This is a genomic window from Phycicoccus sp. Soil748 (assembly GCF_001428025.1).
Lineage (GTDB): Bacteria > Actinomycetota > Actinomycetes > Actinomycetales > Dermatophilaceae > Pedococcus.
This window is the reverse complement of the sequence record NZ_LMSC01000009.1, coordinates 328895-386565: the sequence shown is the minus strand read 5'-3', so window position 1 is coordinate 386565 and position 57671 is coordinate 328895. Positions and strand designations below refer to the sequence as shown.

General features: G+C 72.1%; 50 protein-coding genes, 2 tRNA genes and 1 pseudogene (1 of these 53 cut by a window edge). 28 read left to right on the top strand and 25 right to left on the bottom strand.

The features are described from left to right. From ASG70_RS15780 to ASG70_RS15765, 4 genes are all read left to right on the top strand, one after another. Positions 1-994: the 3' portion of a GTPase gene (locus ASG70_RS15780; protein ID WP_056884781.1), read on the top strand. The gene continues 695 nt to the left of window position 1, outside the view; only the last 994 of its 1689 coding nucleotides appear in the window; its start codon lies off the left edge, out of view; its stop codon occupies positions 992-994. Between the two features lie 191 nt (positions 995-1185). After that, on the top strand, positions 1186-1731 hold the full coding sequence (locus ASG70_RS15775; protein ID WP_056884780.1) for a single-stranded DNA-binding protein: 546 nt from the start codon (positions 1186-1188) through the stop codon (positions 1729-1731). Positions 1732-1774: 43 nt separating this feature from the next. After that, positions 1775-3457, top strand: a complete 1683-nt coding sequence (gene ettA / locus ASG70_RS15770) for an energy-dependent translational throttle protein EttA (protein WP_056884779.1) — start codon at positions 1775-1777, stop codon at positions 3455-3457. A 131-nt stretch (positions 3458-3588) separates the two neighbouring features. After that, positions 3589-4512: an LLM class F420-dependent oxidoreductase gene (locus ASG70_RS15765; RefSeq protein ID WP_056884778.1), complete on the top strand. Its 924-nt coding sequence runs from the start codon at positions 3589-3591 to the stop codon at positions 4510-4512. A gap of 94 nt (positions 4513-4606) precedes the next feature. On the opposite strand, the gene ASG70_RS15760 is transcribed toward ASG70_RS15765, so the two are convergent. After that, positions 4607-5266 (bottom strand): TetR/AcrR family transcriptional regulator, encoded by a 660-nt coding sequence (locus ASG70_RS15760; protein WP_056884855.1) that lies wholly within the window; start codon positions 5264-5266, stop codon positions 4607-4609. A gap of 74 nt (positions 5267-5340) precedes the next feature. Here ASG70_RS15760 and ASG70_RS15755 point away from each other — a divergent pair, with 74 nt between their 5' ends. From ASG70_RS15755 to ASG70_RS15740, 4 genes are read left to right on the top strand one after another with little or no spacing between them, the layout of a single operon-like run. After that, entirely contained in the window at positions 5341-6495 is a 1155-nt protein-coding gene (locus ASG70_RS15755; RefSeq protein WP_056884777.1) for an acyl-CoA dehydrogenase family protein, read from the top strand. 5 nt (positions 6496-6500) lie between these two features. After that, positions 6501-7265, top strand: coding sequence for an SDR family oxidoreductase (locus ASG70_RS15750; RefSeq protein WP_056884776.1), 765 nt, complete (start codon positions 6501-6503; stop codon positions 7263-7265). Then, positions 7262-8059 (top strand): SDR family oxidoreductase, encoded by a 798-nt coding sequence (locus tag ASG70_RS15745; RefSeq protein WP_056884775.1) that lies wholly within the window; start codon positions 7262-7264, stop codon positions 8057-8059. The genes ASG70_RS15750 and ASG70_RS15745 overlap by 4 nt, the downstream gene beginning before the upstream one ends. Positions 8060-8090: 31 nt before the next feature. After that, positions 8091-9095, top strand: coding sequence for an NADPH:quinone oxidoreductase family protein (locus ASG70_RS15740; RefSeq protein WP_056884774.1), 1005 nt, complete (start codon positions 8091-8093; stop codon positions 9093-9095). Positions 9096-9222: 127 nt separating this feature from the next. Here the strand turns inward: ASG70_RS15740 and ASG70_RS15735 are convergent, their stop codons facing one another. Next, entirely contained in the window at positions 9223-10275 is a 1053-nt protein-coding gene (locus tag ASG70_RS15735) for a hypothetical protein (RefSeq protein ID WP_056884773.1), read from the bottom strand. Between the two features lie 74 nt (positions 10276-10349). After that, positions 10350-11105: a 3-oxoacyl-ACP reductase FabG gene (gene fabG, locus ASG70_RS15730; protein ID WP_056884772.1), complete on the bottom strand. Its 756-nt coding sequence runs from the start codon at positions 11103-11105 to the stop codon at positions 10350-10352. 222 nt (positions 11106-11327) lie between these two features. Here fabG and glgX point away from each other — a divergent pair, with 222 nt between their 5' ends. The 3 genes from glgX to treZ are packed head-to-tail and all read left to right on the top strand — an operon-like array spanning position 11328 to position 17843. Next, positions 11328-13493, top strand: coding sequence for a glycogen debranching protein GlgX (gene glgX, locus ASG70_RS15725; RefSeq protein ID WP_056884771.1), 2166 nt, complete (start codon positions 11328-11330; stop codon positions 13491-13493). A gap of 17 nt (positions 13494-13510) precedes the next feature. Continuing rightward, positions 13511-16000, top strand: a complete 2490-nt coding sequence (gene treY, locus ASG70_RS15720) for a malto-oligosyltrehalose synthase (RefSeq protein ID WP_056884770.1) — start codon at positions 13511-13513, stop codon at positions 15998-16000. Beyond that, positions 15987-17843 (top strand): malto-oligosyltrehalose trehalohydrolase, encoded by a 1857-nt coding sequence (gene treZ, locus ASG70_RS15715; RefSeq protein WP_056884854.1) that lies wholly within the window; start codon positions 15987-15989, stop codon positions 17841-17843. Before treY ends, treZ begins: the two co-directional genes overlap by 14 nt. Here the strand turns inward: treZ and ASG70_RS15710 are convergent. Next, positions 17830-18795, bottom strand: coding sequence for an acyl-CoA thioesterase II (locus ASG70_RS15710; RefSeq protein ID WP_056884769.1), 966 nt, complete (start codon positions 18793-18795; stop codon positions 17830-17832). The genes treZ and ASG70_RS15710 overlap by 14 nt on opposite strands. 12 nt (positions 18796-18807) lie before the next feature. On the opposite strand from ASG70_RS15710, the gene ASG70_RS15705 reads away from it, so the two are divergent. Further along, complete coding sequence (locus ASG70_RS15705; protein WP_056884768.1) at positions 18808-19509, top strand: YitT family protein; 702 nt, start codon at positions 18808-18810, stop codon at positions 19507-19509. Between the two features lie 56 nt (positions 19510-19565). Here the strand turns inward: ASG70_RS15705 and ASG70_RS15700 are convergent, their stop codons facing one another. After that, on the bottom strand, positions 19566-21716 hold the full coding sequence (locus ASG70_RS15700) for an ATP-dependent DNA helicase RecQ (RefSeq protein ID WP_156400047.1): 2151 nt from the start codon (positions 21714-21716) through the stop codon (positions 19566-19568). A gap of 48 nt (positions 21717-21764) precedes the next feature. Between ASG70_RS15700 and ASG70_RS15695 the strand changes: the two genes are divergently transcribed. Both ASG70_RS15695 and ASG70_RS15690 read left to right on the top strand, forming a co-directional pair. Further along, positions 21765-22223, top strand: coding sequence for a thioesterase family protein (locus tag ASG70_RS15695; protein ID WP_056884767.1), 459 nt, complete (start codon positions 21765-21767; stop codon positions 22221-22223). Further along, positions 22208-22846 (top strand): hypothetical protein, encoded by a 639-nt coding sequence (locus ASG70_RS15690; RefSeq protein ID WP_235531534.1) that lies wholly within the window; start codon positions 22208-22210, stop codon positions 22844-22846. Before ASG70_RS15695 ends, ASG70_RS15690 begins: the two co-directional genes overlap by 16 nt. A 10-nt stretch (positions 22847-22856) precedes the next feature. Here ASG70_RS15690 and ASG70_RS15685 read toward each other — a convergent pair whose 3' ends face one another. The 6 genes and pseudogenes from ASG70_RS15685 to pepN all read right to left on the bottom strand — a co-directional run bounded on the left by ASG70_RS15685 (position 22857) and on the right by pepN (position 30673). Then, positions 22857-24263 carry an MFS transporter gene (locus ASG70_RS15685; protein WP_056884766.1) on the bottom strand — a complete coding sequence of 469 codons (1407 nt, stop codon included), beginning with the start codon at positions 24261-24263 and terminating at the stop codon, positions 22857-22859. Then, positions 24260-25054, bottom strand: coding sequence for a glycerophosphodiester phosphodiesterase (locus tag ASG70_RS15680; protein WP_056884765.1), 795 nt, complete (start codon positions 25052-25054; stop codon positions 24260-24262). Before ASG70_RS15680 ends, ASG70_RS15685 begins: the two co-directional genes overlap by 4 nt. A gap of 51 nt (positions 25055-25105) precedes the next feature. Continuing rightward, a pseudogene (locus ASG70_RS15675) lies at positions 25106-26723 on the bottom strand (glycoside hydrolase family 13 protein); the annotation flags it as partial. Between the two features lie 65 nt (positions 26724-26788). Beyond that, complete coding sequence (locus tag ASG70_RS15670; protein ID WP_056884764.1) at positions 26789-27187, bottom strand: globin; 399 nt, start codon at positions 27185-27187, stop codon at positions 26789-26791. After that, positions 27184-28122, bottom strand: a complete 939-nt coding sequence (locus tag ASG70_RS15665) for a mechanosensitive ion channel family protein (protein WP_056884851.1) — start codon at positions 28120-28122, stop codon at positions 27184-27186. Before ASG70_RS15665 ends, ASG70_RS15670 begins: the two co-directional genes overlap by 4 nt. After that, a complete protein-coding gene (gene pepN / locus ASG70_RS15660; protein ID WP_056884763.1) occupies positions 28115-30673 on the bottom strand; it encodes an aminopeptidase N in 2559 nt (852 codons plus the stop codon). The genes ASG70_RS15665 and pepN overlap by 8 nt, the downstream gene beginning before the upstream one ends. Positions 30674-30787: 114 nt before the next feature. On the opposite strand from pepN, the gene ASG70_RS15655 reads away from it, so the two are divergent. From ASG70_RS15655 to ASG70_RS15645, 3 genes are all read left to right on the top strand, one after another. Continuing rightward, the gene (locus tag ASG70_RS15655; protein ID WP_056884762.1) at positions 30788-31414 is read left to right on the top strand and encodes a DsbA family protein; all 627 of its coding nucleotides are present in this window, start codon (positions 30788-30790) and stop codon (positions 31412-31414) included. An 18-nt stretch (positions 31415-31432) separates the two neighbouring features. Beyond that, positions 31433-31900, top strand: coding sequence for a ribose-5-phosphate isomerase (locus ASG70_RS15650; RefSeq protein WP_056884761.1), 468 nt, complete (start codon positions 31433-31435; stop codon positions 31898-31900). A 133-nt stretch (positions 31901-32033) separates the two neighbouring features. Next, positions 32034-33131, top strand: a complete 1098-nt coding sequence (locus ASG70_RS15645; RefSeq protein ID WP_056884760.1) for a PP2C family protein-serine/threonine phosphatase — start codon at positions 32034-32036, stop codon at positions 33129-33131. A 26-nt stretch (positions 33132-33157) separates the two neighbouring features. Here the strand turns inward: ASG70_RS15645 and ASG70_RS15640 are convergent, their stop codons facing one another. Then, positions 33158-33658, bottom strand: a complete 501-nt coding sequence (locus ASG70_RS15640; protein ID WP_056884759.1) for a DUF4395 domain-containing protein — start codon at positions 33656-33658, stop codon at positions 33158-33160. Between the two features lie 130 nt (positions 33659-33788). Between ASG70_RS15640 and trmB the strand changes: the two genes are divergently transcribed. Next, on the top strand, positions 33789-34499 hold the full coding sequence (trmB, locus tag ASG70_RS19060; RefSeq protein ID WP_235531533.1) for a tRNA (guanosine(46)-N7)-methyltransferase TrmB: 711 nt from the start codon (positions 33789-33791) through the stop codon (positions 34497-34499). Here the strand turns inward: trmB and ASG70_RS15635 are convergent. Beyond that, a tRNA-Pro gene (locus ASG70_RS15635) sits at positions 34491-34564 on the bottom strand. The two genes, trmB and ASG70_RS15635, sit on opposite strands and share 9 nt — an antisense overlap. Positions 34565-34653: 89 nt before the next feature. Between ASG70_RS15635 and ASG70_RS15630 the strand changes: the two genes are divergently transcribed. Beyond that, positions 34654-34724: transfer RNA gene (locus ASG70_RS15630), tRNA-Gly, on the top strand. A 116-nt stretch (positions 34725-34840) separates the two neighbouring features. Here the strand turns inward: ASG70_RS15630 and ASG70_RS15625 are convergent. The 3 genes from ASG70_RS15625 to ASG70_RS15615 form a co-directional block, all read right to left on the bottom strand. Further along, complete coding sequence (locus ASG70_RS15625) at positions 34841-36262, bottom strand: NAD(P)/FAD-dependent oxidoreductase (RefSeq protein ID WP_056884758.1); 1422 nt, start codon at positions 36260-36262, stop codon at positions 34841-34843. Next, on the bottom strand, positions 36259-36789 hold the full coding sequence (locus ASG70_RS15620; RefSeq protein ID WP_056884757.1) for a hypothetical protein: 531 nt from the start codon (positions 36787-36789) through the stop codon (positions 36259-36261). Before ASG70_RS15620 ends, ASG70_RS15625 begins: the two co-directional genes overlap by 4 nt. A gap of 116 nt (positions 36790-36905) precedes the next feature. Continuing rightward, positions 36906-38102, bottom strand: a complete 1197-nt coding sequence (locus ASG70_RS15615) for a S53 family peptidase (RefSeq protein ID WP_056884756.1) — start codon at positions 38100-38102, stop codon at positions 36906-36908. Positions 38103-38431: 329 nt separating this feature from the next. On the opposite strand from ASG70_RS15615, the gene tig reads away from it, so the two are divergent. Beyond that, positions 38432-39784 carry a trigger factor gene (gene tig / locus ASG70_RS15610; protein ID WP_082590883.1) on the top strand — a complete coding sequence of 451 codons (1353 nt, stop codon included), beginning with the start codon at positions 38432-38434 and terminating at the stop codon, positions 39782-39784. 106 nt (positions 39785-39890) lie between these two features. Beyond that, on the top strand, positions 39891-40370 hold the full coding sequence (locus ASG70_RS15605; RefSeq protein ID WP_056884755.1) for a hypothetical protein: 480 nt from the start codon (positions 39891-39893) through the stop codon (positions 40368-40370). Positions 40371-40392: 22 nt separating this feature from the next. Here the strand turns inward: ASG70_RS15605 and ASG70_RS15600 are convergent, their stop codons facing one another. Continuing rightward, complete coding sequence (locus ASG70_RS15600) at positions 40393-41466, bottom strand: LacI family DNA-binding transcriptional regulator (RefSeq protein WP_056884754.1); 1074 nt, start codon at positions 41464-41466, stop codon at positions 40393-40395. 63 nt (positions 41467-41529) lie between these two features. Here ASG70_RS15600 and ASG70_RS15595 point away from each other — a divergent pair, with 63 nt between their 5' ends. The 3 genes from ASG70_RS15595 (at position 41530) to ASG70_RS15585 (ending at position 44285) form a co-directional block, all read left to right on the top strand. Further along, positions 41530-42762, top strand: coding sequence for an MFS transporter (locus tag ASG70_RS15595; RefSeq protein ID WP_056884753.1), 1233 nt, complete (start codon positions 41530-41532; stop codon positions 42760-42762). 198 nt (positions 42763-42960) lie between these two features. Continuing rightward, positions 42961-43611, top strand: a complete 651-nt coding sequence (locus ASG70_RS15590) for an ATP-dependent Clp protease proteolytic subunit (RefSeq protein WP_369818928.1) — start codon at positions 42961-42963, stop codon at positions 43609-43611. A gap of 8 nt (positions 43612-43619) precedes the next feature. Continuing rightward, positions 43620-44285 (top strand): ATP-dependent Clp protease proteolytic subunit, encoded by a 666-nt coding sequence (locus tag ASG70_RS15585; protein WP_056884751.1) that lies wholly within the window; start codon positions 43620-43622, stop codon positions 44283-44285. A 40-nt stretch (positions 44286-44325) separates the two neighbouring features. Here the strand turns inward: ASG70_RS15585 and ASG70_RS15580 are convergent, their stop codons facing one another. After that, on the bottom strand, positions 44326-45411 hold the full coding sequence (locus ASG70_RS15580) for a TerC/Alx family metal homeostasis membrane protein (protein WP_056884750.1): 1086 nt from the start codon (positions 45409-45411) through the stop codon (positions 44326-44328). Between the two features lie 350 nt (positions 45412-45761). On the opposite strand from ASG70_RS15580, the gene clpX reads away from it, so the two are divergent. Further along, positions 45762-47036 (top strand): ATP-dependent Clp protease ATP-binding subunit ClpX, encoded by a 1275-nt coding sequence (gene clpX / locus ASG70_RS15575; protein WP_056884749.1) that lies wholly within the window; start codon positions 45762-45764, stop codon positions 47034-47036. Between the two features lie 101 nt (positions 47037-47137). On the opposite strand, the gene ASG70_RS15570 is transcribed toward clpX, so the two are convergent. The 5 genes from ASG70_RS15570 to ASG70_RS15550 are packed head-to-tail and all read right to left on the bottom strand — an operon-like array spanning position 47138 to position 51360. Beyond that, positions 47138-47716 (bottom strand): hypothetical protein, encoded by a 579-nt coding sequence (locus tag ASG70_RS15570; RefSeq protein WP_056884748.1) that lies wholly within the window; start codon positions 47714-47716, stop codon positions 47138-47140. Beyond that, positions 47713-49125 (bottom strand): DUF58 domain-containing protein, encoded by a 1413-nt coding sequence (locus ASG70_RS15565; protein WP_082590881.1) that lies wholly within the window; start codon positions 49123-49125, stop codon positions 47713-47715. Before ASG70_RS15565 ends, ASG70_RS15570 begins: the two co-directional genes overlap by 4 nt. Next, a complete protein-coding gene (locus tag ASG70_RS15560; protein ID WP_056884746.1) occupies positions 49122-50135 on the bottom strand; it encodes a MoxR family ATPase in 1014 nt (337 codons plus the stop codon). The genes ASG70_RS15565 and ASG70_RS15560 overlap by 4 nt, the downstream gene beginning before the upstream one ends. Beyond that, positions 50135-50635 carry a hypothetical protein gene (locus ASG70_RS15555; RefSeq protein ID WP_156400046.1) on the bottom strand — a complete coding sequence of 167 codons (501 nt, stop codon included), beginning with the start codon at positions 50633-50635 and terminating at the stop codon, positions 50135-50137. The genes ASG70_RS15560 and ASG70_RS15555 overlap by 1 nt, the downstream gene beginning before the upstream one ends. After that, complete coding sequence (locus ASG70_RS15550; RefSeq protein WP_156400045.1) at positions 50632-51360, bottom strand: DUF4129 domain-containing protein; 729 nt, start codon at positions 51358-51360, stop codon at positions 50632-50634. The genes ASG70_RS15555 and ASG70_RS15550 overlap by 4 nt, the downstream gene beginning before the upstream one ends. Positions 51361-51571: 211 nt before the next feature. Here ASG70_RS15550 and ASG70_RS15545 point away from each other — a divergent pair, with 211 nt between their 5' ends. Genes ASG70_RS15545 through ASG70_RS15535 form a run of 3 tightly spaced genes read left to right on the top strand, consistent with a single transcriptional unit; the run spans position 51572 to position 53958 of the window. Continuing rightward, the gene (locus ASG70_RS15545; RefSeq protein ID WP_082590879.1) at positions 51572-52606 is read left to right on the top strand and encodes a sigma-70 family RNA polymerase sigma factor; all 1035 of its coding nucleotides are present in this window, start codon (positions 51572-51574) and stop codon (positions 52604-52606) included. Next, the gene (locus ASG70_RS15540) at positions 52603-53202 is read left to right on the top strand and encodes a maleylpyruvate isomerase N-terminal domain-containing protein (protein ID WP_056884743.1); all 600 of its coding nucleotides are present in this window, start codon (positions 52603-52605) and stop codon (positions 53200-53202) included. The genes ASG70_RS15545 and ASG70_RS15540 overlap by 4 nt, the downstream gene beginning before the upstream one ends. Positions 53203-53256: 54 nt before the next feature. Then, complete coding sequence (locus ASG70_RS15535; RefSeq protein WP_235531532.1) at positions 53257-53958, top strand: hypothetical protein; 702 nt, start codon at positions 53257-53259, stop codon at positions 53956-53958. Here ASG70_RS15535 and valS read toward each other — a convergent pair. Together valS and ASG70_RS15525 are read right to left on the bottom strand one after the other, a co-directional pair. Beyond that, positions 53889-56540 (bottom strand): valine--tRNA ligase, encoded by a 2652-nt coding sequence (gene valS / locus ASG70_RS15530; RefSeq protein WP_056884742.1) that lies wholly within the window; start codon positions 56538-56540, stop codon positions 53889-53891. The two genes, ASG70_RS15535 and valS, sit on opposite strands and share 70 nt — an antisense overlap. Before the next feature lie 63 nt (positions 56541-56603). Next, positions 56604-57671 (bottom strand): S8 family serine peptidase (locus ASG70_RS15525; protein WP_200949303.1); only part of this gene is annotated, 1068 nt, incomplete at its 5' end.

The following is a 57671-nucleotide window of genomic DNA, read 5'->3' as shown; positions in this document are numbered from 1 at the left end:
CGACGGCATCGGTGGGGTCCAGGTCATCGCCACGTCCGCGACGACGCGAGCCGGGGTCGAGGAGCTCGGCATGCGCCTCGCCACCGCGGTCGCCGCCCAGAACGCCGCCACGGCCCGGCTCGCCGCCGACATCCGCGCCACCGCAGGACGGTTGCGCACCGACGTCGCCGACTCGGAGCCGTCGGTGGCCGAGCAGGTCGACGCCGAGCTGGTCGACGCGCTGTCGCGGGCAGCCGGCATCCCGACCGTCGTCGCCGCCGTCGAGCGCGACTACCGCAACCAGGCCTGGAGCCGGACGGGGTGGCCCTTCACCCGTTGGGTGCAGGGCCTGCGACCTGACCCCATGAAGCGGCTGCGCCTCAACACCCGGGACGCGGTGGAGGAGAAGCTCGCAGTCACGGCGGGCGACGTGCGCTCGGTACTCGGCCGGTCGTCCCTTCCGCCGCCGACCCCTGCCGCCCGGGCCTCTGTCGACCTCGCCACCCGGCGGGTCGGCGACCGCGCCGGGCAGGGTCTGCCGGCACGATGGGCCGAAGCGGTCTCCGACGCGGCGACGCCCCCGGGTCCGGAGCTCGCCGACGCGCTGGACCAGGCCGTCGTGGGCACCTCGCTGCGCGCTCGGGCCCCCATGTGGTGGCGGGCGTTCGGGCTCGCCCAGCTGGTCCTCGCCCTCATTGCTGTGCTGGGCCTCGGCTGGCTCGTCGTGCTGGTCGTGCTCGGCTGGCTGGCGCTGCCCGACGTCGACACGCCTTCCCTGGGGCCGGTGCCGTGGCCGCTGCTCATGTTCGCCGGGGGAGTGGTGCTCGGCGTGGCGCTGGCCGCCCTCGCCCGCTACCTCGCCGTCATCGGAGCACGCCGCCGGGGCCAGCAGATCCGCGCCCGCCTGCTGGAGGCGGTGTCCGGCGTCGCCGCCGAGCGCATCGTCGCCCCGGTGCGCGCTGTCCTCGCGCGGCACCGGGCCGCGCGGGAGGGGCTGGAGCGCGCAGCCGCCTGACGACTCATGCGTGACGTCTGACACCGGACTGGCTGGGTCTGAGGTCGTCCGGGCGGTTCGTCCACAGGTCGGGCCGGTCGGACGGGACGTCCACAGGGCTTCCTGGCTGTCCTTCTCCCCTCGGGCCGCTGCGGCGACGCTTGCCTGCGACCCCGGCAGTCGGGGACGGACACAGACGAGGTGAGCGAGAGATGAACGAGATCTACACGACGGTCATGGGCCGGTTGGTGGCCAACCCGGAGTCGCGGACCACGCGCGGCGGGGTGCCCTTCACGGCGTTCCGGCTGGCGTCGACGGTGCGCCGGCCCAACCCGCAGACGCGGGAGTACGAGGACGGGCCGACGAACTTCTTCAACGTCACCGCCTTCAGGACCCTCGGGGCCAACGTCGGCAACTCCCTGGGCAAGGGCGACCCGGTCATCGTCTACGGCCGCATGCGCGTCAACCAGTGGATGCGCAGCGACAACATCCCCGCGACGTCGGTGGAGATCGACGCCTACAGCGTCGGTCACGACCTGACCTGGGGGACCACCTCGCTGGTCAAGGTGTCGCGAGCCCAGGTGGACCAGTCCGACAGGCTCTCCGACGACGCGGTCCAGTCGGTGCACGCCGAGCTCGAGGGATACAGCCCGGGGGACCCGGAGACCGACGAGTACGAGGTCGTGCCCCAGCCCTCGGGGCTGGTCACCCAGGAGGACGACGAGCGCGAGCTCGCGACGGTGTCGGCTCCCGCCTGACACGGATTCGGGCGTGGGGGCGGCGGCCGTTAGCCTTGCCCCCATGCCCGAGTTCATCTACGTCATGTCGAAGGCCCGCAAGGCCCACGGCGACAAGGTCATCCTCGATGACGTCACCATCTCCTTCTACCCCGGTGCCAAGATCGGCGTGGTGGGACCCAACGGAGCCGGCAAGTCCTCGGTCCTGAAGATCATGGCCGGGCTCGACCAGCCCTCCAACGGCGACGCTCGACTGACCCCGGGATACTCCGTCGGCATCCTCATGCAGGAGCCCGAGCTCAACGAGGACAAGACCGTCCTCGGCAACGTCGAGGAGGGCGCCGGCGAGATCAAGGCGAAGCTCGAGCGCTACAACGCCATCTCCGCGGAGATGGCCGAGCCGGACGCCGACTTCGATGCGCTGATGGAGGAGATGGGCAAGCTCCAGGAGGCCATCGACGCCGCCGACGCCTGGGACCTCGACTCCCAGCTCGAGCAGGCGATGGACGCCCTGCGGTGCCCGCCGCCGGACGCCGACGTCACCGTCCTCTCCGGTGGCGAGCGCCGCCGTGTCGCACTGTGCAAGCTGCTCCTGCAGAAGCCCGACCTCCTGCTGCTCGACGAGCCCACGAACCACCTCGACGCCGAGTCGGTCCTGTGGCTCGAGCAGCACCTCGCGGCCTACCACGGCGCCGTCGTCGCGGTGACCCACGACCGCTACTTCATGGACAACGTCGCCCAGTGGATCCTCGAGCTCGACCGCGGCCGCGCCTACCCCTACGAGGGCAACTACTCGACCTACCTCGAGAAGAAGCGGGCACGCCTGGAGGTCCAGGGCAAGAAGGACGCCAAGCTGGCCAAGCGCCTCGCGACCGAGCTCGAGTGGGTCCGCTCCAACGCCAAGGCCCGCCAGGTGAAGTCCAAGGCCCGTCTGGCCCGCTACGAGGAGATGGCCGCCGAGGCCGACCGCACCCGCAAGCTCGACTTCGACGAGATCCAGATCCCGCCGGGTCCGCGCCTCGGCTCGACGGTCATCGAGGTCAACAACCTCAGGAAGGGCTTCGGCGACCGGGTCCTCATCGACGGCCTGTCCTTCACCTTGCCGCGCAACGGCATCGTCGGCGTCATCGGCCCCAACGGCGTGGGCAAGACCACGCTGTTCAAGACCATCGTGGGGCTCGAGGAGCCCGACAGCGGTTCGGTCAAGGTCGGCGAGACGGTCAAGATGTCCTACGTCGACCAGAGCCGCGCGGGCCTCGACCCGAAGAAGAACCTCTGGGAGACCGTGTCCGACGGCCTCGACCACATCCAGGTCGGCCAGGTCGAGATCCCGTCGCGCGCCTACGTGTCGCAGTTCGGGTTCAAGGGCCCGGACCAGCAGAAGATGACCGGCGTGCTCTCCGGTGGCGAGCGCAACCGCCTCAACCTCGCGCTCACCCTCAAGCAGGGCGGCAACCTGCTGCTGCTCGACGAGCCGACCAACGACCTCGACGTCGAGACCCTCGGCTCCCTCGAGAACGCCCTGCTCGACTTCCCGGGCTGCGCCGTGGTCATCAGCCACGACCGGTGGTTCCTCGACCGGGTGGCGACGCACATCCTCGCCTATGAGGGCACCGAGGAGAACCCGAGCGCCTGGTACTGGTTCGAGGGCAACTTCGAGTCCTACGAGGCCAACAAGATCGAGCGCCTCGGCGCCGACGCGGCCCGGCCGCACCGGGTGACCTACCGCAAGCTCACCCGCGACTGACCGCGGCCTTCCGAGGCCACACGACGCGGACGACGCGCGACGACCGAACAGGTCGTCGCGCGTCGTGCTGTCTGCACCGACGTCGGCGTTCTGCGTTGTGGTCCGGGCACGCCTGTGCGCAGGATGAGGTCATGCGCCTCGGACTGCAGGTCTCCTACTTCTCCTGGCCGGGGGCCCCCGCCTCCATCGGCCCCACCTTCGGCCGGATCGTCCGCGACGCTGAAGGCGCCGGCCTGTCCAGCCTCTGGGTGATGGACCACTTCTTCCAGATCTCGATGATCGGCCCGCCGGACCTCGACATGCTCGAGGGCTACACGGCCCTGGCCTTCGCGGCCGGCCAGACCACCCGTATCGAGCTCGGCACGCTCGTGACGGGCGTGACCTACCGCCACCCCGGGCTGCTGGCCAAGACGGTCACGACCCTCGACGTGCTCTCCGGCGGACGGGCGTGGCTCGGGATCGGCGCCGCGTGGAACGAGGAGGAGCACCGCGGCCTCGGCGTGCCCTACCCGTCCACCGGTGAACGGTTCGAACGGCTGGAGGAGACGCTGCAGATCTGCCTGCAGATGTGGGCCGGCGACGACCGGGCGTACGAGGGGAAGCACCACCTGCTCGAGCGTCCCCTCAACGTGCCGCAGAGCCTGCGACGCCCGCACCCGCCGATCCTCATCGGCGGCGGAGGCGAGAAGAAGACCCTGCGGCTCGTGGCGCAGTACGCCGACGCCTGCAACCTGTTCGACAACGGGCTCGGGCCGGCGGGGATCCCGCGCAAGCTGGACGTGCTGCGCCGGCACTGCGAGGACGTGGGCCGCGACTACGCCGACATCGAGAAGACGGTGCTGGCCCGCGTCACGCTGGGGCCCAAGGGCGGCACCAGCCCCTCGGGTGAGCCCTTCGCGTCGGTCGACGAGACCGTGGAACGGTTCGGCCGGTTGTCGGAGGCCGGCGTCGACACCGTCCTCATGGGCATGTCCAACGACACCGACGAGGCGGTCTACCCGCAGGTGGCCGAGCTCGTCCGCCAGGTCGAGCCGCTGCAGGCGCCGGGCCGCTGACGCCAGGCGCTGCGACCGGTGCTCACGCCGTTGGCGAGGCAGCCGTGGGTCATCGGCGGTGGCTCACCCGAGCCGTGGCTCAGCGGGTGGTGGTTCAGCGGGCGGTGACGAGGCGGATGCCGAGGTCGGCGTACGCGTCGCCGATCGCCGCGGGGGTGCGCTTGATCTCCGGGTCGTACCAGCGCGCCACGTCGACGGCCATCGACATCAGCGCCAGGGTGGTGTCGGGGACGTCGTCGACGCTGAACTCGCCGCTGGCCACCCCGGCGGTCACGACGTCGCGCACCACGGCGTCGATCTGCTTGCGCAGGGCGAGGACGGCGTCGCGGTGCTCGGGGGTCAGGTTGCCGAACTCGTACTGCACGATGCGAGCCACGCGGAAGTGCTCGGCGTGCCAGCGGGAGAAGGTGCCCATGATCGCGCGCAGCGCCTCGGTGGGGGAGCCGGCGCCGGCGGCCGCGGCGACGAGCATGTCGCGTGCGGCCTCGTGGCCCTCGCGGCTCAGCTGGTAGAGCAGCTCCTCCTTGGAGGAGAAGTGGACGTAGACGCCTGCCGGTGACAGCCCGGCGCGGGAGGCGATGTCGCGGGTGGTCGTGGCGTGGAACCCGCGGTCGGCGAACGCCTCGGCGGCGGCCTCGAGCAGCCGGTGGGCAGTGGCCGAGGTCGTGTCCGAGGTGGTGTCCGAGGTCGGTCCCGAAGTCGTGTCGGAGGTGGGGTCGGCCCGGTCCTCGGGGGCGCGCGCGGGGGTCGACATGGTTGACAGCATGCCGCAGCCATCGCAGACTAAGCAAGCGCTTAGTCACCAGCGTTTCACCGTCAAGGAGAGCCATGCCCCGCAACCTCTACGGCCCCGACCACGAGGCCTTCCGCAGCTCGGTCCGCGAGTTCATCGATCGCAACCTCAAGCCCCGCGCCGAGCAGATGCTCGAGGTGAAGTCGATCGACCGCGACATCTGGAAGGAAGCGGGCAAGCAGGGGCTCTTCGGCCTCGACATCCCCGAGGAGTTCGGCGGCATGGGTGCCGACGACTACCGGTTCAACGCGGTGGCTGCCGAGGAGATCGCCGGCTTCAACTTCGCAGTCTCGTCCTGCTTCGGGATCCACTCCGACGTCTGCCCGCCCTACATCGTCGACCTCGGCACGCAGGAGCAGAAGGAGCGCTGGCTGCCCGGCATGGCCAACGGCGACCTCATCTGCGCCATCGCGATGACCGAGCCCTCCGGCGGGTCCGACCTCGCAGCCCTGAAGACCACCGCTGTCCGGGCCGACGACGGCTCCGGCGACTGGATCCTCAATGGTTCCAAGACGTTCATCACCAACGGCTACCAGGCCGACCTCGTGATCGTCGCCGCCCGCACCGACCCGTCCAAGGGCGCCAAGGGCATCAGCCTGCTCATGGTCGAGGCGGGCATGGAGGGCTTCAGCCGCGGCCGCAAGCTCGACAAGGTGGGACAGGAGGAGGCCGACACCTCCGAGCTCTTCTTCGAGAACGTCCGGGTCCCCGACGCCAACCGCCTCGGCGAGGAGGGCCTCGGCTTCATCTCGATGATGCAGCGCCTGCCGCAGGAGCGCATCGGCGCAGCCGTCGCCAACACCGCGCACGCGTTCCAGATCTTCCGCGAGACGGTGGAGTACACCAAGGAGCGCAAGGCGTTCGGCCAGCCCGTGGGCTCGTTCCAGCACAACAAGTTCAAGATGGCTGAGCTGCAGACCAAGCTCGAGGTCACCCAGGCCTACGTCGACGACTGCATCGCCGCCCACGCCGACGGCAACCTCACCGCGGTCGACGCGGCGAAGGCCAAGTGGTGGTCGGCGCAGGTGCAGAACGACGTCCTCGACGAGTGTGTCCAGCTCTACGGCGGCTACGGCTTCATGAACGAGTACCGCGTGGCCCGCGCCTGGCGCGACGCCCGCGTCTCCAAGATCTGGGCCGGGTCCAACGAGATCATGAAGGAGCTCATCGGCCGCGACCTCGGCCTCTGACACCCATGAGCCACCTGACGCACGACAACGCCGTCGCCGTCGTCACGGGCGCCTCTCGCGGGATCGGCCTCGGCATCGCCGAGAAGCTGGTCGCCGAGGGCGCCCGTGTCGTCATCACCGCCCGCAAGCCCGAGGCCCTCGCCGCCGCAGTCGACCACCTCGGCGGCCCGTCCAAGGCCCTCGGCATCGCGGGCAACGCCGCCGACGAGGCCCACCAGGACGAGGTCGTCGCCGCCGCCCGGGAGACCTTCGGTGGCTTCGACCTCCTGGTCAACAACACCGGCATCAACCCCGTCTACGGACCGATGCTCGACACCGAGCTCGACGTCGCCCGCAAGATCATGGAGGTCAACGTCCTCTCGGCGTTCTCGTGGACGCGCAAGGCCGTCGCCGCCGGACTCGGCAGCGAGGCGCACCCCGGGTCCGTGGTCAACATCGCCTCCATCGCCGGCCTCGGCGCCACGGGTGCGATCGGCTGGTACGCCGTGAGCAAGGCCGCGCTGATCCACCTCACCGTCGAGCTGGCCTACCAGCTCGGGCCCGCCGTGCGCGTCAACGCCGTGGCCCCCGCCGTGGTCAAGACGAAGTTCGCCGAGGCGCTGTACGAGGGGCGCGAGGAGAAGGTGGCCGCCGCCTACCCGATGAAGCGGCTCGGCGTCCCCGAGGACATCGCCGGGGCTGTGTCGTTCCTGCTCTCCAAGGAGGCCGGCTGGGTGACGGGGCAGACGCTCGTCGTCGACGGCGGCGTCACGCTCGGCGGCCAGCTGTGACCCTCGACCTCACCGGCCAGGGCGTGGTCGTGACCGGCGCCGGGCGTGGCATCGGTGCGGCCTACGCCAAGGCGTTCGTCACTGCCGGGGCCCGGGTGGTCGTCAACGACCTGGACGCCGAGGCTGCGTCGTCGGTGGCAAAGGCGTTGGGGGACAACGCAGTTGCCGTGCCCGGTGACGCCTCCAGCGAGGACGGCGTGGGCGCGCTGGTGGCCGCGGCGCGGGAGCAGCTCGGCCAGGTCGACGTGTACTGCGCGAACGCCGGCGTTGCCCGGGGCGGCACCGAGGCGGTCGCCGAGAAGGCGTGGGACGCCTCGTGGAACGTCAACGTCATGGCGCACGTCCGGGCTGCCAAGCTGCTCGTGCCCGAGTGGCTGGAGCGGGGGAGTGGCACCTTCGTCGCGACGGTCTCGGCCGCCGGGCTGCTCTCGATCCCCGGCGCGGCGCCGTACGCCGTCACCAAGCACGCGGCGCTGGCGTTCTCGGAGTGGCTGTCGATGACCTACGGCGACAAGGGAGTTCGCGTGCACGCTGTCTGCCCGCAGGGCGTGCGCACCGACATGTTGTGGAGCTCGGGCGCGGCGGGCCGCGCCCTGATGGAGCCGGACGCGGTCGACCCCGAGGACGTCGCCCGCGACCTGTTCGCGGCCATGGAGGCCGGGCAGTTCCTGGTCCTCCCGCACCCCGAGGTCGCCGAGATGTACGCACGTCGGGCGTCCGACCCGGACCGCTGGCTGGCCGGGATGCGGCGCATGGCGGGAGCCCTGCCGGCGGTCACCATGGGCACCGACTGAGGTCCTCAGCCCTGAGCAGCAGGAGGCATTCGTGCAGGCATGGCAGGTCACGTCCCTCGGCGAGCCGTCCGAGGTGTTCGCCCTCGAGGACGTCGCAGCGCCACAGGTGCCGGGTGGGCACGTCCGGGTCCGCGTGCTGGCCACGGCGCTGAACTTCCCCGACGTGCTGATGGCGCGTGGCCACTACCAGGTGCGTCCGGACCTGCCGTTCACGCCCGGGGTGGAGGTCTGTGGCGAGGTGCTGGAGGTCGGGCCGCCCGTCGGTGGGGTCACGACCGACCCCGCGCTCGAGGTCGGTGACCGCGTCGTCGGGACGACCGCCCTGCCGCACGGGGGCCTCGCCGAGCAGTGCCTCATGCCCCTCGCGGGGACGTTCCCGGCCCCCGACGCCCTCGACGACTCCGAGGCGAGCACCCTGACGATCGCCTACCAGACGGCGTACGTCGGGCTGGTGCACCGGGCGGCGCTGCAGCGCGGGGAGACCGTGGTCGTCCACGCGGCGGCGGGCGGTGTCGGCACGGCAGCGGTCCAGGTCGCCAAGGCGCTCGGTGCGCGGGTCGTGGCAGTGGTCGGCGGCGAGGCGAAGGCCGAGGTCGCGAGGCAGGCCGGTGCGGACGTCGTCGTCGACCGCAGCGCCGGCGACCTCGTCGCCGGACTCAAGGAGGCAGTGGGGCGCTCGGGTGCCGACGTGGTGTTCGACCCCGTGGGCGGCGCGTCCTACGAAGCCTCCACCAAGGTCGTCGCGTTCGAGGGTCGCATCGTCGTCGTGGGGTTCACCAGCGGCATCATCCCGGCGCCTGCCCTCGGCCACGCGCTGGTCAAGAACTACTCGATCCTCGGGCTGCACTGGGGCCTCTACCTCCAGCGCGACCCGGCCGTCGCCCGACAGGCCCACGAGGCGCTCTCGGCGTGGGCGGGCGAAGGCCGGGTGAGACCGGTGGTGTCCGAACGGGTCCCGTTCACCGAGGTCCCGGCGGCACTCACGCGCCTCGGTGCCGGTGAGACGACCGGTCGCCTCGTCGTCGACGCCCCCTGAGGCCCGACAGCAGCCGAGGCGACTCACGCCGTAAAGTGCCCGAATGGCCCCTCCTCCCACCAGGTGAGGGCCATTCAGGCAGTTTCCGGCAGCTTTCGCCGCGCCGAAAGCTGCCGAAAGCGCCGGGTCAGGCGACGAGCTGCTGCAGACGGGCGAGCTCCGGCGCCGGGAACAGGGCGCGGGGCAGGAACAGCGAGGGCCGACTGCGCCCGAAGTCCAGGCGCACCACGCGACGCCCCAGGACGCAGCGGCGCACCGAGGCAAAGGGCCAGGTGTCCTCGAAGTCGTCGTCGGTGCGAAGGCGCAGGCCGGACTCCGTGATGTCGGCGCGCACGAGCCGTCCCGGCCGGTACATGCGGCCGACGAGCCGTACCGTGGCGACCGTGCGCAGGGCCACCAGGCCCAGGCACAGGACCCCGATGGTGCCGGAGGCGGCATCGGCGTCCGTGACCGCGAACCCGAGCAGCAGGACTGCCAGGCCCAGGAAGTAGTAGGTGGAGGGCTGTCGCCACAACCGGCCGACGACCGCTCGCTGGACGTCTCGCCTCGTGGCGGCAGTGACGGCCAGCTCGAGGGGCAGGTCGTCACCGGGCGTGGTCCCGGATCGAGCGGCGCCGGGGGTGGGTGGTGACAGCAGGAACGCCAGGTCCTCGTCGGTGAGCAGGGCGCTGGGGACGAACCCTCGGTGGCGGGTCCGCCCCAGCCGCAGGAAGGTGACTGTGCCGCGCCTCTGGTAGGACTCCACGGAGCCGCCGTGGAAGTCCGTGCGCCCGCGGCCGGACTCGAGGGCCAGGACGCCGGGCGCCGTGTACCAGCTCCGCGCGGTGCTGCCGGGAGGGAGGATGCGACGGGTCTCCCGGCCCAGTCGCCACACGATGAACCCGACCTCGATGAGGTAGAGCGCCAAGGCGGCTGCCGCGAAGAACCACCAGGAGAACGACTCCGCCGAGGCGACGACGAGGTAGCCGAGCGCGATGGCGACGCCGCCCAGGACCAGGCCTCGGATGCTGAGGACCGTGCCCCTGGCGGCCGCGCTGATGCACTCGCGCGTCAGTGCCTTGGTGGACCCGAGCTCGATGGGCGGCCGGCCTGAAGGTGTCGCCTCCGCTGCGGGCGTTGCTCCCGCTGGAGGCATGACCGCCTGACCCTCGGCCCAACCGGGCTGCTGCTCGTCCCCCACGGCCACGGAGTGTAGGGCGCGGTGGTGGGTGGCCGGACGCAGTTCGGAGAACCTGTCCAGCGCCCGCCGACCAGTCAGTCGAGGGGGCCGCCCGCGACGTAGATGACCTGCCCGGACACGAAGCCCGCTTCCTCGGAGGTGAGGAACGCGATCGTCGCCGCGATGTCCTCGGGCTGGCCGACGCGCTGCACCGGGATCTGCGAGGCGGAGTGGGCGATGAAGTCCTCGAACGAGACCCCCATCCGCTCGGCCGTCGCCTTGGTCATGTCGGTCTGGATGAAGCCGGGGGCGACGGCGTTGGCCGTGACGTTGAAGCGGCCGAGCTCGATGGCGAGGGTCTTGGTGAACCCCTGCAGACCCGCCTTGGCGGCCGAGTAGTTGGCCTGGCCCCGGTTGCCCTGCGCCGAGCTGGAGGACAGGTTGACGATGCGGCCGTACTTCTCCGCCGTCATGTGCGCCTGCACCGCGCGGGTCATGAGGAACGACCCCTTGAGGTGCACCGACATCACGGTGTCCCAGTCGTCCTCGGTCATCTTGAAGATCAGGTTGTCGCGGATGACGCCCGCGTTGTTGACCAGGATGGTCGGCGCGCCCAGCTCGTCGGCGACCCGCTTGACGGAAGCCTCCACCTGGTCGGCCTTGGAGACGTCCACGCCGACGGCGAGCGCGCGGCCACCCTCGGCGGTGATCGCCTCGACGGTGCCGGCACACGACGCCTCGTCGAGGTCGAGGACGGCCACGGCGTGCCCCTCGGCGGCCAGCCGCCTGGCGGTGGCGGCGCCGATGCCGCGGGCTGCTCCGGTGACGATCGCGACGCGCTGGGTACTCATCGGTCCTCCAAGGGGTGGGACGGCGGTGGGGCTGGCTGGGACGGTCGGTCCGTGTGGTGTGCACTGTACTAAGCGCCCGCTCACCTCCGCGTCGCGCGGGTGCCGTGCGCTGGTCGGCGCGGACGCCGTACCTCCGGCACAATGGGGACCTCCCCGAGGTCACCGGCGCCCTCGACCAGCACGGACGTGGCCCTGGCCGCGACATCGACACGAAGGCGACACATGCAGATCTGGCCCGGCAAGGCTTACCCGCTCGGCGCCACCTACGACGGGACCGGCGTCAACTTCGCGCTCTTCTCCGAGGTGGCCGAGAACGTCGAGCTGTGCCTCATCGACGACGAGGGCGTCGAGACCCGCGTGCCGCTGCCCGAGGTCGACGGCTTCGTGTGGCACGGCTACCTGCCGGGCGTGCAGCCCGGTCAGCGCTACGGCTACCGCGTCCACGGGCCCTACGACCCGGCCGCGGGTCACCGGTGCAACCCCGCCAAGCTGCTGCTCGACCCGTACGCCAAGGCCATCGACGGCCAGCCCGACGGCGACGAGTCCCTGTTCTCCTACCGGTTCGACGACCCGAGCGACGAGCCTGAGAAGGCCAACACCGACGACAGCCTCGGCCACACGATGCTGTCCGTCGTCATCAACCCGTTCTTCGACTGGGGCCAGGACCGCCTGCCGCGCCACGAGTACCACAACAGCGTCATCTACGAAGCCCACGTCAAGGGCCTCACCGAGACCCACCCCGACATCCCGGAGGAGATCCGCGGCACGTATGCCGGCATCGCCCACCCGGTGATCATCGAGCACCTCAAGAACCTCGGCATCACGGCCATCGAGCTCATGCCGGTGCACCAGTTCGTCAACGACTTCACCCTGCGCGACAAGGGCCTTTCCAACTACTGGGGCTACAACACCATCGGCTTCCTCGCGCCGCACAACGGGTATGCCGCGTTCGGCACCCGCGGCGAGCAGGTCGCCGAGTTCAAGGGCATGGTCAAGGCGCTGCACGAGGCGGACATCGAGGTCATCCTCGACGTGGTCTACAACCACACCGCCGAGGGCAACCAGCTCGGCCCGACGATCTGCTTCCGGGGCATCGACAACGCCGCCTACTACCGCCTCGTCGACGAGGACAAGGCGCACTACTACGACACCACCGGCACCGGCAACAGCCTGCTCATGCGTCACCCGCACGTCCTGCAGCTCATCATGGACTCGCTTCGCTACTGGGTCACCGAGATGCACGTCGACGGCTTCCGGTTCGACCTCGCGGCGACACTGGCCCGCCAGTTCCACGAGGTCGACAAGCTGTCGGCGTTCTTCGACCTCGTGCAGCAGGACCCGGTGGTCAGCCAGGTCAAGCTCATCGCCGAGCCCTGGGACGTCGGCGACGGCGGCTATCAGGTCGGCAACTTCCCGCCGCTGTGGACCGAGTGGAACGGCAAGTACCGCGACACCGTGCGCGACTTCTGGCGGGGCGAGAGCGCGACCCTGGGGGAGTTCGCGTCGCGGCTGACGGGTTCCAGCGACCTCTACGAGCACAGCGGCCGCAAGCCCATCGCCTCCATCAACTTCGTCACCGCCCACGACGGCTTCACGCTGCGGGACCTGGTGTCCTACAACGAGAAGCACAACGACGCCAACGGCGAGGACGGCAACGACGGCGAGAGCCACAACCGCTCGTGGAACTGCGGTGTCGAGGGCCCGACCGACGACGCCCAGGTGAACGACCTGCGGCTGCGCCAGCAGCGCAACATGCTGACCACCCTGATGCTGTCGCAGGGCGTGCCGATGCTGCTGCACGGCGACGAGCTGAGCCGCAGCCAGGGCGGCAACAACAACGGCTACTGCCAGGACAACGAGATCTCGTGGATCGACTGGCAGCTCGACCAGGACGAGCTCGACCTCATCGCCTTCACCCAGAACCTCGTCGAGCTGCGCCGGGAGCACCCCGTGTTCCGTCGTCGCCGCTTCTTCGCCGGCTCGGCCGACCACGGTGGCGAGAGCGCCATCGGCGACATCGCCTGGTTCGAGCCCGGGGGCAACCACATGGACGAGGAGTCCTGGGCCAACGGCTTCGCGCGCTCGATGATGGTCTTCCTCAACGGGCAGACCATCCCCGAGCCGGACAGCCGCGGGCAGCAGACCCTCGACGACCACTTCCTCGTGATCTTCAACGGGCACAGCGACGAGATCGACTTCGTCCTGCCGCACGGCGACTACGGCGACCGCTGGGTGACCGTCCTCGACACCACCGCCCAGGAGGTGGAGGCCACCGAGTACAAGCCCGGCGACACGGTCACCGCCCAGGGGCGCAGCACGGTGGTGCTGCGCTGCCCGCGTCCGCTCACCTCGGGTTCGCCTGCCGGGGCGGCCGTCGCCCGCCGATGACCGCGCAGGAGATGGGTATGCAGCGTGGCGCCCCCCACCGTCCCGGCCCGGGGAAGGAGGTGCCCACCGCGACGTACCGGCTCCAGGTCCACGGCGGCTTCACCTTCGACAACGCCTCCGAGCAGGCGAGCTACCTCGACGCGCTCGGGGTCTCGCACGCCTACCTGTCGCCGGTGCTGCAGCCGAGCCCGGGCTCGACGCACGGCTACGACGTGGTCAACCACGACCTCGTCAACGAGGAGGCGGGCGGCGGCACCGAGCTGGCACGCCTGTCGCGGACCCTGTCGCTCTACGGCCTGGGCGTCGTCGTCGACGTGGTGCCCAACCACATGACGACGCCGACCCCCGCGTGGCTCAACCGCCAGTGGTGGTCGGTGCTGCGCGACGGGCTCGGCTCCGAGTACGCGCACTGGTTCGACGTCGACTGGGCCGCCGAGGACGACCGGGTGCTGGTCCCGGTGCTCGGTGCGCCGCTGGGCAAGGTGCTCGCCGACGACGAGCTGTCCGCGGCCCACGACGGCGGGGTGCGCGGCGACGAGGCGGTGCTGCGCTACTACGACCACGCCTTCCCGCTGCGGCCCGGCACCGAGCACCTCCCGCTCGAGGAGCTCGTCGAGGCACAGCACTACCTCCTGTGCGACTGGCGCGAGGGTGGCGAGCGGCTCAACTACCGCCGCTTCTTCGACGTGACGACGCTGGCGGCCATCCGCGTCGAGGACGAGGACGTGTTCGACGCGACGCACCGGCTGCTGCTCTACCTGCACCGGTCGGGCTTCGTCGACGGCTTCCGCATCGACCACCCGGACGGCCTCGCCGACCCGGGCGGCTACCTCGCGCGGCTGGCCGAGGCCACCGGCGACGCCTGGGTGGTGGCGGAGAAGATCCTCGAGGGCCACGAGGAGCTCGCCGACGACTGGCGCTGTGCCGGCACCACCGGCTACGACACGTTGCTGCGGGTCGGGGGCGTCTTCGTCGACCCCGCGGGCAAGGGCCCGCTGACCGACCTGCTGACCCAGGTCGTCGGGCACCCCGAGGAGCTCGACGACGTTGTCACGCAGGCCAAGCGACAGGTGGTCAAGGAGGTCCAGGCCGCCGAGGTCAACCGCCTCATGCGACTCGTGGCCTGCGTGCTGCCCTGGCACGACCAGGACTCGCTGCGGCGGGCCCTCGAGGCGCTGCTCGTGGCGATGGACCGCTACCGCGCCTACCTGGGGGTCGACGAGCCCGCGAGCGGCGACCAGGTCGCGGTCCTCAACGCCGCCGAGTCGCGGGCCATCGCCGCCGTCGCGGGACCCGACCAGCTCTCGGTGAGCACCATCGCCCAGCTCGCGCGCGGTGGACGCCTCCCCGAGGCCCAGGCCGACACCGAGGACGCCCAGCGCGAGTTCCTCGTGCGCTTCCAGCAGACCTGCGGGCCGGTGATGGCCAAGGGCATCGAGGACACGGCGTTCTACCGGTATGCCCGCCTCACCTCGCTCAACGAGGTCGGGGGCGATCCCGAGCGGGTGGGCATCTCCCCGGAGGAGCTGCACGATTTCGCCGCCCGGCAGCTGGCCACCTGGCCGACCACCATGACGACCCTGTCCACCCACGACACCAAGCGCTCGGAGGACGTGCGGGCCCGCCTCGCCGTCGTCTCCGAGCTGTCAGCGGAGTGGCGCACGTGGCTCACCGCTGGTCGACGGCTCGCCGCACCCCACCGCGGGTCGCGCCTCGACGGCGCCACGGAGTACCTCCTGTGGCAGACCGCCGTCGGCGCCTGGCCGATCAGCGCGGAACGGCTGCAGGCCTACGCCACCAAGGCGATTCGCGAGGCCAAGCGGCACACGACGTGGACCGACGTCGACGAGGCCTACGAGCAGGACGTCCAGAGGTTCGTGACCGCGCTGGTCACGCAGCCGGCCCTCGTGGCCCACTGCCAGGCCTGGGTCGACCGCACCGCGCAGGCGTCCCGCGTCAACATCCTCGGACAGAAGCTGCTCCAGCTCGTCGTCCCGGGGGTGCCCGACGTCTACCAGGGCACCGAGCTCGTCGACCTGTCGCTCGTCGACCCCGACAACCGGCGCCCCGTCGACTACGGCGCACGCCGTGACCGGCTGGGCCGCCTCGATGCCGGCGAGACGCCCCACGACCTCAACGACGAGAAGCTCCTGGTCACCTCCCGCGCCCTGAGGCTGCGGCACCACCACGCCCAGTGGTTCACCGGGGAGCAGGCGACCTACGCCCCGGTGCCCACCACGAGCGACCACGCGTTGGCCGTGGGTCGTGGCGACGAGTCCGGGACCCAGGTGGTCGCGGTCGTCACCCGTCTCAGCGAGGGCCTCGGTGACGGCTGGGGCGATGCCCACCTTGCGCTGCCGGAGGGGGAGTGGCACGACCTGCTCACCGGCCGGGCCGTCGTGTCGGTGGAGGGTCGCCCGGGCGTCCGGCTGGGGCGGGTGCTGGCGGACCTCCCCGTCGCCCTGCTCGTGCGGCATGGCACGCTGGGGCGCGATGAGATCGCCTGAGCCGCACACGAACCCGCAGTCGGACCAGCACGCCGAGCTGACGGTCTGGGCGCCCTACGCCGAGGGCGTCGAGGTCGAGTGGTCCCTCGACGGGGGCACGTCGCAGCGCACGGCGATGGAACGCCGCCCGGAGGGCTGGTGGGCCGTCCGCCTCCCGGTCGCGACCTCGGCCGCCGCTGCGCAGACGCTCGACTACGGGTTCCGCGTCGACCGCGGCGACCTCACTCCCGACCCGAGGTCGGCGTGGCAGCCCCAGGGCGTCCACCGCGAGAGCCGCTGGTTCGACACGGGAGCCTTCGCCTGGCACGACGCCACCTGGGCCGGTCCGCAGCAGGGCCTCGGTGTCCTCGGGGCCGTGGTCTACGAGCTGCACGTGGGCACCTTCACCGCCGAGGGCACCCTCGATGCCGCCGTCGAACGCCTCGACCACCTCGTCGACCTCGGGGTCGACGTCGTCGAGCTCATGCCGCTCGCCGTGTGGCCGGGGCGCTGGAACTGGGGCTACGACGGGGTCGGCCCGTGGGCGGTCGACGATGTGTACGGCGGCCCGGCGGCCCTGCAGCGCTTCGTCGACGCCTGCCACGCCGTGGGCCTCGGCGTCTGCCTCGACGTCGTCTACAACCACCTCGGACCGGTCGGCAACTACCTGTCCCGCTTCGGGCCCTACTTCTCCGACGCGCACCCCACGCCGTGGGGGTCGGGGTTCAACCTCGACGGCCCCGACAGCGAGCCGGTGCGCCGCTGGATGGTCGACAACGCGCTGCGGTGGTTCGAAGAGTTCCACGTCGACGCACTGCGCCTCGACGCCGTGCACGAGCTGCGCGACGACTCGGCCACCCACGTGCTGGCCCAGCTCGCCGACGAGGTGGGCGACCTGTCCCGCCGGCTGGGGCGGCCGCTGCACCTCATCGCCGAGAGCGACCTCAACGACGCGGTCATGGTCACCGCGACGGGCGAGGGTGGGCGTGGCATGGACGCCCAGTGGGACGACGACGTCCACCACGCGCTGCACGTGACCCTCACGGGGGAGACGCAGGGCTACTACGCCGACTTCGCGGGGCACTCCCGCGCGCTGCCAGACGGCGGCCCGGTGGCGGTGCTGGCCAAGACGCTCACCCGTGGCTTCCTCCACGACGGCACCTGGTCGAGCTTCCGCGGTCAGGACTGGGGCGCGCCCGTCGACCCGACCGTCGTGGACGCGCGACGTTTCGTGGCCTACCTCCAGACCCACGACCAGGTGGGCAACCGCGCTGTCGGGGAACGGATCTCGGCGCTCGTCAGCCCGTCCCTCCAGGCGGCCGGCGCGGCCCTCTACCTCACCTCGGCCTTCACGCCCATGGTCTTCATGGGCGAGGAGTGGGCGGCCACGACGCCGTTCCAGTTCTTCACCGACTTCGAGGAGCCGGAGATGGCCAAGGCCGTCACCGAGGGGCGCCGGCGCGAGTTCGAGTCGCACGGCTGGGCGGCCCACGACGTGCCCGACCCGCAGGACGAGCAGACCTTCCTGCGCTCCAAGCTGCGGTGGGACGAGCTGGAGGCTGACGATCACGCGCGGATGCTCGGCTGGTACCGCGACCTCATCGCGCTGCGCCGCAGCCACCACGATCTCACCGACGGCCGACTCGACGCGGTGCACGTCGACTTCGACGAGCGTGAGCAGTGGCTCGTCATGCGCCGGGGCGACCTGCGCACCGTGGTCAACCTCGCCGCGTCGCGCTGGACCGTCCCCCTCGACGCCGAGCCGAGCGAGGTCGTCCTCGCGTGGGAGCCGTCGCAGACCAAGCTGAAGCCGCGAGCCCTCTACCTCCCGCCGCACACGGCTGCGGTGGTCAGGGTCGGCTGACCGCTTCCTTCACGCGGACCATGCCCTCCTGCGCCACGGTGGCCACCAGGGTGCCGTCCGCGCCGAACATGCGGCCCAGCCCGAGACCGCGCCCACCCGAGGCCGACGGGGACTCCTGGGTGTAGAGGATCCAGTCGTCGACCTGCGCCGGGCGGTGGAACCACATCGCGTGGTCGAGGCTGGCCGGGCGCAGGCGCCGGTCGCTCCACGCCAGGCCGTGGCGGCGGATGACGGGTTCGAGCAGGGTGTAGTCGGAGGCGTAGGCCAGCACGGCGGCGTGCACCAGCGGGTCGTCGGGAAGGTCGCCGATCGCCTTCAGCCAGACGCTCTGGTGGGCCAGCTGCTCGGGCCCGGGCTCGGCGAAGACGTCGCCCTCCACGTGCCGCAGCTCGATGGGCCGGCGCAGCAGGTGACGCGCGGCGGGGTGGTCGACCGCGCCGTACAGGTCCGACAGCGGCGGCAGCGTCTCGGGGCCGGCCACCTGCGGCATCGTCTCCTGGTGGTCGAGACCTCCGGCGGCCTCCTGGAACGAGGTGATCATCGACAGGATCGGCAGGCCGTCCTGGATCGCGTGCACACGCCGCGTCGAGAACGACCGGCCGTCGCGCATCCGCTCGACCGCGAACCGGATGGGCTTGGTGTCGTCGCCGGGTCGCATGAAGTAGCCGTGCAGCGAGTGGATGGTCCGCACACCGTCGCCGTCGTCGATGTCCGCCACGGTGCGGCCGGCGGCCATGACGCACTGGGCCAGCACCTGGCCGCCGAACACCCGTCCGTGCGGCATCTTCTGGCTGCGCCCGATGAACACCGTCGCCCCGGACTCCCCGAGGTCGATGCTCTCGCCGCCGTCGGCACCCTCGACGGTGATCCGGGCCGTGCCGAGCTCCTCGAGGTGGAGCGTGTCGAGCAGGTCGGTGAGCGGGTCGGGGGAGGCGGGGCCGTCGATGGTCACGGGGCAGAGCCTATGCGCCACAATGTGCCGGTGACGCGGACGGCCCTGACCCCCATGACCCCGCTGCAGCAGCTTCGGGCCGGGCGCACGACGCGCCGGGTGCCGCAGCTGTTCGCCGGGCTCGCGCTCTACGGGATCTCGATGGGCATGCTCGTCCGCGCACAGCTCGGGCTGGACCCCTGGGACGTCCTGCACTACGGCATCGCCCGGCACCTGCCGGTGAGCTTCGGGACCGTGACGATCATCGTCGGCGCTGCCGTGCTGCTCCTCTGGGTGCCCCTGCGCCAGCTGCCGGGGTTCGGCACCGTCGCCAACGTCGTGGTCATCGGCGTCGTCACCGACCTCACGCTGGGGCTGCTCGAGCCCCCGAGCGCCCTCGGGTGGCGCGTGGTCCTGCTGGGTGGCGGCATCCTGCTCAACGGCCTGGCCGGGGCGCTCTACATCGGCAGCCAGTTCGGTCCCGGTCCGCGCGACGGGCTCATGACCGGCCTGGCCCGACGCTCCGGCCGCAGCATCCGACTGGTCCGGACGTCGATCGAGGTCACGGTGCTCGTGGTCGGTTTCCTGCTCGGCGGCGTCGTCGGCGTGGGCACGGTGCTGTATGCCGTGCTCATCGGCCCCACGGTGCAGCTGTTCCTGCCACTGTTCACCGTGCCGCTCGAAGCCCCTGCGGGCCGTGAGGCCGCCGCGCCGGTCGAGGCCCGCTGCGAGTAGCCGCCCAGGGCCGCAGGGCCCCGGCGTGGGCCTCGGGCCGCGACCAAGGGCCGTCCTCAGGCCTCCAGGGCGAGGACGAACGGCAGCACGGCGTCGGCCCCGGCCTCACGAAGCGCCTGCGCTGCCACGGTGAGCGTCCACCGGGACGACGCCAGGTCGTCGACGAGGAGCACCGGCCCGCCGACGGAGCCGAGAGCCTGTCGCATCTCGGGGCCGGGAGCCAGCCGGCCCCACACCCCGGCCAGCCGGAACGCGCTGTTGCCGCCCGCCTCTCCCGCCGGCCCGCCGTGCACCAGGTCGAGGGGGCCCAGCCACTGCAGGCGTCCCATCTCGGCCAGTCCCCGGGCCACCGACTCGACGAGCTGGGGGCGGGTGCGCGACGGAATGCTGGCCACGGCCACCGGGCGCTCGGCCCAGGTCCAGTCGCGAAGGATGGGGACACACGCCCGCAGCAGCTCGGCCGGGGCCGGGCCGTCCTGCTCGCGCAGCAGCGTCCGCAGCTGCTGGCCCCAGCCCAGGTCGGTGAGCCGGGCGACGGCGCGCCCCGGCTCCATCGACTCGCCCGGACCTATGCGGCCCTTGAGCGGCACGCCCAGCCGGTCCATGCCGGAAGGCCACTGCGCCCGCGGTTCGAGCTCGACCCCGGCGCGCTCGAGCCGGCCGCGAGCGGTGGTCACGGCCGTGTCCGGCACCTCGGTGGGGAACCATCCACCGGCGCACGAGTCGCAGCGGCCACAGGGCACGGCGGTGTCGTCGTCGAGCGACTCCTGCAGGAAGGCCATGCGGCACTCGCTGGTCTGCTCGTAGCCGAGCATGAGGTCCTGCTCGCGCACTCGCGCGGCGCTGACGCGCTCGTAGCGCTCGGCGTCGTACGTCCACGGCTCACCGGTCGAGGTCCACCCACCGGGGACGCGCTGCACGGCCCCGTCGACGTCGAGCACCTTGAGCAGCAGCTCGAGACGTGTGCGCCGGATGTCGACGACCGCCTCCAGGGCGACGGTCGACAGCGGCTTGGGCGACTGGGCCAGGGCGGTGAGGACCGCGTCGGCCTGCTCCTGGCGCGGCATCGACGCCGAGGCGAAGTAGGACCAGATGTCCTTGTCCTCCGGCCCGGGCAGGAGCAGCACGTCGGCGCGCTCGGTGGCGCGCCCGGCACGGCCGACCTGCTGGTAGTAGGCCACCGGCGACGAAGGTGCCCCGAGGTGCAGGACGAACCCGAGGTCGGGCTTGTCGAACCCCATACCCAGCGCCGAGGTGGCCACCAGCGCCTTGACCTGGTTGTCGCGCAGCATGGCCTCGAGGCGCTCGCGGTCGGCCGGGTCGGTGCGGCCGGTGTAGGCGCGCACCTCGTGACCCGCCTCCCGCAGGGCGACGGCGACGTCCTCAGCCGCCGACACGGTGAGGGTGTAGACGATGCCGCTGCCGGTCAGGCTGTCGAGGTGGGCCAGCAGCCAGGCGAGCCGCTGCTCGGGAGAGGTGAGGCGCATGACGCCGAGCCGCAGGGAGTCCCGGGCCAGGCCACCGCGCAGCGTCAGGACGTCGTGGCCGCCGGCTCCGAGCTGCTCGACCACGTCGGTGACGACGCGGGCGTTGGCCGTGGCGGTGGTCGCCAGCACGGGGGTGTCGGACGGCAGGGTGGTGAGCAGGTCGCGGATGCGGCGGTAGTCGGGGCGGAAGTCGTGACCCCAGTCGGAGACGCAGTGGGCCTCGTCGACCACGAGCAGGCCGCAGCGACGGGCAAGGTCGGGCAGCTGCTCGTCACGGAACCGGGGGTTGTTGAGCCGCTCGGGGCTCACGAGGAGCACGTCGACCTCGTCGGCGGCCAGGGCCGCGGACACGCGTCCCCACTCGTCGGCGTTGGCGGAGTTCATGGTGACGGCCCGGATGCCGGCGCGCTCGGCCGCGGCGACCTGGTCGCGCATGAGGGCCAGCAACGGGGAGACGATGACGGTCGGGCCCGCGCCCTCCTGGCGGCGCAGGGCGGTGGAGACGAAGTAGACCGCCGACTTGCCCCACCCGGTGCGTTGGACCACGAGCACCCGCCGACGCCGGCCGACCAGGGCCTCGACCGCCTCGAGCTGGCCGTCGCGGAAGTCGGCGTCGGCCCGACCCACCAGCCGCCGCAGGACGTCGGTGGCCCGGGCGCGCAGCCCGGACCCCGGCTTAGCGCCCTGGTCGTGGACGGGGTCGGCGGTGGTCGTCTCCATGGTGACCACCGTATGCGGCCGCCCCGACACCCCTGACAGGATGGGCGCATGGCAGACCAGCCCCGCGAGCGTTACCGGGTCAACGTGCCGCTCCGCTGGAGCGACATGGACGCCTACGGCCACGTCAACAACGTGCAGTTCCTGCGCCTGCTCGAGGACGCTCGCGTCATCGGGTTCGAGGAGTGGTTCGGGCAGGACCGCTCGGTGCTCTCGGAGGGGATCCTCGTGGCCCGCCACGAGATCGAGTACCTCGCGCCGCTGCTGTTCCGGGTGCCGCCGATCGTCGTCGAGATGTGGGCCACCAAGATCGGTGGTGCCGGCTTCGACCTCGCCTACGAGGTGCGCGACGGCCACGCCGGCGACGACACCGTCTACGCACGGGCCGAGACGACCCTCGTGCTCTACGACTTCGCGACGTCGACCCCTCGGCGGATGGCGCCCGACCTGCGCGAGATGCTCGAGGCGCGGGCCGGTGAGCCGGTCCCGTTCCGGTGGCGGCGACGCTGATGGAGCTGCGCTTCCCCGACGCCCAGGGGCTGGACGACCTGCGCACGTATGTCTCGCGCGCCAAGGCCGCCGACGACGACGGAGCGGTGCGCCTGCAGGCGAGCGGCACGACGCTCGCGGCATACGTCGGCGTGCTCCCCGGCAGCGGGCTCATGGGCGAGGGCGCGGTGATCGGGCTGCGCGCCATGCCGTTGGCCGAGCCCGCCGAGCTTGACACCACCGTCTCCCTCGCCTCGGTCACCGACCGGCTCGCCCGTGAGGGCGGCACGACGCTGTCGGTACCGCCGACCACCGTGAGCGTCGGCTGGGCCGCCATGGCGCCGCCGCGCGCCGGATGGGAGCGGGTCGGCGCCCTCACCGCCGAGGAGGTGTATGCCGTCGCGCGCGACGGCATCGCGCAGGTCGCCTCGGGCGCCCCTTCGGACGCCGGCGGCGCCGCCGTGACGGCGCTGCGACGGCAAGTGTGGGGACGGCTGACGACCACCACGCCACCGGTGCCCGCGGGAGGTGCGTTCGCGACCTACGCCCTGGGCTTCGCCGCGCCGGGGTCGGAGGTGACGGTGTGGACCCAAGGCCGTTGGACGCGCCTGTCGACACCGGCCGGGCACGTCCTCATCCGGTGACCTGGCGCGCTCAGGTGCTGATGCGGCGCCCCGCGACGACGACGAGCGCCGACACGACGCTGAGCCCGAGCCACATCGCGACGTAGACCGGCACGTCCTGCCCCGCCCTGGTGTGCATGGCCGCGAAGACGGCGCCTGCCGCAGCGATCCCGAGCACCGAGCCGAGCACGTCGGCGAGCTGCAGCGAGGACGAGGTCGAGCCGTGGTCGGCCGGTGCCGTGAGCAGCAGGGACAGCACCGAGAGGCTGGCGGTGCCCAGACCCATGCCGGTGCCACAGGCGACGAGGGCGACGGCCACGAGGTAGGGGTTCCAGCCGAAGTGGGTCACCGCCACGACGGTGAGCAGGCCGGTGGTGAGCAGCGCGCCGCCCACGGAGACGAGCCGGTGGCGACGTCCCGCCCAGCGGTCGCGACCCTGCACCCACGACCCGGCTGACCAGCCGAGCGAGCCGACCGCGAGGATCGTGCCGGCGGCCCCGAGGGAGAGCCCCCGCTCGTTGACGAGCATCAGCGGGATGTAGGTGATGGTGCCGAAGAACGAGCAGGTGAGCAGGAACCGCGCCACCATCACCGAGGGCAGCCCGCGCCGCATCAGCCAGGTGCCACGGGGCAGCAGCAGGGGAGCCGCGGCCGCGATACCGGCGACGCCGACGACGGCGACCAGGCTCTGCGCCGACCACTCGACCTCGAGGTCGTGGGTGCCCCACTGCAGGGCCCCGGCCGACGCCGCGATGAGCAGCCCCGCCCACGCCGCCCGGGCGTGGGCGCGGTGGTCGCGACCCGACGCCTCGACGCCCTCGTCGGCGGCGTGGATCTGTCCCCGTCGCGCGACGACCGCGACCATCGCGACGACGACCGGCACCACGACCAGCCAGAAGACCCAGCGCCACGAGAAGGTCGTGGTGACCCACGCGGAGATCGGCGGCCCGAGGAGTGAGGGCAGGACCCACGCCGCCGAGATGACGCTGAACACCTTGGGGCGCAACGACTCCGGGTAGGCGCGGCCGATGACGACGTAGCCGGCGACGATGATGAGCCCGGCCCCCAGGCCGGCCACGCCGCGACCGGCGAGGAAGGTCCCGAACCCGGTCGACGAGCCGCACACGCCGCAGCCGACGGCGAACAGCACCTGGCCGAGGTAGAGCGAGGGCAGCGGTCCGGACCGGTCGCACCAGACGCCGGCGAGGACGATGCCGAGCAGCTGCGTGGTGAGCATGACCGAGAACGCCAGCCCGTAGGACCGCACCGCGTCGAGCTCGAGGGCCGCGGCCGGCATGGCGGTCGAGACGGCCATGCCCTCGAAGGCGATGACGGTGATCAGTGCGACGAGCGCGAGCGAGACGAGGGCGTATGCGGGGTCGAACACCCCGCCCCGCGACCCCGCGGCCTTCACGGCGGGGCGGAAGGACGCGGTCACTGCCCCAACGGTACGCCGCGCTCGGCGAGGACGTCGGCCAGCGTGTCGATGCGGTCGGACACGATCCCGTCCACGCCGAGGTCGAACAGCCGGTGCATCTCCTCGGCGTCGTCGATGGTCCAGACGTGCACGTGCTTGCCCATGGCGTGGACGCGTTCGACGAGGGCGCGGGTGACCAGGTCGAGCCGCCGGCCGCCGACCACGTGGCCCGTGGGGACCTGCAGCACCGCGGCGGGGGAGCGCAGCCAGTCGGCCACGAGGCGGGGCGCGAAGCGCAGCACGCCCACCTCGGAGGGCCCGGCCGCGGTCGCCACCGCCGGGCCGAGGAGGGCTCGCACCGCCCGCAGCCTGCCCCGTGAGAACGAGCCGATGCAGACGCGCTCGAAGGCGTCGTGCGCCCGGACGACCGCCGCCAGCGGCTCGATCGCCCCTGCTGCCTTCACGTCGATGTTGACCCGCGCGTCGGGCAGCTCCTCGAGCAGGTCGGACAGCAGCGGGATCGCTTCGCTGCCACCCACGCGGGCGGCGCGCACGGCGGCGTACGGGAGGTCGGCGATGCGCCCCCGCTGGTCGGTGACGCGGTCGAGGACGTGGTCGTGGAAGGCCACGACCCGGCCGTCGCGGGTCGCGTGGACGTCGGTCTCGAGGTAGCGGTAGCCGAGGTCCACGGCGTGGCGGAAGGCGGCCAGGGTGTTCTCCAGCCGCAGGTTCGCCTCGACCTTGGCGCCTCCGCGGTGCGCCAGCCCGATCGGGGTCGGCGCGTCGAAGTACGCGAAGTCGGCGGCTCTCACCGGCCCAGTCTGCCCCGACCCGCCCAGCGCGGGCGGATCGGGGCAGGTGGCTCAGATGGAGGCCCAGACGGTCGTGTCGGTGGGGAGCGAGCCGTCAGCGGCAAGCGGGCCGGACGCGACCAGCACGGTGGCGCCCTCGGGCAGGGCCACTGTGGAGGAGCCGAGGTTGGTGAGCACGAGCGTGTCGCCCTCGCCGGCGCCGGTGTTGACCAGCGCCACCACCTCGTCGCCGTAGCCGTCCAGCACCTGGAGGCCGCCGGTGCCGAGCGAGCGCTCGCGGCGGGTCGCCAGCAGCGTCCGGTAGAGCTCGAGGGTCGAGCCCTCCACGCCGTCCTGCTGGTCGACGGCGTACTCGCCGTACACCGCGGGCTGGGGCAGCCAGGTCGCGTCGGTGGGCCCGAAGCCGAAGGACGGGGCGTCCTTCTCCCACGGGATCGGCACCCGGCACCCGTCGCGGCCGATCTCCTCGCCCTGCGTGCGGATGAACGTGGGGTCCTGGCGGAACTCGGCCGGCATGTCGGTCGACTCGGGCAGGCCCAGTTCCTCGGCCTGGTAGATGTACGCGCCACCGGGCAGCGCCAGCATCAGGGCCGAGGCGGCACGGGCCCGGCGGAGCCCCAGCTCGCGGTCGGGCTGCGGGTCGTCGGCGCTGATGCCGTTGGGCTGGCGCTCGTCGACGGGCAGGCCGAGCCGCGACGCGTGGCGGACGACGTCGTGGTTGGACAGCACCCACGTGCTGGGGGCGCCGACCGAGTCGGCTGCGGACAGCGACGACTCGATGACCGCGCGCAGGTCCTGCGCGTCCCACTTCGCCTTGAGGAAGTCGAAGTTGAACGCCTGGTGCATCTCGTCCTGGCGGACGTAGCGGACTGCACGCTCCTGCGGACGGACCCACGCCTCGGCGCACAGGATGCGGTCGGGCTCGCCGTAGCTGTCGAGCACCTTGCGCCAGCGGCGGTAGACCTCGTGCACGCCGTCCTGGTCCCACATGGGCGGGACCGGGGCGCCGGGCTTGAGCTCGCCGTCGAGGATGTGCAGCTCGGCGTCGTAGTCGGGCAGCCCCGGCTCCTTGACGAGGCCGTGGGCCACGTCGACCCGGAAGCCGTCGATGCCGCGGTCGAGCCAGAAGCGCAGGATCGACTCGAACTCGTCGCCGACCTCGGGGTTGTCCCAGTTGAGGTCGGGCTGCTTGGTGTCGAACAGGTGCAGGTACCACTGGCCGGGGGTGCCGTCGGCCCCGGTGACGCGGGTCCAGCCGTTGCCGCCGAAGACCGAGTGCCAGTCGTTCGGCGGGAGCTCGCCGTGCTCGCCGTTGCCGTCGCGGAAGATGTAGCGGTCGCGCTCGGGACTGCCGGGCGCCGCCGCCAGCGCCTCCTTGAACCACGCGTGCTCGTCGCTGGTGTGGTTGGGGACGAGGTCGACGATCACCTTGAGCCCGAGCTCGTGCGCCTTGGCCACCATGGCGTCGGCGTCGGCCAGGGAGCCGAAGAGCGGGTCGATGTCGCGGTAGTCGGCGACGTCGTAGCCGGCGTCGGCCTGGGGCGAGGTGTAGAAGGGGCTGAACCAGACGGCGTCGACACCCAGCGCCTTGAGGTAGGGCAGGCGCGCGGTCACGCCGGGCAGGTCGCCGATGCCGTCGCCGTCGCCGTCGGCCCAGGAGCGGGGGTAGNTTCAGTCACGGGCAACCATGGTGGGGCATGAGCCCCCTCGGTACGAAACCGGTATTGCGCCGTCTCACTCCTCGTCGAGGGAGTTGACCAGGCTGTGCGCTGCCCGTTCGAGGTAGTCGCGCAGCAGCAGGTCGTTCGCGGGCGCCAGGTCGAGGGTGTCCACGGCCGTCATCATGTGCCGCAGCCAGCGGTCGCGCTGGGCCGGGGTCACCTTGAACGGGTGGTGCCGCATCCTCAGCCGCGGGTGGCCGCGCTGCTCGGAGTAGGTGGTCGGCCCGCCCCAGTACTGCTCGAGGAACAGCCGCAGGCGGTCCTCGGCCGGGCCGAGGTCCTGCTCGGGGTAGAGCGCGCGCAGCGCCGGGTCGTCGGCCACGCCCCGGTAGAACTCGTGCACGAGCTTGCGGAAGGTCTCGTGACCGCCGACCTGGTCGTAGAAGCTGCCGAACTGTCCCGAGGCCGTCACCGGGCACCGCCCGCCGGGCCGAAGGGCGTCATGACCGGCACCTTGACGCCGTGGCTGTCGAACGCGACCTTGACCCGCTCACGGATCTCGCGCGAGACGCCGTACTGCTGCTCCGGGGCCGTCTTGGCGATCACCCGGATGGTGACGACGCTGCCGGTGATGGACTCCACGCCGACCACGTTGGGCTCCTCGAGCAGGGCGGCCTGCCAGTCGGGGGACTGGTCCATCTCGTGCACGACAGAGCGGATCAGCGGGATGACCTTCTCGAGGTTCTCCTCGTAGGAGACGGGGAGGTCGACGATGGCGGTCGACCAGCCCTGGCTCTTGTTGCCGATCCGGACGATCTCGCCGTTGCGGATGTACCAGACCACACCGCTGCCGTCGCGGAGTCGTGTGACGCGGAGGCTGACCTCCTCGACGGTGCCGACGGCCTCGCCCGTGTCGATGACGTCGCCGACGCCGTACTGGTCCTCGAGGATCATGAAGATCCCCGAGAGGAAGTCCTTGACCAGGCTCTGCGCACCGAAGCCGAGGGCGACGCCGCCGACCCCCGCCGTCGCCAGCAGCGGCGCGAGGTTGATGCCGACGATTCCCAGCACCGTGAGCACCACGATCAGGCCCACGACGAACGTGACCGTGCTGCGCAGCAGCGACCCCATGGTCAGGGTGCGCTGACGGTGCCGTTCACGGTCGATGCCCGCGGCTGCCGCGAGGGCGTTGCCGGCCCGGCCGACCCGGCCGGGCTCACGGGCCCGGCGCGCGTCCGACTTGGCCAGCGTCAGCCGGACGACCCGCCCGATCGAGCGCAGCATCAGCCAGCGCAGCACGATCCCGAGGATGACCGTGACGACGACCCTGAGGGGGGCTCCGAGGAACCAGTCCCAGACCCCCTCGGGCGTCAGCTTGGTCAGAGTGCTGAGGAACGACTCAGGCATCGGCATCCCGGGCCTGGGCGCGCAGGGCGCGGGCGATGCCGTCCCGGTTCTCGGCGACCAGGCGCACCAGCCCTGCCGGGGCGTCGGTGTGGGCGTCGAGCCAGCCCTGCGACGCGTCGAGCAGCTGCTGGTCGGCGATCAGGGTGGGGTAGTAGGTCACCAGGATCGACTCGGCGATGGCGTGCGTCCGCGACTCCCAGATGTCGAGCAGGGCCTCGTGGTAGCGCTCGACGTAGGGCCGCAGCAGCTCGGGGTCGTTGGCCTGGGTGAAGCCGAGGCCGGTCGCCTCGACCACCGAGTTGGGCAGTGACGTGTCCTCGACACCGTCGTGCCACGCGGCCGCCTTGGCCTCCGCGGTCGGCATGGCGGCGAGGGCCCGAGCCGCCCGCTCCCGGCCGGTCGCGGTGTTGTCGCGCTCGCGCTCGGCGTCGACCTCGGCCTGCGTGGCGTCGCCTGCCGCGGCCAGCGCCGTGAGCAGGGTCCAGCGCATCTCGGTGTCGACAGCCAGGCCCTCGAGCGTGGTCGTGCCCTCGAACAGCCCGCGCAGGTACGCCGCGTCGTCGCCGCCGCGCTGCACCGACGCGTACGCGGTGAGCAGCTGGAGCTGTGCGTCGCTGCCGGGCTCGGCCGCCTCGGCGAGGCGGCGCAGGCCGGCGGTCACCGTGGCGAGGGTCTCGTCCCGGTGCTGGGGTGCGACGTAGAGGTGCGCCGCGGACGAGAGCTGCGCCAGCACGGTACGGAGCATCGTGGAGTTGGTCTCGCCGGGCAGGGATGCCAGCACCAGGTCGACGAAGTCGCGCGCCGACATCTCCGCGTCGCGGGTCATGTCCCAGGCCGCGCCGAGCACCAGAGCGCGGGGCAGGCTGTCCTGGAAGCCGCGCGGGTGCGCCAGGGCCGTGGCGAGCGAGCGCGCGTCGAGGCGGATCTTGGCGTAGGCCAGGTCCTCGTCGTTGACGAGCAGCAGGTCCGGCACGGGGCGCCCGACCAGCTCGGTGACGGTGGTCTGCGCGCCGTCGACGTCGAGCTCGAGGCGGTCGGTGCGCACGAGCACCGGGCCGTCCGCGCCCTCCTCCACCGAGTAGAGGCCGACCGCGAGGCGGTGGGGACGCAGGGTGGGGTGCTCGGCCGGGCTGGTCTGCTCGATGACCGCGGAGCTGATGAGCCCTTGGTCGTCGGTCTCGACCACCGGGCGCAGCGTGTTGACCCCAGCCGTCTCCAGCCAGAGCTTGGACCACGTGCCGAGGTCACGCCCCGAGGTCTGCTCGAGCTCGCCGAGCAGGTCCTGCAGGGTGGTGTTGCCCCACGCGTGCTTGGCGAAGTAGGCGCGCAGGCCGGCGACGAACGGCTCACGGCCGACGTAGGCGACGAGCTGCTTGAGGACGGAGGCGCCCTTGGCGTAGGTGATGCCGTCGAAGTTGACCTCGACGTCCTCGAGGTCGCGGATCGGTGCGACGATCGGGTGGGTCGAGGAGAGCTGGTCCTGGCGGTAGGCCCACGCCTTCTCGCTGATGCCGAAGGTCGTCCAGGCCGACTCCCACTCGGTGGCCTCGGACTGGCAGGTGGTCGACGCCCACTCGGCGAACGACTCGTTGAGCCACAGGTCGTTCCACCACTTCATGGTGACGAGGTCGCCGAACCACATGTGCGCCAGCTCGTGCAGCAGCGTCAGGGCGCGGCGCTCGATGATCGCCTCGGTGACCTTGGCCCGGAACACGTAGGTCTCGTTGACCGTGACGGCCCCGGCGTTCTCCATCGCACCCATGTTGTACTCGGGCGTGAAGAGGGTGTCGTACTTCTCGAACGGGTACTCGCAGTCGAACTCGTTCTCGAAGAACGCGAATCCCCGCTTGGTGCAGTCGAACACGTTGTCGGCGTCGAGGTGCTCGAGCATCGACCTGCGGCAGAAGATGCCGAGCGGCACGGTGCCGCGGCGGGTCTGCACCTCGTCGCGCACGACCGCGTAGGGGCCGGCGACGAGCGCGGTGATGTAGCAGGACATGCGCTGCGTGGTGGGGAACGCCCACGTCGCCACGCCGTCCCGCACCGGCGTCGGCTCGGGGGTCGGGGCGTTGGAGACGACCTCCCAGTGCGCGGGGGCGGTGATGGTGAAGGCGTAGGTGGCCTTGAGGTCGGGCTGCTCGAAGACCGCGAACATGCGGCGGCAGTCGGCGACCTCGAACTGGGAGTACAGGTAGACCTCGTCGTCGACGGGGTCGACGAAACGGTGCAGACCCTCGCCGGTGTTCATGTAGGCAGCCGTCGCGTCGACCGTCAAGGTGTTGTGCTCGGCGAGCCGGGGGAGGGTGATCCTGACGCCGTCGAAGTGGGTCGCGGGGTCGAGCTCCTCGCCGTTGAGGGTGATCGCCTCCACCGACGGGGCGATGAGGTCGACGAAGGTCTGGCCACCCTCCTGGCCCGTGAACGTCACGGTCGTGGTCGTGCGGAACGTCGTGTCCGACGTCGTGAGGTCGAGCACGACGTCGTAGTGGTCGACGGCCACGAGGGCAGCGCGGGTGAGCGCCTCGTCGCGGGTCAGGTTCTTGCCAGGCAACAGACTGCTCCTGTAGGTGCGAGTGTGCAGGGGAGGGCGCCATCCTCGCACGGCCGACCGGTCGGTCGAGGACCCCTTTACCGCCGGTTGACCGGCAATGGCAGGATTGTTCGGGTGAGTGCCACCGACACGACTGCGCCCCGTACCTCCGCCGAGTTCTGGTTCGACCCCCTGTGCCCGTGGGCCTGGATGACCTCGCGCTGGATGATGGAGGTCGAGAAGGTCCGCCCCGTCGACGTGACCTGGTCGGTCATGAGCCTGGCCGTGCTCAACGAGGGCCGTGACCTGCCCGAGGAGTACCGCGCGATGATGGACCGCGCGTGGGGCCCGGTCCGCGTCATCCTGGCGGCCAAGGAGGAGTACGGCGACAAGGTCGTCAAGCCCCTCTACGACGCGATGGGCACCCGCATCCACCTCGGCGGCGAGAAGGACTACGCCAAGGTCATCGTCCCGGCGCTGGAGGAGGTGGGCCTGCCGCTCGAGCTGGCGGAGTTCGCCGACACCGACGAGCACGACGACCGGCTGCGGGCCAGCCACCAGCGCGGCATCGACCTCGTCGGTGACGACGTGGGCACCCCGGTCGTGGCGGTCGAGGGGGTCGCGTTCTTCGGGCCCGTGGTGAGCCCCGCACCCAAGGGCGAGGCGGCGGCGAAGCTGTGGGACGGTTGCGTCCTCGTGGCCGGCACCCCCGGCTTCTTCGAGCTCAAGCGCAGCCGCACCGTCGGCCCCATCTTCGACTGACCCGACCGGAGACCCATCATGCGAGTCCACATCGGTGGCGACCACGCGGCCTACGACCTGCTCGGTGAGCTGGTCACGTTCCTGGAGTCCGAAGGGCACGAGGTGACCAACCACGGGCCCCACGACTTCGACGCCGAGGACGACTACCCCGTCTTCGTGCTGCGCGCCGCCGAGGCCGTCGCCGCGGACCCCGGCTCGCGGGGCGTCGTGCTCGGAGGGTCGGGCAACGGCGAGCAGATGGCAGCCAACAAGGTCAAGGGCATCCGCGCCGCCCTCTGCTACAACGAGGAGCTCGCCCAGCTTGCGCGCGAGCACAACAACGCCCAGGTCATCTCCATCGGCGGCCGCATGAACACCGTCGAGGAGGCCAAGGAGATGGTGCGCGTGTTCCTCGGCACCGCCTTCTCCGAGGCGCCCCGCCACGTGCGGCGCATCGACATGGTCAGTGCCTACGAGCACGACGGCGCGCTGCCGCCCCTGTCCTGATCGCTGCATTCACCGGTGGGGTGCGTGACCGCCCCGCTAGGCTGCCGGGGCAGGACTGGTCTGGGGGCCGGTCCAGCCCATGACCATGTTGGGTGCCCCTGTACCCCGGACCAGGCCGAAGGATCTCGCACACGTGGACGAAGGCAGGACGGTCCTCGCGCGTCGCTCCGTCCTCACGCGCCTCCAACGGGGACGTACGCGCCTCAACCGGTGGAACACCGGCCTGACGGTCGTCGCCCTCGTGGTCGCCAACCTGTTGCTCTGCTGGGCCCAGGCGGTCGAGGTCCCCTTCTTCCCGTTCTCGGTGTACCTGCCCGTGGCGGTCCTCGCCGGCCTGTTCCTCCCGCCGAAGTGGCTTGCCCTGGTCGACACCACGATCCTGCTCACGGGCATGTTCACCGTCCTGGGGCGTGGGAACGGGTCCGCCAACTACTGGGGCGCCTACGCCGTGCTGATCTCGGTGATGGTCATCATGTTCTGGGTCGCGGCGTCCCGCGCGAGGCTCGGGGTCCAGGGCAACCTCGGCGAGACGATGCTCGTGGACCTGCGCGACCGCCTGCGCACCCAGGGTGAGCTCCCCGAGCTGCCGCCGAGCTGGGGCGCCGAGCTGTCGGTGCTCTCGGCCTACGGCGACTCGTTCTCCGGCGACTTCCTGGTGACCAGTCGCGACGACGACGTCCTCGAGCTGGCGCTGGTCGACGTCTCGGGCAAGGGGATCGCCGCCGGCACGCGCTCGCTGCTGCTCTCGGGCGCGTTCGGTGGCCTGCTGGGCTCGCTGCCCTACGACCAGTTCCTCGACGCCGCCAACGGCTACCTCCTGCGCCAGCAGTGGGACGAGGGCTTCGCCAGCGCGGCGCACGCGATGATCGACCTGTCGACGGGGGAGTACAGCCTCGCCTCGGCCGGCCACCCGCCGCCGGTCAAGTTCTCGGCCGGCTCGGGTCGCTGGCAGGTGCTTGAGGGCGACGAGGGCCCGGTGCTCGGCGTCGCCGAGTCGGTCACGTTCCCGAGGATCACCGGACGGCTGGGCCGTGGTGACGCGCTGCTGCTCTACACCGACGGCGTCATCGAGGTGCGCAACCGCGACCTGCGCGACGGCATCGACCGGATGCTCGGGACGGCCGAGCGCATGATCGGGCGCGGGTTCGAGGGCATGGCGGCCAAGATGTGCGCCGCTGCCCGGGCCGGCGAGACCGACGACCGCGCTGCCGTCCTCGTCTGGCGCCGCTGACGTCTGCCGGTCCTGGGGGCCACGCCTCAGGCGGCGGCACCCTCGCGCGGCCTGCCGCGACGGCTGATGTCGGCGCACTCGAGGCAGACCGACTCGGGGATGACCCCGAGCCGCATGAGCCAGCCGAAGGCGATGCAGCCGACGCAGACCCCGGCGAGCGACTCCAGGGCGGGGAACACCACCATGACGACGCCGATGACGACCACGGGCAGCGTCGCACCGGCCAGCCACAGCGCGCTGGCGGCGACCGTCAGGACCGCCCCGATGGCCGCGGCGAACCGCTTCGGCGGCCCGGCGGTGTACCGGGGAGCGGCGTCGACCCGGGGGCGGACCCAGCGACCCACCAGCTGGGCGACCGGGCTCGCCGACGGTCCCCACCCGGCGCGCAGCACGAAGTCGGCGGCGAGCACGGCGTAGAGCCACCACTGCTGGGTGGCGAGGGCCACGACCCCGACGACGAGGACGACGCCGGCGATGAGGCGCACAGCGACCTCGTCGACGATGTTGGGGAACCGGGAGATGCGCATGGATCCATTATGGGACACATAAGCGACCGTTATCTCCGGCGTCCCGCCCCTCGGGCGAGCCCCGACGGGTTCGTAGGCTGGGACGGTGCAGACGTCAGGGACACGCTCAGAGCCGGCTCCGTCTCCGGACGTGGCGCCGGTGTTGGACGACGAGTTCGGCGAGCCGTTCGGCGACGGCAACGGTGAGGTGCGCGGAAGGGTCCGCTCGTATGCCGCGCGGCGGGGCCGCCTCTCGGCCCTCACCCGGGAGCGGATGGAGCGGCTGCTCCCCGACCACGGCATCCCCGAGGGCCCCCTCGACCCGGCAGCGGCGTTCGGGCGCGAGGCGCCGGTGGTCCTCGAGGTGGGTTGCGGGCACGGGGCGGCCGCGCTCGCCTACGCCGAGGCACACCCCGACCACGACCTCCTGGCCGTCGACGTGTTCACGCCGGCCCTCGCCCGGATGCTCGCCGAGGCGGAGCGCCGCGGTCTTTCCAACGTGTGGGTGCACCAGGGCGACGCCGTGCTCCTGCTCGAGCAGCGCATACCCGTCGCCACGCTCGCGGCGGTGCACCTGTTCTTCCCCGACCCGTGGCCGAAGGCGAAGCACAGCAAACGGAGGTTCCTGGCCAGGCACACCCTCGACCTGGTCGCCTCGCGGCTCGTCCCCGGCGGCCACCTGCTCGTCGCCACCGACCACCCCGTGTACGCCGACCACGCCCGTGCCGAGCTCGCCGCCGACGAGCGCTTCGTCGTGACCGAGGGGGAGCGGCCGTCGTGGCGTCCGACCGACGGCTTCGAGGCGAAGGGGCTCGAGGCGGGACGGAGCGTCGTCGAGTTCCGGGCCGTGCTGTCGGGGTAGCCGGATTCGAACCGGCGGCCTTCCGCTCCCAAAGCGGACGCGCTACCAAGCTGCGCCATACCCCGTGGACGGCGGGCCGATTTCGGTCCGCGCGATCTCGGGCATTAGGCTAACGCCCCGGACCAGCCGCTCCCCGGAGGGGCCGGTGTGCCGCGCGGGTGTAGCTCAATGGTAGAGCCCTAGTCTTCCAAACTAGCTACGCGAGTTCGATTCTCGTCACCCGCTCATCGTGCGAAGGGCCCCACCTCTCGGTGGGGCCCTTCGTCGTGGAGAGTCGCGGTGGTGGCCGTCGGCGTCAGCTCTTCCCGCCCATGCTCAGGGCCCGTGGCCGGCGCCCGTGGTCACAGCCCGTACTCCTCCAGCAGGCGCAGCCAGATCTCGCTCATCGTCGGGTAGGACGGAACCGCGTGCCACAGCGTCGTGAGCGGAACCTTGCCGACGATGGCGACGGTGGCGACGTGGACGAGCTCGGCCACGTCCTGGCCCACGAACGTCGCTCCCACGAGGACGCCCGCGTCCTCGTCGACCACGATCCGCGCCTGCCCCTGGTACCCCTCGGCCTGCAGGCCCGAACCGGCCGCGCTGTCCATGGGGAGGTCGACGACCCGGATCCGCAGCCCGCGCTCGCGAGCCTCGGCCTCGGTCAGCCCAGCGGCTGCCACCTCGGGGTCGGTGAACACCACCTGCGGCGCACCGAGGTCGTCCGCCCACGGCGTCGTCCGGTCGGCGTCCGGTTCCCGGCCCGCTGCCCGGGCACCGATCAGGTCGCCGCACGCGCGGGCCTGGTACTTGCCCATGTGGGTGAGCAACGCGATGCCGTTGACGTCGCCCACGGCGTACAGCCACGGGGTGTCGCCCCGGGCGCCCTCGACCTCCATGCGGGCGTTGACCGCGACGTACCGCGCGTCCGTGAGCTTCCCGCCGACGGCCTCGACGCCCAGGTCCTTCGTGGCGGGCGTGCGACCCACGGCGACGAGCAGCTCGTCGGCGACGACCTTCGCCCCGCCCTCGAGGTGGACGGTCACCTCACCGGTCGACCCGAGTCGTGACACCGACTCCGCAGCGGTGTCGACGCGCACCTCGACCCCGTCGCGCTCGAGGGCCTCCTTGACCGCGGTGCCGGCGAACTCCTCGTGGCGGCCGAGCAGGCCGGGCGCCTGCTCGATGATGGTCACGGTGGAGCCCAGGGCCGCGTAGACCTGCGCCAGCTCGCACGCCACGACCCCGCCGCCGAGCACCGCCAGCCGCTTCGGGATGCGCCTGGAGGTGGTCGCCTCGCGGTTGGTCCACGGCCGGGCCTCCTGCAGCCCGGGGATCGGCGGCACGGTCGGGGCGGTGCCGGTGGCCAGGACCACGGCCTTGCGGGCCCGCACCGCGCGGCCGTCCACCTCGAGCGCGAGCTCGCCGGTCAGGCGGCCCTCCCCGCGCAGCAGGGTGATGCCGACGTGGTCGAGCCAGCCGACCTGCCCGCTGTCGTCGAGGTGGTTGATCCAGGCGTCACGCCGGGCCAGCACCCCCTTCGGGTCGAGGTGGGCGCCCTCCGACCCCTGCACCCGCTGTGAGGCGCGCGTCGCGTGGACCGGCCGCAGCAGGGCCTTGCTGGGGGAGCAGGCGTAGAAGCTGCACTCGCCGCCGACGAGGTGCTTCTCGACGATGGCGACGGTCAGGCCGGCCTTGTGGGCGCGGTCGGCGGCGTTCTCCCCGACCGGGCCGGCGCCGACCACGACGACGTCGAACTCGAGGGGCTGCTCGTGCTCGCTCATGAGCGCACGGCGCCGGCGTCGAGGTTGCCGGTGAGCGCGTCCCACAGCCGGGAGCGGCCTCCGTCGCGGTCGAGCTCGTGCTCGACGCGCCGCACGAGCCGCTCGGACGGCCAGACGTGCCAGGCCATGAGCAGCAGCGACAAGGTGCCGCCGACGACGTAGGTCATGGCGGTGCGGGGCTCGACGACGAACGCCGCGACGAGGGCGACCATCGCCACGGACTCGCAGAGCGCGAAGCGCAGCACCATCGAGGTCTGGTAGGCGGCGCGTCCGGCGGCCACGGCGTCGGACTCGGGGGTGGCCGGGGCGATCGCGGGCACGCGGTAGCCGACGGCCTGCACGAGGAGGTGCACCGCGACCGCGAGCGCGCCCAGTGCCGCGGGCACCCAGACGGGCGGGTAGCCCTCGAGCCCCAGGACCGGCGCCATCACCACGGCGAGGACGACGAGGGCGCCGATGAGGGTGCCGGCGAGGACCCGCAGCTGGGCGAGGGGAGCGGGAGGAGGCGGCGACGAAGGCTGGCTCATGCGCCAAACCTAGGGGGAGGGGCCCCGTACCGCGTGCCGGACGGCCCCGGGCTGGTGCCCGGGGCCGTCGGTGGTGCAGCGCAGTGCAGTGGTGCAGTGCGGTGGTGCGGCCCCGGTCAGAAGGCCGAGGTGCCGTTCGGGGTGCCGAGGCCGGTCGGGCCGTCCCAACCGCTCTTGGCGGTGCACCACGAGGCGCACGTGCCGTTGGAGCCCGACGTCACGTCGAACAGCCCGGAGGTGTGGGCGTAGGGGAGGGTGTTGGCGTAGCCGGCGGTGTTGCCGCTCAGGGCGTAGACCGAGGCGACGATCGGGGCCGACAGGCTCGTGCCGCCGTACTGCGCCCACGACGAGGAGTTCTGCGTGGTCGGGGCGTAGGTGGCCAGGCCGGTGTTGGGGTCGGCGACGGCCGAGACGTCGGCGATGGCGCGGCCGGAGCAGCTCGTCATGGCCGAGGTCTGGCCGGTCGGGGCGGCGTTGAGGGTCGTGCAGCCGGAGCCGGCGCCGTTCCAGGCCGACTCGTTCCAGCCACGGGCCGAGGAGTCCTTGAACAACGAGGTGCCGCCGATCGCGGTGACGTAGTGCGAGGAGGCCGGGAAGCTGCCACCCTGGTAGCCGTTGTCACCGGTCGAGGCGGTGACCGCGATACCGGGGTGGTTGTAGGCCGCGCCGTAGGAGCTGTCGGCCAGGTCGCCGCCGCCGTAGCTGTTGGAGATGGCTGCGACACCGGCCTGCTTGGCGGCCGTGTTCACCGCGGCGCCGAGGTCGGTGAGGCTGGCGCTGTTGGCCTGCACGAGGACGATCTTGCAGGACGGGCAGGTGGCCGAGACGGCGTCGAGGTCGAGGGCCTGCTCACCGGCCCAGCCCGAGTTGAAGCGCGGCAGCGAGGTGCCGCCGGTCTGGTTGATGATGCGCAGGCAGCCGTTGGCGGTCGTGCAGGACGACAGGCCCCACTGGGAGCGGTAGACGCCCAGGTCGCGCTCGGCGTTCGGGTAGCCGTAGGCGTCGACGATGGCCACGGTGCGACCGCCGGCGGACAGCCCGGTCACCTTGTAGGCGCTCTGGATGTCGGCGGGGGTCTTGCCGGAGATCGCCTGGGGGGTGATGGGGCGGCCGGAGGGGTCGACCGCGCGCCCCGAGTCGTCCGTGAGCTTGAGCGCGTGGCAGGCCGCCACGGTCGGGGACGACGGGGTGGCACAGACACGGCTGGCGTGGCTCTTGGCCGAGGGCGCCGCGGACGCGGTGGTGACCGCGGTCGTGACGAGCCCCAGGGATGCCGAGGCCGCCAGTGCGACGGAGAGGATCTGCTTGCGCATGCGTGGATTCTCCTGGTGTGGGGGGATGGGCGACCGATGTCGCCCATGTCGGACCCTGTGCCCGGTATCCATTGCGAGGCAATGCTTTTCGCGCCCGGGTCCGCGACCTTGCAAAGAAATGGCTCGCGGGTGGCGAGAACTTTGCGGAAAGTCGTGACGGATGTCATGGCGTCGTGCCAGTCACGTATGGGTCAGGCCCCTGACCTGCGGCGACGGCTCGGTTCGGTGCGTGACCCGGCAAGGGCTACCATGGGTTTTTGGCCCGCGCGCGCCTTCCGCCGGCGCACTGGGCCTTTCCTGTTGCCCATCTGAACCTGGAGTACCCCGCAGTGAAGAGTGCCGTCGAGACCCTCAACCCGACCCGGGTCAAGCTGACCGTCGAGGTCCCGTTCGAGGAGCTCAAGCCCAGCCTCGACGCGGCATACGCGACCATCGGCTCCCAGATCCAGGTCCCCGGATTCCGCAAGGGCAAGGTGCCGTCGCGCATCATCGACCAGCGGGTCGGCCGTGGCGCCGTGCTGCAGGAGGCCGTCAACGAGGCCCTGCCGCAGTTCTACGGCCAGGCCGTCGAGGACAACAAGGTCCGCCCCATCGGCCAGCCCGAGGTCGACGTGACCGAGGTCCCGGCCGAGGACGGCCAGGAGCTCAAGTTCACCGTCGAGGTCGACGTGCGGCCCGAGGTCGAGCTGCCCGAGGACTTCAGCACCATCACCGTCGAGGTCGACGAGGCCAAGGCGTCCCCCGAGGACGTCGAGGAGCGGCTCATCGCGCTGCAGGAGCGCTTCGGCACCCTCAAGGGCGTCGAGCGCGTCGTCGAGACCGGTGACTTCGTGTCGATCGACCTCGAGGCCTCCATCGGCGACGAGGAGATCGACTCGGTCAAGGGCATCTCCTACGAGGTCGGCTCGGCCAACATGCTCGAGGGCATGGACGACGCGCTGCTCGGCATGGCCGCCGGCGAGACCAAGAAGTTCACCGCGCCGCTGGCCGGTGGTGACCACGAGGGCCAGGACGCCGACGTCACCGTGAGCGTGCAGTCGGTCAAGGTCCGCGAGCTGCCCACCCTCGACGACGACTTCGCCCAGCTGGCGTCGGAGTTCGACACGCTCAAGGAGCTTCGCGCCGACGTCACCAAGCAGGCGGAGAAGGCCAAGAAGTTCGAGCAGGGCGTCCAGGCCCGCGACAAGGTCCTCGAGCACCTCCTCGAGACCGTCGACGTCCCCGTGCCCGACGGCATCGTCGAGGCCGAGGTGCACGCCCACCTCGAGGGCGAGAACCGCCTCGAGGACGACGAGCACCGCGCCGAGGTCGAGGAGAGCACCCGCAAGGCCCTCAAGGCCCAGTTCCTCCTCGACGCCATCGCCGAGAAGGCCGAGGTCAAGGTCGAGCAGCCCGAGCTCATCGAGTACCTCGTGATGTCGGCCCAGCAGTACGGCATGGACCCCAACCAGTTCGCGCAGGCGATCGACCAGCAGGGTCAGGTGCCGGCCATGGTCGCCGAGGTCGCCCGCCGCAAGGCGCTCGCCACCGTGCTCGAGCAGGCCAAGGTCGTCGACACCGCCGGTGCCGAGATCGACCTCAGCGAGGTCACGGCGACCGACATGGTCTCCGAGCTGGCAGCCGACGACCACGAGGGTCACGACCACGAGGGTCACGACCACGAGGGTCACGACCACGACTGAGGCGCAAGCCAACCGAGGCAAACGTGTGCCGCGCCCCGGATCCCGGGGCGCGGCATACGTCGTTTGCGGGATCTGTCGGGTGACGGTGCGCCCGACCCTTGTCTCCATGGACATGACCTCCTTCCACAAGCTGCGGTGGGCGGTGCAGGAGAACGCACACCGAGCGGACCCGCGCCACGCCGCGGCGCTGCAGGCGGCCCTGGAGAGGTCGCTGCGGGCGAGCCGGCTGTTCGCGGAGGTGGAGCTCGGGCGCACCGACGACCCGGACCAGATGGTCATCGGTGTCTGCCGCTGCGCCGACGACGTCGCCCCCTGGGAGGCCGGTGTCGGTGTCGAGCGGCTCTGGGGTGTCGTGGCGCTGGAGGCCAAGTGGGAGGCGCACGCGGTCGGGTGCACCGACAGCCTGATGGAGTTCGAGGGCGCCGTCACGATCGACGACTCGGGGCACTACATCACCGTGCACCTCGTTGCCGAGCCCGCGCCGGTCGCCGAGCCTGCGCCGGTCGCCGAGCCGGCCCCGGCCACAGCCGTGCAGGACGACCAGGCGGCCGGCTCTCCCGCGGTCGGCGCCACGATCGACGCCTGACGCCTGACGCCTGACGCCGGGCTCAGCTCTGCGCAGGTGCTGCGGTGGTCGTCCCGATGCGCAGGTCGCCGGCCTGCAGCTCGTCCTGCGGCCGCTCACCGTCGAGCAGACGGCGCAGCAGCTCCCCGAGCCGGCGCCCCTTCTGCTCGCCGTGCTGGTCGATGGTCGTCAGCGTGCCCGGGAACCACGGCAGCTCGACACCGTCGAACCCGGTGACGCTGAGGTCCTCGGGCACCCGCAGTCCCAGCTCGTCGGCGGCGCGCACCACGCCCATCGCGAGCAGGTCCGACTGTGCGACCACGGCCGTGGGGCGGTCGGCAGGGGGACGGTCGAGCAGCAGCCTGGCCGCGGCAGCACCCTGCTCCACGTCGGGCAGCGAGGTCTGCGCCATCAGCGACGAGTCGTCGAAGACGTCGAGGAACCCCAGCGCCCGGTCGCGGCTGTCGGCGAACTCGGCGTCGTCGAGCGCCGTGCGGGTCGCCAGCCCGGTGGGGCTGTCGTGGCGCAGCGGCATCATGAGGTGGGCGACGCGGTGGTGGCCGAGGTCCTTCAGGTGGCGGCTCACGGCGGCACTGCCGGCCCGGTTGTCGAGCGCGAGCTGCACGACGCGCTCGTCGGCGGGGGAGCCGTCGCCGACCATGGGGATGCCGCGGGCCGCCAGGTGGTCGACGGCCGGGTTGTCGTCTGGTCCGCACAGCGAGAAGACCACCGCGTCCAGGGCCGTGCCGGCCAGCTGGGGGATCGCCTTCTCGGGTGAGCCGGCGTGCTGGGCGATGAGCAGCATCCCGGCGGGCACCTCGTCGAGCACCTGCGAGAGCCCGTCGAGGACGCTGACGGCGAACGGGTCGCGGAAGGCGTGCAGCAGGCGTCCTTCGACGATGACGCCCACGACACCGGACCGGCCGTGGCGCAGCGACGAGGCGAGCGGGTCGGGCCCGGTGTAGCCCAGGCGCGCCGCAGCGGCCAGGACGCGCTCGACGGTGTCGGCGGCCACCGGCCCCTTGCCGCTGAAGGCGAGCGAGGCCGTCGAGGTGGAGACGCCCGCGGCCTCGGCGACAGCCCGCAGCGTGGCCCGGGGTTGACGGTCGGTGGTCATGCGCGACACACTATCGAAACGATTCGATCGAATCGATTCGACCGCTCGCCCTGAAAGCCCTTCGTGAACCACACCGCCTCCCTCGACCGCACCCGCGTCGTCGCCGCCCGCAACGCCGTCTTCGTCGTCTTCGCCCTCGCCGGCATCGCCTTTGCCTCGTTCGCCGCCCGCATCCCCGACGCCAAGGCGGCGCTCGGGCTCTCGGCCGGCCAGCTCGGGCTCACCCTCTTCGCCGCCTCGGCCGGCTCGCTCACGGCGCTCCCGTCAGCGGGGCGGGTGGCCGACCGCATCGGCGCCGCGCGCACCGTCGTGACCGGTGTCATCGTCTCCTTCGCCGGGCTGCTGGTGGTCGCCGCAGGCGTCGACCTGGTCGAGTCCCGCTGGGTCGTCGCGGCCGGCCTGTACTTCGTCGGCATCGGCGTCGGGCTGTGGGACGTCGCGATGAACCTCGAGGGCGCCGCCGTGGAGCGGCTGCTCGGCCGGACCGTCATGCCGCACTTCCACGCGGCGTTCTCCGGCGGCACGGTGCTGAGCGCGCTGGTCGGCGCGGGGATGTCGTGGGCCAAGGTGCCGCTGCTCGCGCACTTCGGCGGCGTGATCGTGGTCGCGTCCGTCGTCGCGGCGTGGGCCCTGCGCTCCTTCCTCCCACGTGCGGTCGAGGCAGAGGCCGAGCCCACCGAGGCGGAGGTGGCTCGGCCCGTGAAACCGCGCTCGGCCTGGCTGGAGCCCCGGACCCTGATGATCGGGCTCGTCGTGCTGGCGGCGGCCTTCACCGAGGGCACCGCCAACGACTGGATCTCCGTGGCCTTCTCCGAGGGCTACGACCTGCCGCGCTGGGCCGGGGTGCTCGGCCTCGCTGCGTTCCTGTCCTTCATGACCGCCGGCCGCCTCCTCGGCACCCGGCTGCTCGACCGCTACGGGCGGGTGCCGGTGCTGCGCGTCACCTTCGTCATGGCGGCCGTGGGTTCGCTCATGGTGATCTTCGGCGGCACGGTGCTCGCCTACGTCGGTGCGGCCATCTGGGGTGTGGGCGCGTCCCTCGGCTTCCCCGTCGGCATCAGCGCGTCCGCCGACGACCCGGCGCGCGCCGCGGCGCGGATGTCGGTCGTCGCCACCATCGGCTACACCGCGTTCATCGCGGGGCCACCCCTGCTCGGCTTCCTCGGCGACCACTTCACCGTGCTCCGCTCGCTGATGGCGGTGACCGTCATGGTCGTGCTCGCGATGCTCGTCATCCCGCAGACCCGCGAGCTGCGGGGGGTCTCCACCGAGGCGGAGGCCAAGGTCTCCGCCTGACACTCCCGAGCCGTCGCGCCCCCGGTCCCGTGCACGGGGAACCTGGGGCGCGCCCCTGCCGGCGTGCGTGCGGCAGGGGCTCGACGCCGTACCCGGCCTGTGCGCTCAGGGCGAACACGGCGTGGATCGGGGACTTACGCCCACCACGTCCGCGTTAGGGTCACTGCAAGCCAAGGACGCCAAGGGAAAAGAGACATGGTGAGCAGCGCCGAGACGCCACAGAGGATCGTCGGTGCGGGCGAGGGCCCGCAAGGCGGTCTGGACGACCACATCTACAACCGCCTCCTCAAGGAGCGGATCATCTTCCTCGGCTCGGACGTCCGCGACGACAACGCGAACGCGATCTGCGCGCAGCTGCTGCTGCTCGCCGCCGAGGACCCCAGCAAGGACATCTGGCTCTACATCAACAGCCCCGGTGGCTCCATCTCCGCGGGCATGGCGATCTACGACACGATGAACTGGATCCCGAACGACGTCGCGACCGTCGCGATGGGCATGGCTGCCTCCATGGGGCAGTTCCTGCTCTCGGCCGGCACGCACGGCAAGCGCTACGCCACGCCGCACGCCCGCGTCATGATGCACCAGCCCTCGGGCGGCATCGGCGGCACCGCCTCGGACATCAAGATCCAGGCCGAGCAGATGCTCTACGTCAAGAACCAGATGGCCGAGCTCATCGCCCAGCACACCGGTCAGACCAAGGAGCAGATCGAGCTCGACTCCGACCGTGACCGCTGGTTCAGCGCCGAGGAGGCCAAGGAGTACGGCTTCGTCGACCACGTGTTCAGCAGCGCCTCCCAGGCCGGCGGCCGCAGCGCAACCGACGACAACCCCGTCACCGGGGACAAGTGAGGACCTCGATGAACTACGACGTCAACCCCGCGATGCACGGCGGTCTCCACGTGCCCGGCCCCTCGAGCCGCTACATCCTGCCGCAGTTCGAGGAGCGCACCTCCTACGGCATGAAGCGCCTCGACCCCTACACCAAGCTGTTCGAGGACCGCATCATCTTCCTCGGGGTGCAGGTCGACGACGCGTCCGCCGACGACGTCATCGCCCAGCTGATCGTGCTCGAGTCCCAGGACCCCGACCGCGACATCCTGATGTACATCAACAGCCCCGGTGGCTCGTTCACGGCGATGACGGCCATCTACGACACCATGCAGTACATCCGCCCGGACGTGCAGACGTTCGTGATCGGGCAGGCCGCCTCGGCGGCCGCGGTGCTGCTGTCGGCAGGCGCGAAGGGCAAGCGGTTCGCCCTCCCGAACGCCCGGATCCTCATCCACCAGCCGGCGCTCGCCGGCGGTGACTACGGCCAGGCCTCCGACATCGAGATCCAGGCCAACGAGGTGCTGCGCATGCGCACCTGGCTCGAGGAGACCTGGGCGGGCCACACCGGCCGGACCATCGAGCAGGTCCGCAACGACATCGAGCGCGACAAGATCCTCTCCGCCGCGGAGGCCAAGGAGTACGGCCTCATCGACGAGGTGCTCGGCTCGCGCAAGGCCACGCTCGACGACTGACGCTGCGCGCCGTACGGCGCCGCGGCCCGATGCCGCCCGCTCACCGCCCGCGCACCGCGTGGGGCTTCGAGCGGGCGGCATCGTCGTCCCCGCCCGCGTCCCTGCCCCCGCGGGTGGCGGCCAGGCTCGTGGCCGTCACCACGGCGAGGATGCCGACGATCACGCCCAGGGAGGCGAGCGTGGGGACCTGGGGGGCCGACGGCCAGACGCCGTGCGCCCAGTGCAGGACGAGCTTGACGCCGATGAAGCCGAGGATGGCCGCGAGGCCGTAGCCGAGGTGGACGAGCCGCGACAGCGCACCCTCCAGCACGAAGTACAGCGCGCGCAGGCCGAGCAGCGCGAAGGCGTTGGTGGCGAACACGAGGTAGGGGTCGCCGGTGATGCCGTAGACCGCAGGCACCGAGTCGACCGCGAAGACGATGTCGGTGGCGAGGATGGCGACGGTGACCAGCGCGAGCGGGGTGAGGGCGCGGCGCCCAGCGTGGCGGTCGGGGCGCCGTACGGTCATGGCGGTCGAGTGGTAGCCGTCCTCGACGGGCATGACCCTGGACAGCAGCCGGACGCTGCGCATCCGGGACACGTCGATGGTGTGGTCCTGGCCGGACAGGGCGTCCTTGAGCAGCTTGACGCCGGTGACCAGGAGCACGGCCCCGAACAGCAGGAACGTCCAGTCGAACGTCTGCAGCATCTGGGCACCGAGGGCGATGAAGACCCCGCGCAGCGCCAGCGCCCCGACCACGCCGATGAGCAGCACGCGCTGCTGCAGCTCGCGGGGCACCGCGAAGGCCGCGAGCAGCAGCATGAACACGAAGAGGTTGTCGACCGACAGCGACTTCTCGACGAGGTAGCCGGTGTAGTACTCGACGCCGATCGTCCCGCCGTGCTGGGACCACAGGTAGCCGCCGAAGGCGACGGGCAGGGCGATGTAGAAGGCCGACCAGCCGACGGCCTCCTTCATGGAGACCTCGTGGGGCCGGCGGGTGAGCAGGAAGTCGAGCAGCACGAGCAGCAGGACGCCCGCGATGCTGACCGCCCACAGCGTGGGGGTGCCGATCGAGTCGCCTGCGGCGGGGTCGGCTGCGGCGGTGACGAGGGTGTGGGGGAGCTGGGGAAGTCCAGGTGTCATGGGGGTTCCTCGGGCGGGTCGAGCCGTCCGAGGTCTCCTTCACCGCACCGGTGGGGCGCGGCGCCGTCCGGGAGCACCATGGGGTGCTCGTACTGACCGGACCGGCTCTGGGAAGTACTCCCCTCGTGGTGGACAGGGTACCGGCGCGCGGCGCCACCCACCAACTTCAGCGACCTGCCGCAAGGGGCAGTCCGTGGGTTGGCGGCAGTTGTCCGCCCTCAGCGGACAAGGCTGACTGGGACCCGACTCGGCGGTTTCAATGGAGCGTAGGAGGCCCTCGGCGCTGTAGCGTCGGGGCCGGTGCTGCTCGGCCTGGGCAGCATGCGAACGGAACGGACCGGAGGACGCCAGTGGCACGCATGGGAGAGAGCGGCGACCTGCTGAAGTGCTCGTTCTGTGGCAAGAGCCAGAAGCAGGTCAAGAAGCTGATCGCGGGTCCGGGTGTCTACATCTGTGACGAGTGCATCGACCTGTGCAACGAGATCATCGAGGAGGAGCTCGCCGAGTCCTCCGAGCTGGGCCTGGACGAGCTGCCCAAGCCCCGCGAGATCTTCGACTTCCTCCAGAACTACGTCGTGGGGCAGGACGTCGCGAAGAAGGCGCTCGCCGTCGCGGTCTACAACCACTACAAGCGGATCCAGGCCGGCGAGGCGACCGCGAAGAAGGACGTCGAGTCCGTCGACATCGCGAAGTCCAACATCCTGCTCATCGGCCCGACCGGCTGCGGCAAGACCTACCTGGCGCAGACGCTCGCGCGCATGCTCAACGTGCCCTTCGCCATCGCCGACGCGACGGCCCTGACCGAGGCCGGCTACGTCGGCGAGGACGTCGAGAACATCCTCCTCAAGCTCATCCAGGCCGCCGACTACGACGTCAAGAAGGCCGAGACGGGCATCATCTACATCGACGAGGTCGACAAGATCGCCCGCAAGTCCGAGAACCCCTCGATCACCCGTGACGTGTCCGGTGAGGGAGTGCAGCAGGCGCTGCTGAAGATCCTCGAGGGCACGACCGCGTCGGTCCCGCCGCAGGGCGGTCGCAAGCACCCGCACCAGGAGTTCATCCAGATCGACACCACCAACGTGCTGTTCATCGTCGGTGGCGCGTTCGCCGGCCTCGAGAAGCTCGTCGAGTCGCGCAACGGCAAGAAGGGCCTGGGCTTCGGCTCCGAGCTGCACACGCCGAAGGACCTGGCCGACTCCATCGGCGAGGTGATGCCCGAGGACCTGATGAAGTTCGGGCTCATCCCCGAGTTCATCGGCCGCCTGCCGGTCATCACCACGGTCAGCCCGCTCGACCAGTCGGCGCTGGTGACCATCCTGTCCGAGCCGCGCAACGCCCTGGTCAAGCAGTACAAGAAGATGTTCGAGATCGACGGCGTCGAGCTCGAGTTCACCGACGACGCGCTGCAGGCCATCGCCGACTCGGCCCTCAAGCGCGGCACGGGCGCCCGTGGCCTCCGCGCGATCATGGAGGAGGTGCTCCTGCCGGTGATGTTCGACGTCCCCAGCGACGACGGCATCTCCCGCGTCGTGGTCACCAAGGAGGTCGTCCAGGACAACGTCCTGCCGACGATCGTGCGCCGCGACGAGGAGCCCAAGCGCACGCGCAAGCGCTCCGCCTGACCCCACCGACACCCGTGAGAGGCCGCCCGGACGTCCGGGCGGCCCCTCACGCGTCGGGGGAGCGGGACGGCGCGTGACCTGCGGTCGACGGGACGGCCGCGTCAACCCCGGTCGTCGTCGCGCGCCAGGAGGTGCACAACCAGGGCGAGCACCGCGGCTGCGGCGATGGCGGCATACGTGAGGCCGACCTCGCCGGGCACGCGCTGCTCCCCGGCGACCAGCGCCAGCGCCCACACCGGGAGCGTGAGGCCGGCGACGACGGCGCCCCGGCGGGCCCACCGGCGCAGCGTCGCGCGGGGGAGCGGTGCGCCGGGCGGCAGGCTCGCCGTCAGCGCGGCGGCCAGGTGGACGACAAGCAGCAGCCACGCCGCGCCGAGCAGCCGCAACCAGGCACCGGCGCCGGCCGGCACGGGCACGGTGGCCACCCAGTGCAGGACGTGGCCCACGACGAGCACGGTCGCCCACGACGACTCCGGGCGCCACGCGGCCCACAAGGTGAGCGGTACGAGCGCCACGGCGGCCACGATGAGCGCGTGCGGCGCGGCGACCAGGGTCAGGACGACGAGGGCGAAGGACGCCACGACGAGCAGTGCGCGGACGGCGGCCTGCGACCGAGACAGCGACAGGGCCGAGGCGAGGCGGTTGGTCGAGGGACGGCGTGGTGCGGTGGCGGCGGTCACCGGCTCACCACCCGGGGAGCGCGGGAGCGGCGACCGAGGTCACGCAGCACCAGGTCGAGGGTGCCCGGACCGGCCCACGGCACGATGGGGACGCCGGCCTCCCGGGCCCGGGCCATCTCGCGTGAGCGCTCGAGCAGCCGGATCCGCCACGCCAGCCGGGTCTCGTCGGGGTGCTCTGCGGCTGTCGCGGCGATGTCGGCGAGGCGCTCGGCGGGAAGGTCGGGCGAGGCGAGCTCGGCGGGGAGGGTGTCGACGGTGACGACCGAGATGCCCCGCCGGGACAGCCCCACCGCGTGGGCCAGCACGTCGGGGGACACGGCGGGCGTGAGGATGACCGCCAGGGTGCCGGCCGAGACGTGGTGCCGCAGCTGCGACCGCAGGCGCTTCTCGTCGCTGACCGTGCCGTCGGCGACCCTGGTGCGGGCCAGGGCGTCCAGCAGCCGGCGCAGGTGGTTGGGCCCCGCGGCGGCGGTCACGGGAGGCAGGTCACGGGCGCCGAGGACGATGAGTCCGACCCGGTCGCCGGCCCGCAGGTAGTGCTCGGCCACGGCGCCGGCAGCGCGCACCGCGTTGTCGAGGCTGCTGCCGGAGCCGTCCACGCCCTCGCTGCGCCCGATGTCGTGCATGGCGTCGACGAGCAGGAGGATCTCGCTGTCCTGGTCGGCGTGCGTCGCGGTGACGTGCAGCTGCCCGGTGCGGGCGGAGACGGGCCAGTGGACGCGGCGCAGCCGGTCACCGAACCGGAACGGCCGGATCTGGTCGAGCTCCCCTCCGTCACCGGGGTGGTGGGAGCGGTTCTGGCCGACGAGGCCGTCGGGGTGCGGCACGGCCACCCGGGCCGTGAACGTGTCGGGGAGCGGCACGGTCGGGACGGCCGGGAGGGAGATCGGTTCGGGCTCCCAGCGGAAGCCGCCGAGGGCGCTGCTCAGGGCCAGGGTGGCCGGCCCGAGCGTGCGGTGTCCCCACCGGGTGCTGCGACAGGTGACCGACAGGACGGTGGGTTCGGTGCCGTGCGGGTCGACCGCGGCGGCCACGGAGCGGGAGCCGGGGTCGTACGCGGTGTGCGGTGTCGGCAGGAGTGTCAGTCCTGCCTCCTCGACCTGGGCGGTGGGCTCGAGGGTCGCCCGCCAGGCGGTGGCCTGTCCCTCACGCAGCAGGGGCGCGGTGGTGCGGACGCGCAGCTCGGGGTCGGCCGTGGGTCGGTGGACGCTGGACCACAGGGCGACCACGAGCAGGGGTGCGCCGAGCACCAGGGCGTCGGGGCGCCGCAGTACGACGCCGACGGCGACGAGCAGGACGCCCAGGCCGAGGGCCCGGACGTGGGCGGGGGTCGCCCGCCACCGCCCGGACACCCGCAGGCCCGCGGCCTCCGCGCCGCTCGCGGCGCCCACGGCGGGGGCTCCGCTCACGGGCGCTCGAAGCCGGTCCGGGCCGAGGCGCCGAGGGGTGCGGGCGTCGGCACCGACGACAGCACGCTGTCGACCACGCTGGCCGCCGACACGTCGTTCATCCACAGCTCGGGGCGGACGGTCACGCGGTGGTCGAGGCAGGCGTGCGCCACGGCCTTGACGTCCTCGGGGGTGACGTAGTCGCGGCCGCGCAGCACGGCATACGCCCGCGACGTGAGCAGCAGCGCCAGCGAGCCGCGCGGCGAGGCGCCCATGAGCAGGTTCTGGTGCGTGCGGGTCGCCGCGGCCAGCTTCACGCAGTACTGGCCGACACCCTCGTCGACGGTCACGGTCTCGACGGCCTGCTGCATCTCCATGAGCCCCGCGGCATCGGTGACGCGCGAGACCTCCTGGGCCTCCTGGCGGCGCTCCATGCGGCGCGACAGGACGTCCCACTCCTCGCGGGCGGTGGGGTAGCCGAAGCTGACGCGCATCAGGAAGCGGTCGAGCTGGGCCTCGGGGAGGGGGTAGGTGCCCTCGTACTCGACGGGGTTGGCCGTGGCGAGGACGTGGAAGGGGCGGGGCAGCCGGAACGTCTCGCCCTCGACCGTGACCTGGCCCTCCTGCATCGCCTCGAGGAGGGCGGACTGCGTCTTGGGGGGCGTGCGGTTGATCTCGTCGGCGAGCAGCAGCCCGGTGAACAGCGGGCCGTGGCGGAAGGTGAACTCGTGGGTGCGCTGGTCGTAGAGGAACGAGCCCGTCAGGTCGCTCGGCAGCAGGTCGGGGGTGAACTGCGCCCGGGCGAAGTCCAGCCCGAGGGCCTGGGCGAAGGAGCGTGCCGCGAGCGTCTTGCCCAGCCCCGGGAAGTCCTCCATGAGCACGTGGCCGCCCGCCAGCACGCCGGCCAGGACGATCTCGAGGCTGCGCCGCTTGCCGACGACGGCGCGCTCGACCTCGGCCAGGATGTCGGCCGCGCGGGCCGAGACCTGCTCAAGCGTCAACGTGGTGGTCGGGGTCGGGGACTGCGTCACTAGAGCTCCTCCAGGGTGGTGGTGAACGCCGCGAGCCGGTCGCCGGGCAACCGGCTCGGCGGGGGCTGGGTGAGGTATGCGGTGAGGTCGGGTCCGAGCGCGGCGCCTGCCGCCTCCGGCTCTTCGGCCAGGGACAGCCCGCGGCGCAGCCGGAGGTGGTCGACGGCCAGCATCGAGACCGCGGCGTGCAGGCGGCGGCCCGCGTCGGCGTCGCCTGCCGCGGCCGCTCGCACGTCGCCCGCCAGCCGCGTGATGCGGGTGTCGACCCCTCGCGGCTGGGCGGGGGCGGTGAAGGTGTGAGACCAGTCGGTGTGGCCCCGCGACTGCCACAGCCCCTGGACGAGGACGCCGAGTGCGGCGACCAGGGCCACGCAGGCCACGAGGAGCCCGGCGCTGGAGAGCACGGGGACGCTGACCGTGACCGCCCCGACGAGCAGGACTGCGGCGAGGGCGAGCAGCAGCACCCGTACGGCGCCGAGACCGGCGAGGTTCCTCCTCATCCGCGCCGACCGGGGTGGCCCGTGGTGACGGGAGCGCTGGTGCCGCTGCGGTGGACCCGCCGCAGGTCGGACTGCACCTGCTGCAGTGCCTCCCGGGCCCGCTCGCGCATGTCCTCGCCCACCGGGTGGGTGGAGAAGCGCGCCTCGCGGTACAGGGCAGCAAGGGTGTCGAGGGGAGCCCGCTCCACGGAGTAGGAGCGCAGCACCGTGGTGACCAGCTCGGCGGAGGTCAGGGAGGCGTCGTCGCGGATGCCGACCGAGCGGACGGCCGACTCCAGGGCCACCCAGGCGGCGACCACGGCGTTGGCCGGGGTGCCGGTGGCCAGCAGCTCCTCGCCCTCCTCGGCGCCGCGCAGGACCGCCTCGGGGAGGATGCTGGCGGGCACGCCGTCGTCAGGCTCCTCCCGGGTCTGCCACCACTCACGCACGGCGCGCGCCGCCGCCACGAGCACGGCGAGGACCACCAGGGCGAGCGCGACCTTGAAGGCCCACGTCATGAGCGTGACGAACAGCGGCTGGTCCTGCCCGGGCATGCCCGAGGACAGCTTCTCGGCCTCGCCTCGCGCCGCCTGCGTGGTGCCGTAGTCCTCGCCGGGCGCCGGCGCCTCGTAGCCGGACAGGTCCCGGCGGGCGAAGATCGCGACCGGCCCGGAGGCGGAGACCCAGGCAGCCAGCAGCAGGGTCGCCCCGCCGCCGGCCAGGAGCAGCCCGTCCCGTCGCGTCATGGTCACCGACCCTAGGCAACCTCCGGCCGCACCTGCAGGGAGGTCAGCGAATGGGTGACATTTCGTTATCTTCCGGCTGGTCAGCGAGCCGCCGATGAGTTTCCGCGCAGGTCGGAGTCTGTCCTCGTGTGGTCCTCCTGTGCCTAGGGTGGGACCGCAGCACCAGCCCGGCGCGGCGGCTCGCGCAGGGGGGACCGACCAGGAGGATGCGATGACCCAGCGCAGCGACACCGACGTCGTCACGAAGGAGCGCCCGGCCCAGGCTGCGTTCCCCGAGCTGACCGACGGCTACCGGCGCGAGCTCACCGCGCACTGCTACCGGATGACCGGCTCGATCCACGACGCCGAGGACCTGGTGCAGGAGACCTACCTGCGCGCCTGGCGCTCGTTCGAGGGGTTCGAGGGGCGGTCGTCGGTGCGCACCTGGCTCTACCGCATCGCGACGAACGTCTGCCTCACGGCGCTGGAGGGCAAGGACCGGAGGCCGCTGCCCACCGGGCTGGGTGCCCCCGCGAGCAGCCCCGGCGACCAGCTCGCCCAGTCGAGCGAGGTCACGTGGCTCGAGCCGGTGCCCGACCCGCTGGTGGTCGGCGAGTCCAGCGACCCGGCGACCATCGTCGCCGAGCGCGAGAGCATCCGCCTGGCGTTCGTGGCGGCCCTACAGCACCTGCCGGCGCGCCAGCGGGCCGTGCTCATCCTGCGCGACGTGCTGCGGTGGAGGGCCTCGGAGGTGGCGCAGGCACTCGACACGACCGAGGTCGCGGTCAACAGCGCCCTGCAGCGGGCCCACGCCCAGCTCGCGAAGGCCGACGTCAGCCAGGACACGCTCGAGACGACCTTGGACCCGGACAAGGAGGCGATGCTCGAGCGGTACGTGAAGGCGTTCTGGGAGAAGGACATCCAGGCCATCGTCGGCATGCTGACCGCCGACGCCGTCTGGGAGATGCCGCCGTACACCGGGTGGTACTCCGGTGCGCAGGACATCGGCCGGCTCATCGACACCCAGTGCCCCGGCGGCGTGCACGACATGCCCATGGTCGCCACGACCGCCAACGGGCAGCCCGCCTACGGGCTCTACATGCGCCAGCCCGACGGCACGTTCGCGCCGTTCCACCTCCAGGTGCTCACGCTGCGGGGCGGCAAGGTGGAGCACGTGGCGGCGTTCTTCGACGCAGAGCTGTTCGCCACCTTCGGCCTCCCGGCCTCGCTCCCTGCGGACCACGTCGTCGGCGCCGGGGCGCCGTGACCCTGCCCGGGGCCCCGGCCACGGTCCCGCGGACCATCGAGCTGCTCGACCGGGCGGTGGGTTACGCCCGGATCTGCCTGGCCCGCGTGGGCGAGGCCGACCTCGACCGCCCCACCCCGTGCGCGCAGTGGTCCCTGCGCGACCTGCTGGTGCACATGGACGACTCGCTCGCCGCCCTGGGCGAGGCGGCCGGTGCCACCCGGTTGAGCCTGGTGCCGGTGGCCGGCGACGGCGAGGCTGCGGAGCTCCTCGGCAGGGTGCGCCAGCGGGCGTGCAGCCTCGTCGCGCAGTGGGTGCCCGCGCAGGACGGTCCGGTCGCGCTCGGGCAGGCATGGCTCGCGCGCGAGGTCCTCGGCGGCGTCGGCGCCCTGGAGATCACCCTGCACGGCTGGGACGTCGGCCGGTCCGTGGGCGCGGACCTGCCGATCCCCGCGGTGCTGGCGCTCGACCTGTGGCCCTGGGCGCGCGACCACATCACCGACGCCGACCGCCCGGCCAGGTTCGGGGAGCCCCCGGCGGTGTCCTGGTCGGCCTCGCCGCAGGCCCACCTGCTCGCGCGGGCGGGCCGGCGGGAGGCGGCGGTCGCGACGCCCTGATGCTGGACGCCCTGATGCTGGACGCCGTGTGCCGCGACCGGCGAGGATGGGGCCATGGCCTCGGGTTTCCGGTTGCGCGTCGGTGACACCGGGCCCGTCCAGCAGAGCCCGGTCACCTGTGGCTCCGCCTGCCTCACGGTGGCCCGGATGCTGGTCAACCCCGCCTTCGCGCGGTGGATCACCACGGGGGAGGGGCCGCGGGGCGACGCCCCGGCCGGCGCCACCGAGCAGGCGCGCTTCGCTGCCTACGAACGGGTGGTGATGGCGCGGACCAACGGGCTGCGCGGGGCGGGCGGCCGGCTCAACCTGCCCTGGCCGCGTGCCCTCGGCACGCCACCGTGGGGTGCGCGGGCCGAGCTCGAGTACGGCGCCGCCCGCAGGGGCACGACCTACGAGCTGCGCGTGGTCCGACCGCTGCGTGCCGCAGCCCTGAGGGCGGCGCACCGCACCCTGGTCGACGTGGTCGCCGACGGCGAGCCCGCCCTGCTCTACATCGGCAGCGCCACGCTGCCGCGCCACGTCACCCTCGTCCTGCCCGGTGACGGCGACCGCGTGCTCGACGTCTACGACCCCGCCAGTGGCCAGGTCACCCTGCTCGACGAGGGGCGGTTCGCCGGCCACGAGCTGGGCATCGCGGGCTGGGACGTCCCATGGATCACGGTGCAGCCGGACGGGCTGCGCCGCGTTCAGGCCTTCGGCTTCTCCACCGGGATCAGCTCGGCGTCGCGGACCTCGGGGGTCTCGGCCTCGGCATAGGTCGGGGTCGCAGTGATGCGACCCGCGGCGCGCAGGTCGGCCTCCGCCTGCTTCACGCGCGCGACCCACTGCCCGGGACCGGCGAGCACGAGCGAGGCGACCTCGGCGCGCATGCCGACCTTGGCCTCCGACTTGGCCTTGCGGACCCCGGCGAGGGCCTCGCCGACCGCGCCGAGGACGGCGGCGTCGCCGCCCTCACCCGCGGTGAGCTCCTCGACCGTCGGCCAGGCGCTGCGGTGCACGGAGCCCTCGTGCCACCAGGACCAGACCTCCTCGGTGACGTAGGGCAGGAACGGAGCGAGCAGCCGCAGCACCACGTCGAGGGCGATGCGCAGCGCCGCCCGCGCGGACGCGGCGGCCTCCTCGCCCTGGCCGCCGTAGGCACGGTCCTTGACCAGCTCGAGGTAGTCGTCGCAGAAGGTCCAGAAGAACGTCTCGGTGGTCTCGAGCGCGCGGGTGTGGTCCCACGCCTCGAACCCCGCGGTCGCCTTGGCCACGACGTCACGCAGCTCGGCGAGCATGGCGACGTCCAGGGGGTTGGTCACCGCGGCCGACAGGTTGCCCTCGACCTCACCGCCGTCCGTGACGGCGGGTTCGGCTTCGCCAAAGCTGAGCGCGAACTTGCTCGCGTTGAGGACCTTGATGGCCAGGCGGCGGCCGACCTTCATCTGCCCGGTGTCGTAGGCCGCGTCGGCGCCGAGGCGGCCGCTCGCCGCCCAGTAGCGCACCGCGTCGGCGCTGTGCTCCTTGACCACGTCCTCGGGCGTGACGACGTTGCCCTTGGACTTGCTCATCTTCTTGCGGTCGGGGTCGAGGATCCAGCCGGAGAGAGCCGCGTGCCGCCACGGCACCGACCCGAACTCGAGGTGCGAGCGAACCACCGTGGAGAACAGCCAGGTGCGGATGATGTCGTGCGCCTGCGGCCGGACGTCCATCGGGAAGACGTCGGCGAACAGCTCGGGGTCGTCGCGCCAGCGGCCCGCGATCTGGGGCGTCAGGGAGGAGGTGGCCCAGGTGTCCATGATGTCGGGGTCGCCGACGAACCCGCCGGGCTCGCCGCGCTGTGACTCGTCATAGCCCGAGGGCGCCTGCGCGGCGGGGTCGACCGGCAGCTCGTCCTCCGAGGGCACGAGGGGCTTGTCGTACAGGGGGTCGCCGGCGTCGTCGAGCGGGAACCACACGGGGATCGGGACGCCGAAGAAGCGCTGCCGCGAGACGAGCCAGTCACCGTTGAGGCCGCTGACCCAGTTCTCGTAGCGGGCGCGCATGAAGGCCGGGTGGAAGTCGACCTCCCGCCCCCGCTCGACGAGCTCGGCGTTGAGCTCGCGGTCGCGGCCGCCGTTGCGGATGTACCACTGGCGCGACGTCACGATCTCCAAGGGCTTCTCACCGCGCTCGTAGAAGTTCGCCTTGCGCTGGGTCGCCTTCGGCTCGCCGTCGAGGTCGCCGGACGCGCGCAGGGCGGCGACGATGGCCTCACGGGCGCCGAACGTCGTCCTGCCCGCGACCTGCTCGGCGAACAGCGCCGCGCCCGGGCCTGCGGCGACCCACTCCGGGACGTCGGCCTGAATGCGTCCTGACCGGGTGATGATCGAGCGTGTCGGCAGCTGCAGCTCGCGCCACCACATGACGTCGGTGAGGTCGCCGAAGGTGCAGCACATCGCGATGCCGGCGCCCTTGTCGGGCTCGGCCGCGTGGTGCGCGACCACCGGGACCTCCACCCCGAACAGGGGCGAGGTGACCGTGGTCCCGAACAGGGCGGCGTACCGCTCGTCGTCGGGGTGGGCGATGAGCGCCACCACGGACGGGATGAGCTCGGGGCGCGTGGTCTCGATGTGGATGGGGCCGTCGGCGCCGTGGAACGCGACGCGGTGGTAGGCGCCCGGGTAGTCGCGGGCCTCGAGCTCGGCCTGGGCCACGGCCGTCTGGAAGGTGACGTCCCACAGCCCCGGTGCCTCGGACTGGTAGGCCTCGCCGCGGGCGAGGTTGCGCAGGAAGGCCTGCTGGGCCGTGGCCCGCGAGTGGTCGTCGATGGTGCGGTAGGAGATGTCCCAGTCGAGGCTGAAGCCCATACGGCGGAACAGGCTCTCGAACGCCTCCTCGTCCTTGACCGTCAGCTCGTCGCACAGCTCGATGAAGTTCTGCCGCGAGATGGGCTGGGCGTCGGCCGCCTTGAGGCTCTTGGCGTCACCGCGGTGCGGGGGCTCGAAACCCTCGACGTAGGGGAGCGTCGCGTCGCCGCGGACGCCGTAGTAGTTCTGCACGCGCTTCTCGGTGGGCAGGCCGTTGTCGTCCCAGCCGATCGGGTAGAAGACCTCGAAGCCGGCCATCCGCTTGTAGCGGGCCATGCAGTCAGTGTGCGTGTAGGAGAACACGTGCCCCATGTGCAGCGAACCGGACGCGGTCGGGGGAGGGGTGTCGACAGAGAAGACCGCTCCGCGCCCGCGCTCGTGGGCGGACGCCCGGTCGAACGCGTAGGTGCCCTGCTCGCGCCATACCTGCGACCACGTGTCCTCGAGCCCGTCGATGGAGGGCTTGTCGGGGATGGTGGCAGCGCGAGGCGTGGTGGGTGCGTCGGTCATGGCGTGATCTTCCCATCCCGGTTCGTGCGCTGACCAACCGGTTGTCAGGGGGCGACGGTGGTGTCAGGCGGTGCGGCGCCGGCGGCCGGGCCGCAGGGCGCCCCCGAGCGCCAGCGCGATCAGGGCGCTCACCCCGAGCAGAGACCACCACAGGGCGGCGGTGCGCTCGGGGGCGTGCGGGTCGGGGACGGCGCGCAGGTCGATGGCCGGCTTCGGGGTGGCGACCACGGGCGGGCGGGTCACCCCGGGGGCCACGGGTCCGCTCACGCTGCCGTCGGTGAGGGCGGTCAGGGCCTCGTACGGCTGGATGAGTCCCCAGCCGGCCGAGTCGTCGCGGCGGTCGCGCTGGTCGCGCGACGCGGTCGCCTCGAGGCGGTGCTTCCAGCCCGCCGGGCCCTCGGTGGGGAAGCGCTGGGCCAGCAGGGCCGCCGCGGCGCTGGCGTACGCGGTCGCGAAGCTGGTCGACTCCTCCTCTTCCTCCAGGACGCAGTCACCGGCGCCCTTGAAGGTGGTCAGGATGCTCGTCCCCGGGGCCGCGACGTCGACGTGGGGCCCGTGGATCGACCCCTGCCCGACGAAGTCGCCGCGGTCCACCGCGGCGACCGCCACTGCCTGAGGGTATGCAGCGGGGTAGCGCGGCCCGTCGCTCTTGTTCTCGGACACGTTGCGGTTGCCGGCGGAGGCGACGACCAGAGAGCCCTTGCGCGTGGCGTACTCGACGCTCGAGCGCAGGGCGTCGTTGCTCGTGGGGGTGCTCATCGAGACGTTGATGACCTTGGCGCCGTGGTCCGCGGCGTAGCGGATGCCTGCCGCGATGCGGTCGGGACGCGGACCCACACCCTGCTGGCGGCTCCGCTCGTCGTCGGCGTAGAAGACCTGGACGGGCATGACCTTCGACTCCGGTGCCAGGCCGATCACGCCCGAGCCCTTGACGAGCCGGGCGGCGATCTGGCCCGCGATGGCCGTGCCGTGGCCGACCGCGTCGGTGGTGGGCTTGAGTCCGGGGACGAGGGACTTGCCGGGCACGAGTGCCCCCTTGAAGTGGGCGTTGCGGGCGTCCACACCCGAGTCGACGACGGCGACCGTCACGCCCTTGCCGGTCGCGAGCGTCCAGGCGTACCGCGCGTTGAG

Bases quoted from the DNA above. Each gene is read 5' to 3' on its own strand.
- ASG70_RS15775 (WP_056884780.1), top strand. From the start codon at position 1,186: ATGAACGAGATCTACACGACGGTCATGGGCCGGTTGGTGGCCAACCCG.
- ettA (WP_056884779.1), top strand. From the start codon at position 1,775: ATGCCCGAGTTCATCTACGTCATGTCGAAGGCCCGCAAGGCCCACGGC.
- ASG70_RS15765 (WP_056884778.1), top strand. From the start codon at position 3,589: ATGCGCCTCGGACTGCAGGTCTCCTACTTCTCCTGGCCGGGGGCCCCC.
- ASG70_RS15760 (WP_056884855.1), bottom strand. From the start codon at position 5,266: ATGTCGACCCCCGCGCGCGCCCCCGAGGACCGGGCCGACCCCACCTCC.
- ASG70_RS15755 (WP_056884777.1), top strand. From the start codon at position 5,341: ATGCCCCGCAACCTCTACGGCCCCGACCACGAGGCCTTCCGCAGCTCG.
- ASG70_RS15750 (WP_056884776.1), top strand. From the start codon at position 6,501: ATGAGCCACCTGACGCACGACAACGCCGTCGCCGTCGTCACGGGCGCC.
- fabG (WP_056884772.1), bottom strand. From the start codon at position 11,105: ATGAGTACCCAGCGCGTCGCGATCGTCACCGGAGCAGCCCGCGGCATC.
- glgX (WP_056884771.1), top strand. From the start codon at position 11,328: ATGCAGATCTGGCCCGGCAAGGCTTACCCGCTCGGCGCCACCTACGAC.
- treY (WP_056884770.1), top strand. From the start codon at position 13,511: ATGCAGCGTGGCGCCCCCCACCGTCCCGGCCCGGGGAAGGAGGTGCCC.
- treZ (WP_056884854.1), top strand. From the start codon at position 15,987: ATGAGATCGCCTGAGCCGCACACGAACCCGCAGTCGGACCAGCACGCC.
- ASG70_RS15705 (WP_056884768.1), top strand. From the start codon at position 18,808: ATGCGCCACAATGTGCCGGTGACGCGGACGGCCCTGACCCCCATGACC.
- ASG70_RS15700 (WP_156400047.1), bottom strand. From the start codon at position 21,716: ATGGAGACGACCACCGCCGACCCCGTCCACGACCAGGGCGCTAAGCCG.
- ASG70_RS15695 (WP_056884767.1), top strand. From the start codon at position 21,765: ATGGCAGACCAGCCCCGCGAGCGTTACCGGGTCAACGTGCCGCTCCGC.
- ASG70_RS15665 (WP_056884851.1), bottom strand. From the start codon at position 28,122: ATGCCTGAGTCGTTCCTCAGCACTCTGACCAAGCTGACGCCCGAGGGG.
- ASG70_RS15650 (WP_056884761.1), top strand. From the start codon at position 31,433: ATGCGAGTCCACATCGGTGGCGACCACGCGGCCTACGACCTGCTCGGT.
- ASG70_RS15640 (WP_056884759.1), bottom strand. From the start codon at position 33,658: ATGCGCATCTCCCGGTTCCCCAACATCGTCGACGAGGTCGCTGTGCGC.
- ASG70_RS15625 (WP_056884758.1), bottom strand. From the start codon at position 36,262: ATGAGCGAGCACGAGCAGCCCCTCGAGTTCGACGTCGTCGTGGTCGGC.
- ASG70_RS15620 (WP_056884757.1), bottom strand. From the start codon at position 36,789: ATGAGCCAGCCTTCGTCGCCGCCTCCTCCCGCTCCCCTCGCCCAGCTG.
- ASG70_RS15615 (WP_056884756.1), bottom strand. From the start codon at position 38,102: ATGCGCAAGCAGATCCTCTCCGTCGCACTGGCGGCCTCGGCATCCCTG.
- ASG70_RS15605 (WP_056884755.1), top strand. From the start codon at position 39,891: ATGGACATGACCTCCTTCCACAAGCTGCGGTGGGCGGTGCAGGAGAAC.
- ASG70_RS15600 (WP_056884754.1), bottom strand. From the start codon at position 41,466: ATGACCACCGACCGTCAACCCCGGGCCACGCTGCGGGCTGTCGCCGAG.
- ASG70_RS15585 (WP_056884751.1), top strand. From the start codon at position 43,620: ATGAACTACGACGTCAACCCCGCGATGCACGGCGGTCTCCACGTGCCC.
- ASG70_RS15580 (WP_056884750.1), bottom strand. From the start codon at position 45,411: ATGACACCTGGACTTCCCCAGCTCCCCCACACCCTCGTCACCGCCGCA.
- ASG70_RS15555 (WP_156400046.1), bottom strand. From the start codon at position 50,635: ATGAGGAGGAACCTCGCCGGTCTCGGCGCCGTACGGGTGCTGCTGCTC.
- ASG70_RS15550 (WP_156400045.1), bottom strand. From the start codon at position 51,360: ATGACGCGACGGGACGGGCTGCTCCTGGCCGGCGGCGGGGCGACCCTG.
- ASG70_RS15545 (WP_082590879.1), top strand. From the start codon at position 51,572: ATGACCCAGCGCAGCGACACCGACGTCGTCACGAAGGAGCGCCCGGCC.
- ASG70_RS15535 (WP_235531532.1), top strand. From the start codon at position 53,257: ATGGCCTCGGGTTTCCGGTTGCGCGTCGGTGACACCGGGCCCGTCCAG.
- valS (WP_056884742.1), bottom strand. From the start codon at position 56,540: ATGACCGACGCACCCACCACGCCTCGCGCTGCCACCATCCCCGACAAG.